53 protein-coding genes, 6 tRNA genes, 1 pseudogene and 2 other annotated features are annotated in these 55,984 nt (G+C 38.4%); of the genes and pseudogenes, 52 read left to right on the plus strand and 8 right to left on the minus strand.

Features of this window, described 5'->3' with window-relative positions; translation table 11 throughout:
• The first annotated feature begins 89 nt into the window (after window positions 1–89).
• The 21 genes and pseudogenes from V7097_RS21405 to V7097_RS21505 all read left to right on the plus strand — a co-directional run bounded on the left by V7097_RS21405 (window position 90) and on the right by V7097_RS21505 (window position 22,703).
• Window positions 90–857, plus strand: coding sequence for a MerR family transcriptional regulator (locus V7097_RS21405; protein ID WP_335705672.1), 768 nt, complete (start codon window positions 90–92; stop codon window positions 855–857).
• Window positions 858–1,225: 368 nt separating this feature from the next.
• Window positions 1,226–1,462, plus strand: coding sequence for an indolepyruvate ferredoxin oxidoreductase subunit alpha (locus V7097_RS21410; RefSeq protein ID WP_335705673.1), 237 nt, complete (start codon window positions 1,226–1,228; stop codon window positions 1,460–1,462).
• 226 nt (window positions 1,463–1,688) lie between these two features.
• The gene (locus V7097_RS21415; protein WP_335705674.1) at window positions 1,689–2,543 is read left to right on the plus strand and encodes a 2OG-Fe(II) oxygenase; all 855 of its coding nucleotides are present in this window, start codon (window positions 1,689–1,691) and stop codon (window positions 2,541–2,543) included.
• A gap of 148 nt (window positions 2,544–2,691) precedes the next feature.
• Window positions 2,692–3,702, plus strand: coding sequence for a LacI family DNA-binding transcriptional regulator (locus V7097_RS21420; protein WP_335705675.1), 1,011 nt, complete (start codon window positions 2,692–2,694; stop codon window positions 3,700–3,702).
• 160 nt (window positions 3,703–3,862) lie between these two features.
• On the plus strand, window positions 3,863–5,950 hold the full coding sequence (locus V7097_RS21425) for an amylo-alpha-1,6-glucosidase (RefSeq protein ID WP_335705676.1): 2,088 nt from the start codon (window positions 3,863–3,865) through the stop codon (window positions 5,948–5,950).
• 78 nt (window positions 5,951–6,028) lie between these two features.
• Window positions 6,029–7,291: an ABC transporter substrate-binding protein gene (locus V7097_RS21430; RefSeq protein WP_335705677.1), complete on the plus strand. Its 1,263-nt coding sequence runs from the start codon at window positions 6,029–6,031 to the stop codon at window positions 7,289–7,291.
• A 195-nt stretch (window positions 7,292–7,486) separates the two neighbouring features.
• Window positions 7,487–8,386, plus strand: coding sequence for a carbohydrate ABC transporter permease (locus V7097_RS21435; protein WP_335705678.1), 900 nt, complete (start codon window positions 7,487–7,489; stop codon window positions 8,384–8,386).
• Window positions 8,387–8,398: 12 nt separating this feature from the next.
• Window positions 8,399–9,229, plus strand: a complete 831-nt coding sequence (locus tag V7097_RS21440; protein WP_335705679.1) for a carbohydrate ABC transporter permease — start codon at window positions 8,399–8,401, stop codon at window positions 9,227–9,229.
• 219 nt (window positions 9,230–9,448) lie between these two features.
• On the plus strand, window positions 9,449–9,904 hold the full coding sequence (locus V7097_RS21445; RefSeq protein ID WP_335705719.1) for a flavin reductase family protein: 456 nt from the start codon (window positions 9,449–9,451) through the stop codon (window positions 9,902–9,904).
• 215 nt (window positions 9,905–10,119) lie between these two features.
• Window positions 10,120–10,596 (plus strand): DUF1189 family protein, encoded by a 477-nt coding sequence (locus V7097_RS21450; RefSeq protein ID WP_335705720.1) that lies wholly within the window; start codon window positions 10,120–10,122, stop codon window positions 10,594–10,596.
• 139 nt (window positions 10,597–10,735) lie between these two features.
• Window positions 10,736–11,662 (plus strand): ABC transporter ATP-binding protein, encoded by a 927-nt coding sequence (locus tag V7097_RS21455; protein WP_335705680.1) that lies wholly within the window; start codon window positions 10,736–10,738, stop codon window positions 11,660–11,662.
• The gene (locus V7097_RS21460) at window positions 11,655–12,887 is read left to right on the plus strand and encodes an ABC transporter permease (protein WP_335705681.1); all 1,233 of its coding nucleotides are present in this window, start codon (window positions 11,655–11,657) and stop codon (window positions 12,885–12,887) included. The genes V7097_RS21455 and V7097_RS21460 overlap by 8 nt, the downstream gene beginning before the upstream one ends.
• Before the next feature lie 22 nt (window positions 12,888–12,909).
• The gene (locus tag V7097_RS21465) at window positions 12,910–13,200 is read left to right on the plus strand and encodes a DNA-binding protein (RefSeq protein ID WP_335705682.1); all 291 of its coding nucleotides are present in this window, start codon (window positions 12,910–12,912) and stop codon (window positions 13,198–13,200) included.
• Between the two features lie 80 nt (window positions 13,201–13,280).
• Window positions 13,281–14,138, plus strand: a complete 858-nt coding sequence (locus V7097_RS21470) for an MBL fold metallo-hydrolase (RefSeq protein ID WP_335705683.1) — start codon at window positions 13,281–13,283, stop codon at window positions 14,136–14,138.
• 256 nt (window positions 14,139–14,394) lie between these two features.
• On the plus strand, window positions 14,395–15,849 hold the full coding sequence (gene cls / locus V7097_RS21475; protein WP_438824265.1) for a cardiolipin synthase: 1,455 nt from the start codon (window positions 14,395–14,397) through the stop codon (window positions 15,847–15,849).
• Window positions 15,850–15,975: 126 nt separating this feature from the next.
• Complete coding sequence (locus V7097_RS21480) at window positions 15,976–16,917, plus strand: hypothetical protein (RefSeq protein WP_335705685.1); 942 nt, start codon at window positions 15,976–15,978, stop codon at window positions 16,915–16,917.
• Between the two features lie 147 nt (window positions 16,918–17,064).
• Window positions 17,065–18,254 (plus strand): annotated as a pseudogene (locus V7097_RS21485) (trans-sulfuration enzyme family protein).
• Window positions 18,255–18,331: 77 nt separating this feature from the next.
• Window positions 18,332–18,602, plus strand: a binding site (T-box leader).
• A gap of 81 nt (window positions 18,603–18,683) precedes the next feature.
• Entirely contained in the window at window positions 18,684–19,541 is an 858-nt protein-coding gene (locus tag V7097_RS21490; protein ID WP_335705686.1) for an SAM hydrolase/SAM-dependent halogenase family protein, read from the plus strand.
• Window positions 19,542–19,583: 42 nt separating this feature from the next.
• Window positions 19,584–20,135 carry an ECF-type riboflavin transporter substrate-binding protein gene (locus V7097_RS21495; protein ID WP_335705687.1) on the plus strand — a complete coding sequence of 184 codons (552 nt, stop codon included), beginning with the start codon at window positions 19,584–19,586 and terminating at the stop codon, window positions 20,133–20,135.
• A gap of 34 nt (window positions 20,136–20,169) precedes the next feature.
• Entirely contained in the window at window positions 20,170–21,882 is a 1,713-nt protein-coding gene (locus V7097_RS21500; protein WP_335705688.1) for an ABC transporter ATP-binding protein, read from the plus strand.
• Window positions 21,873–22,703, plus strand: coding sequence for an energy-coupling factor transporter transmembrane component T family protein (locus V7097_RS21505; RefSeq protein WP_335705689.1), 831 nt, complete (start codon window positions 21,873–21,875; stop codon window positions 22,701–22,703). The genes V7097_RS21500 and V7097_RS21505 overlap by 10 nt, the downstream gene beginning before the upstream one ends.
• 180 nt (window positions 22,704–22,883) lie before the next feature.
• On the opposite strand, the gene V7097_RS21510 is transcribed toward V7097_RS21505, so the two are convergent.
• From V7097_RS21510 to V7097_RS21520, 3 genes are all read right to left on the minus strand, one after another.
• Entirely contained in the window at window positions 22,884–23,051 is a 168-nt protein-coding gene (locus V7097_RS21510) for a hypothetical protein (RefSeq protein WP_335705690.1), read from the minus strand.
• Between the two features lie 403 nt (window positions 23,052–23,454).
• Window positions 23,455–24,306, minus strand: a complete 852-nt coding sequence (gene liaG / locus V7097_RS21515) for a LiaG family protein (RefSeq protein ID WP_335705691.1) — start codon at window positions 24,304–24,306, stop codon at window positions 23,455–23,457.
• A 156-nt stretch (window positions 24,307–24,462) separates the two neighbouring features.
• Window positions 24,463–24,780, minus strand: coding sequence for a winged helix-turn-helix transcriptional regulator (locus V7097_RS21520; RefSeq protein ID WP_335705692.1), 318 nt, complete (start codon window positions 24,778–24,780; stop codon window positions 24,463–24,465).
• A gap of 132 nt (window positions 24,781–24,912) precedes the next feature.
• Between V7097_RS21520 and V7097_RS21525 the strand changes: the two genes are divergently transcribed.
• The 3 genes from V7097_RS21525 to tyrS all read left to right on the plus strand — a co-directional run bounded on the left by V7097_RS21525 (window position 24,913) and on the right by tyrS (window position 28,602).
• The gene (locus tag V7097_RS21525) at window positions 24,913–25,764 is read left to right on the plus strand and encodes a VOC family protein (protein ID WP_335705693.1); all 852 of its coding nucleotides are present in this window, start codon (window positions 24,913–24,915) and stop codon (window positions 25,762–25,764) included.
• 254 nt (window positions 25,765–26,018) lie between these two features.
• Window positions 26,019–26,441, plus strand: a complete 423-nt coding sequence (locus tag V7097_RS21530; RefSeq protein ID WP_335705694.1) for a GreA/GreB family elongation factor — start codon at window positions 26,019–26,021, stop codon at window positions 26,439–26,441.
• A gap of 108 nt (window positions 26,442–26,549) precedes the next feature.
• Window positions 26,550–26,769: a binding site (T-box leader), on the plus strand.
• 588 nt (window positions 26,770–27,357) lie between these two features.
• Window positions 27,358–28,602 carry a tyrosine--tRNA ligase gene (gene tyrS, locus V7097_RS21535; RefSeq protein WP_335705695.1) on the plus strand — a complete coding sequence of 415 codons (1,245 nt, stop codon included), beginning with the start codon at window positions 27,358–27,360 and terminating at the stop codon, window positions 28,600–28,602.
• Between the two features lie 114 nt (window positions 28,603–28,716).
• Here tyrS and V7097_RS21540 read toward each other — a convergent pair whose 3' ends face one another.
• Complete coding sequence (locus V7097_RS21540) at window positions 28,717–29,580, minus strand: CAP domain-containing protein (RefSeq protein ID WP_335705696.1); 864 nt, start codon at window positions 29,578–29,580, stop codon at window positions 28,717–28,719.
• A gap of 172 nt (window positions 29,581–29,752) precedes the next feature.
• On the opposite strand from V7097_RS21540, the gene kynB reads away from it, so the two are divergent.
• Window positions 29,753–30,373: an arylformamidase gene (kynB, locus tag V7097_RS21545; RefSeq protein WP_335705697.1), complete on the plus strand. Its 621-nt coding sequence runs from the start codon at window positions 29,753–29,755 to the stop codon at window positions 30,371–30,373.
• Between the two features lie 68 nt (window positions 30,374–30,441).
• Here the strand turns inward: kynB and V7097_RS21550 are convergent, their stop codons facing one another.
• A complete protein-coding gene (locus tag V7097_RS21550; RefSeq protein ID WP_335705698.1) occupies window positions 30,442–30,591 on the minus strand; it encodes a hypothetical protein in 150 nt (49 codons plus the stop codon).
• A gap of 299 nt (window positions 30,592–30,890) precedes the next feature.
• Between V7097_RS21550 and nagE the strand changes: the two genes are divergently transcribed.
• The 5 genes from nagE to V7097_RS21575 all read left to right on the plus strand — a co-directional run bounded on the left by nagE (window position 30,891) and on the right by V7097_RS21575 (window position 36,096).
• Window positions 30,891–32,336: an N-acetylglucosamine-specific PTS transporter subunit IIBC gene (gene nagE / locus V7097_RS21555; protein ID WP_335705699.1), complete on the plus strand. Its 1,446-nt coding sequence runs from the start codon at window positions 30,891–30,893 to the stop codon at window positions 32,334–32,336.
• Between the two features lie 179 nt (window positions 32,337–32,515).
• Window positions 32,516–33,685, plus strand: a complete 1,170-nt coding sequence (nagA, locus tag V7097_RS21560) for an N-acetylglucosamine-6-phosphate deacetylase (protein WP_335705700.1) — start codon at window positions 32,516–32,518, stop codon at window positions 33,683–33,685.
• Window positions 33,686–33,687: 2 nt separating this feature from the next.
• On the plus strand, window positions 33,688–34,482 hold the full coding sequence (gene nagB / locus V7097_RS21565) for a glucosamine-6-phosphate deaminase (RefSeq protein WP_335705701.1): 795 nt from the start codon (window positions 33,688–33,690) through the stop codon (window positions 34,480–34,482).
• Window positions 34,439–35,161: a GntR family transcriptional regulator gene (locus V7097_RS21570; protein ID WP_335705702.1), complete on the plus strand. Its 723-nt coding sequence runs from the start codon at window positions 34,439–34,441 to the stop codon at window positions 35,159–35,161. The genes nagB and V7097_RS21570 overlap by 44 nt, the downstream gene beginning before the upstream one ends.
• Before the next feature lie 17 nt (window positions 35,162–35,178).
• Window positions 35,179–36,096: a DUF7916 family protein gene (locus V7097_RS21575; RefSeq protein ID WP_335705703.1), complete on the plus strand. Its 918-nt coding sequence runs from the start codon at window positions 35,179–35,181 to the stop codon at window positions 36,094–36,096.
• Between the two features lie 22 nt (window positions 36,097–36,118).
• Here V7097_RS21575 and V7097_RS21580 read toward each other — a convergent pair whose 3' ends face one another.
• Entirely contained in the window at window positions 36,119–36,565 is a 447-nt protein-coding gene (locus V7097_RS21580; RefSeq protein WP_335705704.1) for a VanZ family protein, read from the minus strand.
• 141 nt (window positions 36,566–36,706) lie between these two features.
• Between V7097_RS21580 and V7097_RS21585 the strand changes: the two genes are divergently transcribed.
• The 9 genes from V7097_RS21585 (at window position 36,707) to V7097_RS21625 (ending at window position 47,204) form a co-directional block, all read left to right on the plus strand.
• Window positions 36,707–37,111, plus strand: coding sequence for a rhodanese-like domain-containing protein (locus tag V7097_RS21585; RefSeq protein WP_335705705.1), 405 nt, complete (start codon window positions 36,707–36,709; stop codon window positions 37,109–37,111).
• Between the two features lie 156 nt (window positions 37,112–37,267).
• The gene (locus V7097_RS21590) at window positions 37,268–37,627 is read left to right on the plus strand and encodes a MerR family transcriptional regulator (RefSeq protein WP_438824268.1); all 360 of its coding nucleotides are present in this window, start codon (window positions 37,268–37,270) and stop codon (window positions 37,625–37,627) included.
• A 154-nt stretch (window positions 37,628–37,781) separates the two neighbouring features.
• Complete coding sequence (locus V7097_RS21595; RefSeq protein WP_335705706.1) at window positions 37,782–39,125, plus strand: hemolysin family protein; 1,344 nt, start codon at window positions 37,782–37,784, stop codon at window positions 39,123–39,125.
• 614 nt (window positions 39,126–39,739) lie between these two features.
• Window positions 39,740–40,825: a D-alanine--D-alanine ligase gene (locus V7097_RS21600; RefSeq protein WP_335705707.1), complete on the plus strand. Its 1,086-nt coding sequence runs from the start codon at window positions 39,740–39,742 to the stop codon at window positions 40,823–40,825.
• 60 nt (window positions 40,826–40,885) lie between these two features.
• On the plus strand, window positions 40,886–42,259 hold the full coding sequence (locus V7097_RS21605; protein WP_335705708.1) for a UDP-N-acetylmuramoyl-tripeptide--D-alanyl-D-alanine ligase: 1,374 nt from the start codon (window positions 40,886–40,888) through the stop codon (window positions 42,257–42,259).
• Between the two features lie 295 nt (window positions 42,260–42,554).
• Complete coding sequence (locus tag V7097_RS21610; protein ID WP_335705709.1) at window positions 42,555–43,262, plus strand: alpha/beta hydrolase; 708 nt, start codon at window positions 42,555–42,557, stop codon at window positions 43,260–43,262.
• A gap of 423 nt (window positions 43,263–43,685) precedes the next feature.
• Window positions 43,686–45,155, plus strand: a complete 1,470-nt coding sequence (locus V7097_RS21615) for a DEAD/DEAH box helicase (protein WP_438824269.1) — start codon at window positions 43,686–43,688, stop codon at window positions 45,153–45,155.
• A gap of 119 nt (window positions 45,156–45,274) precedes the next feature.
• Complete coding sequence (locus tag V7097_RS21620) at window positions 45,275–45,754, plus strand: PH domain-containing protein (protein ID WP_335705711.1); 480 nt, start codon at window positions 45,275–45,277, stop codon at window positions 45,752–45,754.
• Entirely contained in the window at window positions 45,747–47,204 is a 1,458-nt protein-coding gene (locus tag V7097_RS21625; RefSeq protein ID WP_335705712.1) for a PH domain-containing protein, read from the plus strand. The genes V7097_RS21620 and V7097_RS21625 overlap by 8 nt, the downstream gene beginning before the upstream one ends.
• A gap of 39 nt (window positions 47,205–47,243) precedes the next feature.
• Here the strand turns inward: V7097_RS21625 and V7097_RS21630 are convergent, their stop codons facing one another.
• Window positions 47,244–47,963, minus strand: a complete 720-nt coding sequence (locus V7097_RS21630) for a rhomboid family intramembrane serine protease (protein ID WP_335705713.1) — start codon at window positions 47,961–47,963, stop codon at window positions 47,244–47,246.
• Between the two features lie 124 nt (window positions 47,964–48,087).
• Between V7097_RS21630 and acpS the strand changes: the two genes are divergently transcribed.
• The 6 genes from acpS (at window position 48,088) to V7097_RS21660 (ending at window position 54,221) form a co-directional block, all read left to right on the plus strand.
• Window positions 48,088–48,447 (plus strand): holo-ACP synthase, encoded by a 360-nt coding sequence (acpS, locus tag V7097_RS21635; RefSeq protein WP_335705714.1) that lies wholly within the window; start codon window positions 48,088–48,090, stop codon window positions 48,445–48,447.
• A 248-nt stretch (window positions 48,448–48,695) separates the two neighbouring features.
• Window positions 48,696–49,712, plus strand: coding sequence for a LolA family protein (locus V7097_RS21640; protein ID WP_335705715.1), 1,017 nt, complete (start codon window positions 48,696–48,698; stop codon window positions 49,710–49,712).
• A 178-nt stretch (window positions 49,713–49,890) separates the two neighbouring features.
• Window positions 49,891–51,054, plus strand: coding sequence for an alanine racemase (gene alr / locus V7097_RS21645; protein ID WP_335705716.1), 1,164 nt, complete (start codon window positions 49,891–49,893; stop codon window positions 51,052–51,054).
• Window positions 51,055–51,280: 226 nt separating this feature from the next.
• The gene (locus V7097_RS21650; RefSeq protein WP_335705717.1) at window positions 51,281–51,562 is read left to right on the plus strand and encodes a CopG family ribbon-helix-helix protein; all 282 of its coding nucleotides are present in this window, start codon (window positions 51,281–51,283) and stop codon (window positions 51,560–51,562) included.
• A gap of 4 nt (window positions 51,563–51,566) precedes the next feature.
• Window positions 51,567–51,917, plus strand: coding sequence for a type II toxin-antitoxin system endoribonuclease NdoA (gene ndoA, locus V7097_RS21655; protein ID WP_010284636.1), 351 nt, complete (start codon window positions 51,567–51,569; stop codon window positions 51,915–51,917).
• Window positions 51,918–52,043: 126 nt separating this feature from the next.
• A complete protein-coding gene (locus V7097_RS21660) occupies window positions 52,044–54,221 on the plus strand; it encodes a Tex family protein (RefSeq protein WP_438824266.1) in 2,178 nt (725 codons plus the stop codon).
• Window positions 54,222–54,239: 18 nt separating this feature from the next.
• On the opposite strand, the gene cmpA is transcribed toward V7097_RS21660, so the two are convergent.
• The gene (gene cmpA, locus V7097_RS21665; protein ID WP_087947091.1) at window positions 54,240–54,353 is read right to left on the minus strand and encodes a cortex morphogenetic protein CmpA; all 114 of its coding nucleotides are present in this window, start codon (window positions 54,351–54,353) and stop codon (window positions 54,240–54,242) included.
• Window positions 54,354–54,505: 152 nt separating this feature from the next.
• On the opposite strand from cmpA, the gene V7097_RS21670 reads away from it, so the two are divergent.
• From V7097_RS21670 to V7097_RS21700, 7 genes are all read left to right on the plus strand, one after another.
• Window positions 54,506–54,967 (plus strand): SprT family protein, encoded by a 462-nt coding sequence (locus V7097_RS21670; protein ID WP_335705718.1) that lies wholly within the window; start codon window positions 54,506–54,508, stop codon window positions 54,965–54,967.
• Window positions 54,968–55,095: 128 nt separating this feature from the next.
• Window positions 55,096–55,170: transfer RNA gene (locus V7097_RS21675), tRNA-Asn, on the plus strand.
• A 2-nt stretch (window positions 55,171–55,172) separates the two neighbouring features.
• Window positions 55,173–55,263, plus strand: a tRNA-Ser gene (locus V7097_RS21680).
• A 9-nt stretch (window positions 55,264–55,272) separates the two neighbouring features.
• A tRNA-Glu gene (locus tag V7097_RS21685) sits at window positions 55,273–55,344 on the plus strand.
• Between the two features lie 57 nt (window positions 55,345–55,401).
• A tRNA-Val gene (locus V7097_RS21690) sits at window positions 55,402–55,477 on the plus strand.
• Between the two features lie 159 nt (window positions 55,478–55,636).
• Window positions 55,637–55,711 (plus strand) — tRNA-Gln (locus tag V7097_RS21695).
• Window positions 55,712–55,877: 166 nt separating this feature from the next.
• Window positions 55,878–55,953 (plus strand) — tRNA-Lys (locus tag V7097_RS21700).
• Window positions 55,954–55,984 lie beyond the last annotated feature (31 nt).

The raw sequence follows: 55,984 nt of genomic DNA on the forward strand, positions 1-55,984 counted from the left end.
AAGGCGCATTTGATTAAAATTTTTTCTAAAGTTGTGTTGACCTTGACGTTACGTTAAGGTGTAAAGTGAAAATATCAGGGGGGGATGAGATGGAATACACGGTTCAAAAGTTAGCGAAACTAGCGGGAGTTAGCACAAGAACACTTCGGTATTACGATGAAATTGAGATTCTTAAGCCGGCAAGGATCAATTCATCAGGTTATCGAATCTATGGCCAAGATGAAGTCAACCGTCTCCAGCAAATTCTTTTTTACCGTGAGCTCGGAGTCAATCTAACTGATATTAAACAAATCATGACAAACCCTGCCTTCGATGAATCCAAAGCACTAAAAGATCATCGAAAGCAGCTCCTTGATAAACGAAAACAAATTGATCAATTACTTGCCAATGTCGAAAAAACCATTGCGCAAAAGGAAGGGAGAATAACGATGTCTGATCAAGAAAAGTTTGAAGGCTTTAAAAAGAAAGCCATTGAAGAAAATGAGAAAAAATACGGTAAAGAAATCCGTGAAAAATATGGAGAGGAAACAGTTAAACAATCAAACAAGAAGTATATGAACATGTCAAAAGAGGATCATGACGCGGTGACACGTCTTGGTGAAGAGCTAATGGAAACCTTACAAGAGGCGATGAAGACTGGCGACCCCGCAGGTGAGTTAGCACAGAAAGCAGCAGAAATGCACAAGCAGTGGCTCATGTTTTATTGGCCAAGCTACTCAAAAGAGGCGCATGCAGGTCTAGCACAAATGTATGTCGATGACGAGAGATTCACAGCGTATTACGACAAAGAACAACCAGGAACAGCAGAATTCTTAAGAGATGCGATTCTTGTGTATACGGGACAAAAGGGTGAATAAAGTTTATGGGGTAAGATCCTATGGGTCTTGCCCTTTTTTTGAGAAGGTATTTAGCGGAGGTTAAGGGGATTTAGTTGGATGAAGAACTTTCCGTGTGTGCTCCGGTCTGCGTTTAGGTCTTCATCGGCTGGATGAAGGACACTCCGGACGTGCTACGGAAGCGTTCGGTCCTTCATAGGTTCGATGAAGGACATTCCGGGTGTGCTCCGGCTACGTTCGGTCCTTCATCAACTCGATTCACATCTAGCCTCCATCCCCCTCAAACTAATTCCCAATATCCGGAATACTTTCTTACCAAGCAACATAGGGATTAGTAAATATGGAAGACATCTAGTCTACTAAGAGGTCTTCAGATAGGAGGGAATTGGATGGCATATGTAATCACGTCTCCATGTGGACCGGAGAAAGCTGCAGAATGTGTAGAGGTGTGTCCTGTCGACTGTATAGAGCCTGGTGATGATCAATATTATATCAATCCCGACATTTGTATTGACTGTGGGGCTTGTGTGTCTGTTTGCCCAGTTGACGCAATTTTTCACGAAGATGAAGTACCTGATGACGAAATTGGATTCGTAGAGTTAGCACGAGAGTTTTTCGGAGTTTAATCCGATACACATACATAAAAATACATCCTTAATTAGTAACTACACCAGTGGTTACTTTTATTTTTGTCGAAAACATGGCAAATCTCAAAAGTGCAATCCTTGGAAAATAGTAATTGCTACCACAATTTTACTTGAATATATTACAATATATGTAAGGGATTACTTTCTAGAAAAATAAGGGCTCGGGACAGAGGGACAGGTACCCGTCCCAAAAGGAGAGGAAGATATGGAGAAAGTGAAGCAAATTCCAGCTACACTTATGGATTGGATTATTAAAACACTAAATAGTGGCGTGAACCCTGAAGCAATTGTAGATGCAATGATTCGAAAAGGCTATGACCCTAGACTCTCTTATACAACTCTGTTTCGAATTGTCGGAAATAAACCGATAGACACACCAGGTGTACAAGCTCCATATGAATATGAACAGCCCGAAATCGAGAAGAAGGGAAGTATACTACGCACAAGTGACCGAGAAATAAAGGTCTTATCAAAAGTAGAGAAACCGTTTATTTTACATTTAGATAATTTTTTAAGCTATGAGGAATGTGATCAGTTGATTGAATTTTCAAGAAGTCGACTCAAGCCTTCAACCGTAATTGACCAGAAGACTGGTGAAGAAAAGGCGGCAACCGGTCGAACGAGTAAAGGAATGTCTTTTTATTTGCTAGAAAATGAATTTATCAAAAATATAGAAACGAGAATCTCAGAATTAACGGAGTTCCCTGTTGAAAATGGCGAAGGGCTCCAGATATTGAATTACGGAATTGGCGAGGAATATAAAAGCCATTTTGATTATTTTCCACCAAGCAAGGTAGACCCTGAAAAAGGTGGTCAGCGGGTGGGTACGTTCCTCATCTATTTAAATGATGTACTTGCTGGGGGAGAAACTGTTTTTCCAAAAGCGGGCGTTTCAATTGTTCCGAAGAAAGGCTCTGCAGTGTATTTTCAGTATGGGAATAGCAAGGGTGAGGTAGACCGGATGTCCCTGCATTCAAGTATACCGGTATCTGTAGGTGAAAAATGGGTCGCAACAAAATGGATTCGCCAAGGGAATATTTATAGTGATAAGGTAGTTTAATAAAAAAGTGATATTAATCTAGGAATTAATTTAGTGTATAAAATGGGGAGATTCCCCATTATTTTTTTAGAAAAAAACATTGAAATCGTTTTCAATTCGTTATATGATTTTCCTAACGGATAACCGAAACGTTTTGGAGGAATTATAAGTGGCAACAATTAAAGACATTGCAAAGATAGCTGGGGTATCTGTTACAACGGTTTCACGTGCTTTGAATGGCTACTCAGATGTTAATGAAAATACACGAAAAAAAATTGAAAAGTATGCAAGGGAGCTAAATTACAGCCCAAACACCCTAGCAAGAAGTTTAGTAATGAATAAGTCCAATACAATTGGAATACTTGTTTCAGGTCTTGAAAAGGAAAGCGTAAAGGATAATTTTATTATAGAAATCTTAACTGGAGTAAACGATTTTGTTTCGGGTACAGAATATGATCTGATTTTATTTAATACAAATTCATCGAAACAAAGGGAAAAAACGTATACACAGTTATGTAACGAAAGAAAAGTGGATGGCATTATACTACAAGGAATTCGTATCGATGACCCCTATTTGAAGGAAGTAGTAGAAGGTGATATTCCTTGTGTACTTATCGATATACCCATAACAGCCAAAAACGTAGGATACGTTACGACGAATAATAAAATCGGAGCAAAAAATGCTGTTAAACATTTGATTGAGTTGGGCCATACAAATATTGGTCTAGTAAATGGCCATGAATTTGCATATGTAAGTCAAGAAAGATTAGAAGGATATAAGGAAGCTTTATTAGAAGCGAATATTCATGTTAATCAGGACTATATTGTAAATGGAAACTTTCGAGAGGAAAGTGCAAAACAAGTAGTAAAAAAGTTACTTGAAAATAAAACAGAAATTACCGCACTATTTTGTGCGAGCGATTTAATGGCAATTGGTGCTATGAATGCTGCAAAAGAAATGAATAGAAGTGTTCCTGAGGATTTATCAATCATTGGCTATGATGATATATTACAATCATCATATGTTAGTCCAAGGCTTACAACAGTTGCGCAAAATAAATTTGAATTAGGATTCCAGGCAGCAAAGTTACTATTAGAAATGCTCGAAGAAAAGGATTGCGCTAAGGAAGTTGTGCTTGAAAGTTCCTTAATAGTAAGGGATAGTACGGCAATAAGATAATTTTTTTAATTAAATCCGAAACGTTTCGGTTAAAACTGAAGCGTTTCGTTATATATTTTTTCTTTAAAAATTGAAGCGTTTTCATAGGATAGTAAAGCTTCTTTAGTAAAAACTTATTGTCGAAATCCAAAACGTTTCGGATGAATTGGAGGAAAGATAAATGGATTATAGAGTGATAAAAGAAAACAATTTATTTCTAATAACAGATCGAAAAGGAAATATTTCAGAGAATGACTCCTATGGATTAGGTCTTTATAAAAATGATACCCGTTATTTAAGTAAACTAGCTTTACGTATTAACGGGGAAGAGCCAATACTACTTCATTCTGATGGGGCAGAGAACTATGTTGCGAAGATGTTGCTAACTAACCCACACCAAGAAAGTGAAGGGGAGCTTATTTTATGGAGAGAATCAGTTGAGATTGAACGAACCCGTTTCATCTATGATGATATTCTTTATGAAAACATAAAACTCAGAAACTATTATCCGAAGAAGGTAAAGTTCGAATTTAGTGTCCATTTAGATGTGGATTTTAAAGATATGTTTATTATCCGTGGCTTCCAATATGGAGAAATTGGTAAGCGGACAGGACAGGAAATAAATGGTCAATCATTAAGCTTTTATTACGAAGGAGCTGACCAAATTAATCGAAAAACAGTCGTGCAATGGAATGTACCTCATGAAAAAGCAGAAGAAACTGGAGACATATTCTTTCAAATTGAACTAGAACATGAAGAAGATAAAGAAATCTTACTAAAAGTTGCTCCCCTAGAGGGGGAGCAAACTCAACTGAACGAGTTGTCTGTGGACGAAGCATTAAATCGTTTAAGGTCATCCTATCGGGAATGGGAAAATTCACTAACTAAGGTTGAAACCGACTTTGAGCCACTTCAGAGATTAGTGAACAGAGGAACAGCTGATTTACGTGTCTTATTAACAGACCTAGGTTATGGAAAATTCCCTGTAGCAGGACTGCCATGGTTTGGAGTGCCGTTTGGAAGGGATAGCTTAATTGCTGCATTGCAAATGCTAGCATTTCATCCAGAGGTAGCAAAAGGAACACTTTTCACAATGGCTGCTAATCAAGGCGTGGACCAGAATCATTGGCGAGATGAGCAACCTGGAAAAATTATGCATGAAATTCGATATGGTGAGCTAGCAAATACGAATCAAGTACCCTTTACCCCATATTACGGAACAATTGATGCAACCCCGTTATTTCTTGTTCTTTTAACAGAGTTCGTGAAATGGACTGGTGACCTCGATACGTTCTATAAACTAGAGGAAAACGTAAGAAGAGCTTTGGATTGGATTGATCAATATGGCGACCGTGATGGTGATCTATTTGTTGAATACCATCAGGAATCCTCCAAAGGAATTGCAAATCAGGGTTGGAAAGATTCAAGTGACTCTGTGGTTCATCGAAGTGGTGACTATGCAACAACTCCGATTGCACTATCAGAGGTTCAGGGTTATGTCTATCAGGCGAAGGTGGGGCTTGCTGAAATCTATCAGTATATAGGAAAAGAAGAAATTTCACGCCAATTACTCTCCCAGGCTGAAAACTTAAAAGAAAAATTTGAGACAGAGTTTTGGATGGAGGATGTAGGATTTTATGCAATTGCTCTTGATGGTGTCAAGAAACAAGTCGGTACAATCACTTCAAATCCTGGCCATGTGCTATTTTCAGGAATGCTTTCCGAAGAAAGGGCAGCAAGGGTGAGTCAGGTGCTGACATCTGAAAAAATGTTCTCAGGTTTTGGAATTCGAACTATGGGGGTGAGAGAAGCAGGTTATAACCCGATGAGTTACCATGATGGAAGCATTTGGCCGCATGATAACAGTATGATTTTGCTTGGCATGAGCAAGCTTGGCCATAAAAAGGAAGCAAGAAGAGTGATGGAAGGGTTAGTCGAAGCGTCAAAGCACTTTGAATATGACCGCTTGCCAGAGCTCTATTGTGGGTATGATTCTTCAGTTGGAAAAGTGGTTAAATATCCAGTTGCATGCTCTCCTCAAGCGTGGGCTGCGGGTGTGCCGCTTGTCTTTATTCAATCTATCTTAGGGTTATTTCCAAATAGTCTAAAAAGGGAAATAAAACTTTCCCCAGCCTTACTAGAAGGTATGAATGAACTAACAGTAACAAATATTCGAATTGGGGAAGGAATTCTTTCATTAAAGCTTTCAAAACAAGGAGAAAAGGTTACTATGGACATTTTGGAAAACTCAACAGGATATCGTTTATAGCAAATTTATGTTACTGAAATTGGTATTTTGGAAGAACATCTTCCACTATATAAAAATGATTGAGAGGGGTCTTATATCATGAAAAAGAAATTGTTGGTTAGTATTGGAATAACATCAATGTTGTTTGGTTCTATTCTCGCAGGTTGTAGTAACTCAGGTGATTCCGGGGGGAAAGAAAGTGGTTCAAAGGACGGTGAAAAGGTTCAGGTAACTCTTGCAGGCTGGGGAGGCAACCCATCTGAACAAAAATTACTTGAGCAAACTTTAGATGATTTTGAAGCAAAGCATCCAAATATTGATGTGAAGCTAGAGGTTATTTCTGAACAATACATGGATGTTATAAAGACTCGTTTAATCGGTGGAGAAGGTCCTGATGTATTTTATCTGGATGCTTTTGAAGCACCAGCCTTAATTGAAACAGGTGTACTTGAGCCACTTGATGAATATGTAAAAGATGATTTTGATGTTGCTGATTTTGAAAAGCCAATGTTAGAAGCATTTCAAAAGGAAGGAACAACATATGGATTTCCGAAAGATTACTCTACACTTGCATTATTCTACAATAAAAAAATGTTTGCAGACGCTGGGGTAGAAGTTCCAAAGACATGGGATGAACTTCGAGATGTGTCTAAGGCTTTAACGAAAGATGGAACCTTTGGATTTGGAGTAGCTCCAGAATTAGCTCGAATGTATTACATTGCAGAGTCAAACGGCGGTGATGTTGTTAAAGACGACAAGGCAAACTTTGCAAGTAAAGAGGTTGTAGAAGCACTTCAACCAGTCATCGATCAACATAATATTGATAAAACATCGGCTGAACCAAAAGAAGTAGGCGCCTCTTGGGGCGGTGAAATGTTTGGGCAAGAAAAAGCTGCGATGGTAATTGAGGGTAACTGGGCAATTCCGTTCCTAGAGGATACATTCCCAGGAGTTGAGTATGGTACAGCTGAACTTCCTACTATCAATGGTAAGCAAGGGACTATGGCCTACACTGTAGCTTATGTAATGAACGCTGAATCCAAAAAGAAAGAAGCAGCCTGGGAGTTGTTATCTTATTTAACGGGTAAAGAGGGAATGGAAACATGGACATCTAAAGGCTTTGCTTTACCTACACGTAAGTCGGTTGCAGAAAAATTGGGCTACGACAAAGATGAGCTTCGTGCAGCTATAGTTGCTGGAGCACCTTACGCAACAGTATGGGCAGAAGGAACAAACCTTCCTACGGTTATGAACAATTTTAATAACCAATTTATTAGTGCATTTCTAGGAGACCGTCCTTTGGAAGAAGCACTAAAAGAAGCACAAGAGATAGCAAACAAAGAAATAGAGAATAATAAATAACTTGTTGAAGAGAAAGAGGGAACTTATTTCCCTTTTTCTCTCCTGTTTTATTGAACTTTTTCTGACAAGATTCATTATAAGCAATAACACATTGACTATGCTCGATGCAAAATTTGACTGCACTTTATAACTATGTTGTTGGAAAAAGTTCCGTAAAAAAGAAATATACAACATTTGAAAATGGGGGGTACCTAAATGGGAAAAAGATATTCCAAAAAAACTTTACGAGAAGCAGGGCAAGGATATTTCTTCATGTCCCCAACAATTATTATTCTCTCACTGTTTATTATTGGTCCAATATTATACGCAATTTTTCTCTCCTTTCATAAAGTAGAACTGCTAGGCGGAACGAATTTTACCTTTGTTGGGCTAGATAACTTTTTAAGAATTATGAATGATGATCGGGCTATGATTGCTCTTAAGAATACTGCAAAATATGTTTTAATTGTTGTTCCAGCTCAGACGTTTTTAGCGTTAATATTAGCATCGACCCTTAATGCGGGTTTAAAAGGGGAAAAGTTTTTCCGGATTGTTTACTTTTTACCTACCTTAACATCATCAGCCGTTTTAACAATGATTTTTATGTGGATGTATAACAAAAATGGACTTATCAACTATGTATTGGATTTCTTAGGATTACCAACCTATAACTTTTTGGGAGACCCCAATATTGCACTAAATGCGATTATGATAATGAATATTTGGGCAACTGCACCGTTCTTTATGGTTATCTATTTAGCTGCACTACAGGATATTCCAGAGTCCCTATATGAAGCAGCGGAACTAGATGGTGCAAATACAGTCCAGAAATTCTTATATGTCACCGTTCCGTTTTTAAGGCCTGTTACATCCTTTGTTGTGATTATGGGATTAATCGGTACATTCCAATTGTTTGACCAATCTTATATTTTCTCAGCTGGTTCTGGTGGACCAAATAACTCAACATTAACGATTGTTCTTTTAATCTATCAATATGCATTTAAATCAATGGGTACTATGGGGTATGCTGCAGCATTGGCCTTCGCGTTAGCGATAATCATTCTGATAGCAACGTTATTACAACGTAAGTTTTCCAAAGAAGAATCGCTATATTAAGGAGGGGACGATATGAAATCGAAAAAAACGACTTTCAGTAAAAAGGTATTGTATGTCATTTTGGTGGCATATGCGATCACTACATTAATACCATTTTTATGGGCGCTTTCGTCGTCGTTCAAAACGTTAGAGGAGATTGTAAGTGGATCAATAAATTTTATTCCTAAAAATTTTACATTGGATAACTATCATCAAATGTTTGTGAATCAGGAATTATTCCCACGTTGGTTATTAAATAGCGTAGTTATTGCTGGGGTCGGAACCATATTAAATCTTATTTTTAACTCAATGGCAGGCTATGCACTGGCCAGATTAAGCTTTCCGGGAAGAAAGGTTTGGTTTATTGTCATTTTGGCAGTATTGATGATTCCTGCACAAGTAACTATGATTCCAAATTATTTAATTTTAAAGGAATTAGGATGGTTAAATTCATATCAAGGAATGATTGTTCCTGCTGCAATTAATGCAACATTTATTTTCATGATGAGACAGTTCTTCATTAATTTTCCTCGTGAACTGGAGGAGGCAGCACAACTTGATGGACTTAGCAGACTCGGGATATTCTTTAAGATCGTCCTGCCACTAGCTAAACCAGCGCTTGCTGCTCAAGCAATATTTGTATTTATGGGACTGTGGAATGATTTTATGCGGCCACTTATCGTAATGACAGACGCAGAAATGTTCACATTACCATTGGGGTTGAATACATTTAAGGGACAATATGTCAGCTATTGGAATTACATCATGGCAGCATCTATGGTTTTTACACTGCCTGTATTGGTATTGTATGGCTTTTTCAACCGTTACTTCATAAAAGGAATCTCTTTTACTGGTGGGAAATAGGTTTCAGGGCATTCCGGCAATTTCGATTGTCGGGGTGTTTTTTTACGTTAATAAACAATAATTGTGCATACAATTAGAATTGTCAATGTAATCATGATATAGTTATACTAACGTTTTATGAGAGCTAAAAATGAAGAAATTTTATATAGCAAAAATTAGAGTGCCATCGTGTAGAAAGGTGTGTGAACATTGGATAAAGTACAGACTTTTAAAGACGTCATGGGGAATTATCCGACAGGTGTTACGGTTGTTACAACGACTGATGAAAACGGAGTTCCGCTTGGACTTACGGTAAATTCATTTGCCTCTGTTTCGTTGGATCCGACATTGATATTGTGGTCCATTGATAAAAGAGTATCTACTTACGATATTTTTACAAAAACAGATAAATTTGCGGTACATATACTAGCTGGTGATCAAGGGGATATTTGTGCCCTTTTTGCAAGCAAGGGTACAGATCGATTTGCGAACTGTGAATGGGAGATGTCAGATAACAACCTTCCAATCTTGAAGGGAGCTTCAGGGGTTTTACACTGTAAAACCTTTAAGACAGTTGAAGCGGGTGACCATACGATTTTAATTGGTGAAGTGGTTGAGATTGAAAACTACAGCAAGCCTCCGCTACTTTATCACAACCGTAAATTCGGCAATATTCCTGACGAATTTTATAAGTAACTTTAATAAGCAGAAGTTCCTACTTCTGCTTATTAAAGTTAATGCCTCCGGCGGATGCCACAGATTTTCAAAGGAAATTTTTCGAGCAAACTCGAAAAAATCTGGGCGCAAATACGCAAAGGCGTATTTGATTTGATTGGATACCTTTCTTCTTGTAGAAAGGTATCTTTAAGTTAAACCATTTTAAACGAAGCGAGTGGCTCTACGTGAAACTCATGTCGACATTTATGGATAGTTTACGATTACCAGATAAGGCAGCGATGAAGCGACTAAATAAGCTGGAAATGAGAAATACGATTCTTTTTCTCTTGTTATTATTGTTTATCGTGGCACTTCCAATAGAAATCAATTTACTTTTGGATGACTCCTATAAGGAAAGCGACATCCCTCAAAATATATATATCATTCAAGTCCTATTATTTTATCCGTTTTTAATGCTGTTTTTAGGAATTGCGGGGATTTCTGTATTAGCGGGATTAGGGGTAGGAGTCAGCAAACTCATACACCGCCAGTTGAAATTTCAATTTCTATGGAAAATGTGCGCGTTCGCGTTAACAAAACCAATTATCATTTTTGCGGTTGCTAATTTACTGATTGGTACCCATTGGATTGTGAATACAATTGTATTTGTATTACTATTTTACACGATACTACGGATGATTTTTCATTATCCAAAACGAATAAAAACATAAGTAAAAGAACCGGTGTGCGCCGGTTCTTTTTGTTTGCATGAAACTTTTTTACAAGATAAAACGTACATACCTGTAGAGAAAAAGAGAATTTTGTTGACCGGTCTTTTAGGGGAAATCAGTAGGGATAGGAGGAAAACATATGGAAGCTTTTCTAAAGGTGGATCATTTAAAAAAGTCCTTTAAAAATGTAGAGGTGCTAAAGGATATTTCTTTTGAAGTTTTTAAGGGGGAAATTATGGCCATTCTTGGTCCAAACGGGGCGGGGAAATCAACAACCATCCGTAATATAATGGGCATTATGTATCCCGATGAGGGTGCAATCACCTTCCAGGGTCATAAACAAATTCCTCGTAACAAAATCGGATATTTACCAGAGGAACGTGGGCTCTATAAAAATGTTAAGGTAATGGATATCCTTTTATATTTCGCGGAGCTAAAGGATTATCCTGTCAAAAAGGCAAAGGAACGTGCTCTTACATACTTAAAGAAATTTGGGTTAGAGGGGAAAGAAAATTCTTCGGTAGAGGAACTATCGAAGGGGATGGGGCAAAAGGTACAATTTATCGCTTCTATCCTACATGAACCCGAATTTCTAATCCTTGACGAGCCATTTTCTGGGCTTGATCCAGTCAGCCAGGAATTATTTAAAGAGGAGATACGGAATCTTGCAAAAGGCGGTACAGCCATTCTATTATCCTCTCATCAAATGAATCTAGTTGAGGAAATGTGCGATCGGTTATTTCTAATCCATCGCGGACAAAAGGTCATCTATGGTTCAATGGATAATGTGAAAAAAGAGTATGCCAATTTTAAATGTACGATTCGAGGTAGAAATAAAATAGAAAGCCTTCAAGGTCTTCCCGATGTCCAACGTGTAGAGCAGCAAGAGGATACATCGATTTTATACCTCACTAAGGATGTGCAAGTAGCAAACTGGCTAAAGCATTTACCTGATCAGCTGGAAATTAACGAATTATCCATTGATCGGATTTCGTTACATGAAATATTTATCGATATCGCCACAGATAAGAACATGCTGAGAGAGGAGGCTGGTATCAATGCGTAATGCTATGAAGGTAGCCAAGTGGGAAGTTAAAAGGAATTTGAAAAACAAATCCTTCTTGATCGGTCTATTTTTGACACCAGCCCTCTTTTTAGGATTCATGTTCTTGGGAAGTATTTTTGGTAGTGAAGATGCGGAAGAGCCTGTAACCCATGTATTAATCCATGATGAATTAGGTGTTTTTGAAATTTTTGAAGATACAGTTGCAGCCCATGGACTGAATTGGGAACTTGAAGCCACGGATCTAGGTGAAGAAGAAATCGTGGATGAGATAAAAGAAGCAGAGGATACTGCGTATATCCTAATTGACCAAGAAAGCATCGAAAATGGCGTGATTCCAGTCCACACTAGTGAAGAGATAAGTCCATTCTTTATGAATCAGGTTCAGGTTTTAGAAGTTCCTTTAAAATCACTACAAATGCAAAAGTTAGGGCTGACAGAAGAACAGCTATCAGTGATTTCCAAACAACTGACATTTGCAGAATCCTCAATCGTTGAGGAAGGCGTTGTTGCAGAAGAGGATTCGCTATTGGGGGATGATACCATGGAGCGAATTATTCCGGGAGCCTTTGCGGGTATCATTCTGTTGTCAATCATCTTTTCGGGAATGTATATTTTTCAAAGTGCTTCACAGGAGAAGAAGGATAAAGTTGCGGAGATTGTATTGTCTTCTTTGACCCATGGAGAATTAATGCAAGGAAAAATTATTGGCTATTTCATTCTCGGTATGGTGCAGGCTGTTATTTTTCTTGGGTTTGGTATACCGATTGCAATGTGGAAGTTTGATATTCCAATTCTAGAATATTTATTTGTACCCGAAGTTCTGTTATTTGTTTTGATTGCGGTCTTAGGTTACCTCCTATTTGCTGCGCTATTTGTTGGAGTCGGCGCAACAATGGCAGACATGTCTTCTGCAGGTAATTTTCAAGGGATGGTTATGATGCTACCATTTTTACCTTTTATTTTTATCGGTCCAGTAGTAGGTGACCCTAGTGGGATGTTTGCGCAAATTGGAACCTATATTCCGTTCTCAGCACCAGGGGTGTTGTTATTACGCCTCACTTTATTAGAAGAATGGCCATGGATTGAAATTCTCCTTTCTTTATCGATTTTAATCGTAAGTATATGGTTATTTATGAAGCTTGCGGGGAAAATCTTTAAAACAGGAATTCTCATGTATGGTAAAAATGCATCACCTAAGGAAATATGGAAGTGGATTAGATCTTAAATTGTACAAAGTAGGTGGAAGTATGGATTTTTTATTTTTAGGCATCGGAATTGCGGCTGCTGGTTATTTCATTGGAGAAGGCTTGAAAAACTTCAAAAATCCTGAAGCCAAAGGTGTCATGGATAAACTTGATGATGAGGATTTATATGAACTAATAAAGGAAAAGGACATCTATTATCATATTGGGGTATCGAAAGAGGATGCAAAGGAATTAATAAAAGAGCATCCGGATATCCCGCATATCGTATTAAATGGAACAGTCTACTATCCAAAGAGTAAATTAAAACAGTGGTTGTCAAACCTAGGTGAATAATGTAGTGGTCCTTCGTTATTAATAAAATACCGATCCTGTGAAACACTATCAGTATGTAAAAAAGTGTAAGGGGGATCTTCATGGAGAAGGACATGCAATATGGAAGTGATTATAAATTTATTCCTGCGACCTCTATTGGCAGTGGGGTTGGGATGCAGGTCCTGCCAGATCTTTATTGTCATACCATCCAAATTGTAAATTTTGTGTTAGTCGGCGAGCCTGGTACATCGGACTTTGTAATTGTGGATGCGGGTATGCCGGGCTCTGCAGAGGAAATAATAGCAGTTTGTGAAGAACGCTTTGGCAAGGATAGTCGCCCGAAGGCAATTCTGTTAACACATGGTCATTTTGATCATGTTGGCGCAATCATTGAATTAGTTGAGCACTGGGATGTGCCTGTTTACGCGCATGAGCTGGAAATGCCTTTTTTAACAGGGCAAAAAAGCTATCCTGAACCCGATTCGACGGTAGAAGGGGGAATGGTTGCGAAGATGTCGCCACTATTTCCAAATGAGCCAATACAGTTAGGAAGCCATGTGGAAAAGCTACCTGCAGACGGGACAGTTCCACATTTGCCAGAATTTCGTTGGCTCCATACACCGGGGCATACGCCCGGACATGTATCCTTTTTTCGTGATGAAGATCGTGCCTTAATTGTTGGAGATGCGTTTGTAACAGTGAGACAGGAATTTTTGTATAAGGTGATTACACAAGAGCAGGAAATTAGTGGTCCACCGAGATACTTAACAACAGATTGGCAGGAAGCGAAAAAATCAGTTGAAATATTGTCGGGGCTTAAGCCGAATGTTGCCGTTACGGGGCATGGTTTGCCAATGACCGGTGAGCTGTTGCAAGAATCCTTAGATAGATTGGTTAGGGACTTTGATCAAATCGCAATTCCGGACTATGGCCGGTATGTAGATAAAAATATTCATTAGTGTTAGGAACCTGGCTGGAAAAAAGCCAGGTTTCTTGTTCTTAAAAAATTTTAGACTGCTAAAAACCATAGAATTGAAATGAAGCCAATAAAATGAAAATAAAAACCATAGAATTACCATAAAGTTTATAGAACGGAAATAAAAACGATAGGGGTATTAAGCTAAGCCTAGAATCGTGTATGTAGCTTATTATTTCATAAACATTCTGAAATATAGTATATTGAAATGTAGAATGAATCGGGTGAGAGAGGAAAATATGGTAAATATTACTTCATTTTTATTAGGGTTAGTTTTGGTCTTAAACATTGTATTTGCCGTGGTTGTCATCTTTCGTGAAAGAAGAGATGCAAGCTCTACTTGGGCGTGGCTATTAGTCCTTTTCTTTATTCCGGTAGCCGGCTTTATTTTGTATTTGATTTTAGGCAGAAATTTAACGCGCGACCACCTTTTTCAATGGGATGATTTAAAAAAGAGCGGGATAGAAGAGGTACTAGAGAAGCAAAAGGAACTGTTACGAACTCAAAAATTCCTATTTAACAATCGGATTACACAAGATAATCAAGACCTTATATATATGAACCTTGTTAATGCGAATGCCTTGTTTACGAAAAATAATGCGGTAGAAGTTTTTACAGATGGGCAAGAGAAATATCGACGTTTATTCGAAGATATTGAAGCTGCAAGAGAATCGATTCATTTGCAATATTACATTATTAAAAATGACAATCTTGGCCAAAAATTAATGGCGCATTTAACAAGGAAAGTTAAGGAGGGCGTTATAGTCCGTGTCCTTTATGATGAGCTAGGTTCTAGGTCATTGACAAAAAGGTTTTTTAAAGAATTTCGTGAAGCTGGTGGCCTGGTCGAGGTATTTTTTCCTTCGAAACTAAGGTTTATCAATTTGCGGATGAATTTCCGAAACCATCGAAAATTGGTCATTATTGATGGAAAGGTAGGATATGTCGGTGGCTTTAATGTAGGGGATGAGTACCTTGGGTTGAATTCTAGGTTTGGGTATTGGCGAGATACCCATTTGCGTATAAGGGGAACCGCTGTTGACACGATGCAGGTTCGGTTTATTTTAGACTGGAACCAAGCATCTCGTGATTTTGATATTATGTATGATCCTGAACTTTTTCCAATTGAGAATGTCAGACTTGGCAATGTCGGGGTTCAAATAGTGACCAGTGGCCCGGATACGGACTTTGAGCAGATTAAAAATGCTTATATCAAAATGATCTACTCAGCTAAAAAAAGGATTTATATGCAGACACCTTATTTTATACCAGATAAAAGCTTACTGGATGCGTTACGTGTAGCATGCCTTTCAGGGGTGGAAGTGAATATTATGATTCCGGATAAACCGGACCATCCTTTTGTTTATTGGGCAACTCTTTCGCATATTGGGGAATTGCTCCCAGTTGGAGCAAATGTCTATATCTACAGTAATGGCTTTATTCATTCAAAAACACTTGTGGTCGACGAGGAGATTTCTTCAGTCGGTACAGCGAATATCGACGTCAGGAGCTTCCGACTTAATTTTGAAGTAAATGCCTTTTTGTATGATGAGAACATTTCTGAAGAGCTTACAGACATTTTTAAAGAGGATATCAAGCTCTCCAAACTGCTCACATATGAAGAATACGAAAAAAGAGGAGTTAACATAAAGTTCAAGGAATCAATTTCAAGACTTTTATCTCCAATTCTATAGTTGAGAAATGATCGGTGTGGCTTACAAAATGTAATGTTTCGTAAGCCACACCGATTTTTTTTATAGTTACTGCCAAATAATAACTAAATAGTAATAATACAGCCGACAACAGGGACAACAAGACGGATGCCTTCGGATCCAATTCACAAGCAAAACCTTGGTCAAATCAAGGATGAACTAAAAGAGAGAGAAGTTACCTACACTTCAATTGAGGCGCAAATTAAGATAGTCGAGATGGCTTCATCTACATCTCAATATCCTGAAGACCAGCTTGCGGTCATTTCTTTTTTGGGTTATGAATTGATTGCTAAAGAAGCGGGATATGATTTTAAAGAAAAGCCGCTTGAGGGTAATGAAGTCCTAAGCCTAAGACAGTCGGCTCTTGAAAATCAAAGTCCAGATACGTATGTGCTGGAGAAGGGTGGAATTGAGATTAGTCCAATGGAGTTTTCAGAACATGTCGTATTCCCATTTCAGTTGGTTCAGGACACGGGGATAATTGTCGGCGATGAGTTGTATGAAAAATTAGAGGCGAAAAATGAAGAATTATATACTGGCTTTTATACAGAAGAGATTGAAAAAACAGCTGGAATGGCAGGGAATCTCGTTGAAGACGGAGTTGCATTTCCATCTGAGGAACATCCTTTTGGGATGATTGTAAGAGGAACGATTCATGAGCAAATGGGAAGTATGTATCAGATGATGTTTTTTGTTGCTTTGCTTATCGGTGCAGTATTCTTTCTAGCTGCAGGAAGCTTCTTGTACTTTAGGTTATATGCAGATTTAGAGTATGATGCTAGACAGTATTTGACGATTCAAAAGGTTGGATTGACCGATGGGGAACTCAGCCGAATCGTGACAAGCCAGCTCGCATTACTATTCTTTGTACCAATCTTTGTTGCATTCGTGCATAGTGGATTTGCCTTTATGGCACTGCAAAGCTTCTTTCAGCTTTCCATTGCCAAAGAAGTCATTCAAGTGCTTATTGTATTTTTAATTGCTCAAGTGATTTACTTTGTGTTGATCCGCTATCGATATTTACGAAATCTGAAGAAATCAATGATTTAATGGTTTTCGTAGGTTATATTTAACAGTGCCTGACACTTTAGGATAAAAACTATGGTGACAGGCACTTTTTATTTGAAAAGAGATATTCATTGAAATAAAAATACTAAAAATATAGAATTATATAAAAAGGAGTTTGGCAAATAGAAAATGACCATTAATAAACCTCGAAACTTTAATGATGAAACACTCGTATTACATGGCGACCATGAATGGGCAAAAAAGGAAAAGAGCGTTTCACCAGCTATTTATTATTCATCAACATTTAGGGCAGAAGATTCGGCTGATTTTGCAGAAATGGCAGGAACACCTCTTCACCCAAGCTACTATACTCGCTATGGAAATCCACTTCATGAACGAGTGAATAAAATAATGGCAGATCTTGAAGGAACTGAAACAGCCCTCATAACAGGGTCTGGAATGGGAGCTATAGCGACTACAATCTTGGCATTAGTTTCTGCGGGCGACCATGTCATTGCACAAACAAGACACTATATGAGTACGGCAAAAATTATGGATGAGATGCTTCCACGCTTTGGTGTAGAGTAACAGTAGTAGAGCAATCTGATATCTCGGCATTTGAAGAGGCGATTCGACCCAACACAAAGCTGATTATGCTTGAAACTCCTGCTAATCCAACCTTGGTTTTAACAGACCTTGAAGCAGTTGTAGGGTTAGCAAAGAAACAGGATATTATCGTTGTTGCAGATAATACATTTGCATCACCACTTAATCAACGACCACATGATGTGGGTGTTGATATTGTAGTACATAGTGCAACAAAGTATCTTGGGGGACATCACGATATAACAGCTGGTGTCATCTGTACAAGCTTTGAGCATGCAGAAAAAATTTGGGATACACATACATCAATAGGTTCAGTCCTGTCACCGATGGATGCATGGTTATTGTTAAGAGGCCTTAGGACATTTCCATTAAGGATGGAACGGATCAATTCGAACGCATTAGCATTAGCTGAATTTTTGGAGGTACAGCCTCAAATCGAAAAAGTGTATTATCCAGGTCTATCGAGTCATCCTCAGCACGAGCTCGCCAAAAAACAAATGAAAGACTTCGGGGCAGTCATTGCGTTTGCGGTTAAGGGAGATTATGCAGCAACCCAGAGATTTGTATCAGCGTTGCAACTTTCAACCAATGCAGTTAGCTTAGGTGGAGTAGATTCATTAGTTGTCCATACCGCGGCGATGTGGGAAGGAGCCATGAATGAAGAACAAATGAAAACAGCTGGTATTCCAGCCAATTTTGTCCGCTATTCTGTTGGGTTAGAGCATATTGAGGACCTGAAGGCGGATATTTCACAGGCATTAAGGGAAATATAAAACAGGAATTTTTTCAAAAATCTCGATTGCAATAAAAGACAATACTGGTTATAATTACTAATTAATAACAACCTTAAGTAAAGACGATGAAGAGAAAAAGTAGGATTTAGCTATTTTACACAGAGAGCTTCGGTAGCTGAAAAGAAGCAAAAATACGAATCTGAACAATGGCCTCTGAGTTTCGTGCTGAAAGTAACGATTGTTATGAGTAGGTTCCGACGAGATTTGGTACTCGTTATCAATACCACAGTATATGGGCTTTGACAGACCCACGTACTTGCAGAGACTGTTTGTGTGAGCAAACAGTGAATTAAGGTGGTACCACGTGAGATAAACCACGTCCTTATCGTATTTGATAATGACGTGGTTTTTTTATATTTCAAAAAGGTATTTACCCGAAACCAAATACAAAAGTTGGAGGAATTTATTGTGACAAATCATCTAGTATTACAAACGGACTTTGGATTAAGTGATGGTGCTGTAAGTGCAATGTACGGTGTGGCAATCTCAGTGGACCAGTCACTTCGGATTTTTGATCTAACTCACGACATTCCGCAATTTAATATATGGGAAGGCTCTTATCGGCTATATCAGACGATTTCCTACTGGCCAGAAGGCACAGTTTTTGTATCGGTTGTTGACCCTGGTGTCGGTTCAAATCGAAGAAGTATCGTGGTAAGGACAGGATCAAATCAATACATTGCCACACCAGATAATGGTACGGTCACACATATACAGAAAAAACTCGGTATTCAAGAAGTGAGGATCATTGATGAAAGTATAAATCGTTTACCTTTTTCAGGAGAGTCTTATACGTTTCATGGTAGAGATGTCTATGCCTATACGGGGGCAAGACTTGCATCCGGTTTGATTTCATATGAAGAGGTTGGACCCCTTGTTCCTGTTGATTCTCTTGTTGAGTTAGAGATAACAGAGGCAACTGTTCAAGAGGATAGTGTCTTAGGCACGATTGATATTCTTGATATTCGTTTTGGTAATCTATGGACGAATATTGAGCGCGAGACTTTCAACCAACTGAATGTGGAGTATGGAGATCATTTCGAAGTGACCATCGAAAATGAAACTCGCCAAGTATATAAAAATATTATGACATATGGCCGCTCATTTGCAGATAGCCATCTTGGCGAACCGTTATTGTTTATTAATTCTCTTGATAAAATCGGAGTTGCCATCAACCAAGGTTCATTTGCTAAGGCTTATCATATCGAGACTGGTGTGAATTGGAAAATTTTTATTCGTAAAATTCTGAAAAACGTATATAATTAAATATTGTGTAAATTAAATATATTTATAGGAGGTAGGAGATTAATGAAAGGCTTGTCTGTTAAAACGATTGTTGCGATTGGCATTGGTGCTGCTGTTTTTGTGATTTTAGCGAAATTTGTTGCACTTCCAACACCGATACCTGATACAACGGTTCAAACGTCATATGCATTCTTGGCCCTTATGGCTGTTGTGTTTGGTCCTATAGCAGGTGCCTTAATTGGATTGATCGGCCATACATTAAACGATGCCATTACGTGGGGTTCAATTTGGTGGAGCTGGGTTATTGTCTCAATGCTAGTAGGATTTATATTTGGGCTCGTTAAAAACAAAATTGATATTGAATCTGGAATTATAAATGCAAAGAAAATTGTGACTTTCAATATTGTTCAGGTTATCGCACAGGCAATTGGCTGGTTTGTTGTTGCACCGACATTGGATATTTGGATTTATGCTGAACCAGCAAATAAGGTGTATGTTCAAGGTCTAGTAGCAGGGGTTTCAAATATGATAACTGTCGGAGTCATTGGTACCATTTTATTAATTGCTTATGCGAAAACAAGAAGTAAAAGTGGAAGCTTAACGAAGGATTTATAAAGTGTAGCCTATAGTTTGCTGGGAGAGTAGTATGATGAAACAACCTGTTATCGAATTTTTGAATTATAGCTTTACATATCGTAGCCAAGCAGAGCCTACTCTTCGGGATATTAATCTTAAAATATATGAAGGTGAGAAGGTATTAATTGTTGGGCCATCAGGATCAGGGAAAAGCACGATTGGAAATTGCATGAACGGGCTTGTTCCCTTTTCTTATAAAGGGAGTATTCAAGGTAGTCTTCGGATTAACGGGAAAGAAGCAAAGGACTTAGATATTTTTACATTATCAAAGATGGTTGGCACTGTATTACAGGATCCAGATGGGCAATTTATTGGACTCTCGGTTGGGGAGGATATTGCTTTTGCTTTAGAAAATGATTGTGTGCCACAAAAAAGTATGTTTGAAACCGTAGCGGAAGTATCAAAAATGGTGGAAATGGAGGGATACTTGCAGTCATCTCTTCACCAGCTTTCTGGAGGACAAAAGCAAAGGGTATCCTTGGCAGGAGTGATGGTCGATCAAGTATCAGTCCTTCTCTTTGACGAACCATTAGCGAACCTTGACCCAGCAACTGGTCAACATGCAATTGATCTAATCGATCGGATTCAAAAAGAAACGAATACAACAGTAGTGATAATAGAACATCGCTTAGAGGATGTTCTGTATCGCCACGTAGATCGAATAATTGTCGTGGATGAAGGAAAAATTGTCGGTGACATGAACCCAGATGAGCTTTTGTCCAAACCAATTTTAGAGGAACGACATATACGAGAACCATTGTATGTTAAAGCAGTAAAGTATGCAGGCTGCAATATAACTAAAGAAATGAAACCAGCATATCTTCCTTCCTTTGATGTGGATGCATGTAAGGAAAGATTAACAGAGTGGTTTGAACAGGTTGCAACTCCTATAGGGCGAGAGAAGACTACTCCTATCTTAGAGTTAGAACATGTATCCTTTAGCTATGAACAAGGTATTGAAACAATACGAGATTTGTCCTTTACAATTGAAAAAGGTGAGATGGTAAGTATTGTTGGAAAAAATGGGGCTGGAAAATCTACTCTTTCAAAACTTATTTGCGGTTTTGAAAAACCTAGTTCAGGGAGAATTTTTTTTTCAGGCCAGGACATTACCAAAGATACGATAAAAGAACGGTCATTACGGATTGGGATGGTTATGCAAAATCCAAATCATATGATTTCAAAGCATATGATTTACGATGAAGTTGCACTAGGACTTGTCATCCGTAGTTTACCGGAGGATGAGGTTAGGGAACGGGTTGAGAAAACGCTCAAGGTGTGCGGCCTTTATCCGTTTAGAAAATGGCCGATTTCTGCGCTCAGCTTTGGACAAAAAAAGCGCGTTACCATTGCTTCTATTCTTGTTTTAGAGCCTGAAATCATTATTTTAGATGAGCCTACGGCAGGGCAAGATCTCCGTCATTATACAGAAATTATGGAGTTTCTTGTGGGGTTAAACAAACAGGGTATGACGATTATTATGATTACGCATGACATGCATTTAATGCTTGAGTATACACCACGTGCAATTGTGATAGCAGGAGGAGAAAAAATCGCCGATCAATCTGCTACAAGGGTGTTAACAGATTCTCAGATTATTAAACAAGCTAACTTAAAGGAAACTTCCTTATTTGAATTAGCAAAACGAGCAGGAATAGATGAACCTCTTGAATTTGTTGAACGTTTTATTGCATATGATAAGGAGGTACGGAAAACATGGCAGTAGAGATGCTATATTATATTGAGCGCAAGTCAGCTGTTCATCAACTTACTGGTGCGACAAAGCTAATTTGCTTATTATTGTGGTCTTCTGCTGCAATGTTGACCTATGATACACGAATTCTCCTTTTTTTATTTGGATTTAGCCTTTTTATTTTTCTAGTTTCTAAAATTAAGCTAAAGGAGATTTCGTTTGTCCTTCTGTTTATCTTATTATTCTTGTTGTTGAATAATCTTGCTATCTATGCTTTTTCTCCTCAAGAGGGAGTAAATATTTATGGGACGAGTCATGTGTTAGTTGAGTTTGTCGGAAGATATAATATTACACTTGAGCAGTTGTTTTACCAGTTTAATATTACAATTAAGTATTTTACAGTTATTCCAGCGGCATTATTATTTATTGTGACAACAAACCCAAGCGAATTTGCTGCATCCCTAAATCGCGTCGGCATTAGCTATCGGATTTCTTATGCGGTTGCACTTGCTTTGCGCTACATTCCGGAGGTTCAAAGAGACTTTTGGAACATCGCACGTTCTCAGCAAGCAAGAGGGATTGATATGTCGAAGAATGAGCGGCTACATAAGCGAATAAAAAATGTAGCTTCCATTCTTATCCCTTTAATCCTATCGAGCCTGGACAAAATAGAAACAATCAGTAATGCCATGGAACTACGAGGATTCGGAAAAAACAAAAAGCGTACCTGGTATAGTTTACGCTCCTTTCAAATAGCCGATTATGTGACGGTGGTTATATTCATTGCCATATTAATAATCTCTATGATTGTGACTTTTCATGATGGGAACCGATTTTATAACCCTTTCCATTAACTTTATTCAGTTGGGGTTCAAACCCCAACTGAATAAAGTTAAAGCCTCCGGCGGATGCCTCGATTTTTCAATGGAAACTTTTCGAGCTTGCTCGAAAAAAATCGGGCGCAAATACGCCAAGGCGCATTTGAAATATAAAAAGGAATACCAGTTAATAATGTGGTATTCCTTTTCCTGTTTTTAGGTTAATGGTTTGTTTTGTTTTAAAAGGTTTGAAGCGGGAAGTGTAATAATTTTTCCTCCGATTTGTACATGGATGGAATCGTTAAATATTGCTTTTACTATCCCTTTTAACTGGACAGTTGAATTAACCGTGATCTCTTTTTTGGATTCGTTATTGGCAGTCATGGCAATTCTCCTCTCAGAGTTTTATATTATTATTTAGAGGTTAAAATAAAAACATTATATCCTATACTTATGAAAATTATTCACGTAAATTATCGTTTATTTTATTATTTTACATTGATTCTTTTGTCTTGCGCAAGTTTCACGAACTGGTCATTTTTACCTTATTGATGCTTATAAGTATAATAATAAAATAGATTGAAAATTTTGTCAGTACATTTTTAAAATCAAGTTAAAATTATTAATTACTCTTTCCATAAGAATTTTCAGTGTTTAGATTGAAGAGAGGGGGATGCGACAAAAGCAGGGCTATGGGATTGTGGATTTGGAATTGATGTGGGGTTCAAGCCTATCAGTAATAGTAGGAAGAATCAGCAAAAGCGCCCAGCTACGAGCGCTTTTTGCTTTATCTAATAGTTGCTATTCCGCTGTTTACTTCAATATTTATATCATAGGTGCCAGCACCGTGTTTTCCTTCAATATTCCCTTTATCCCTTGTGGAATCATCAAGGGAGAAATTGTTGGAAATATGGCCGCTATTTGATTTACCTTTTAATATAAAGTCAGCATCATTTGGTAGGTCAAGATCAAGTAGCCCTGAGTTTACGCTTGCATCAATTGAATCCGTGAGGTCTGAAATCGTTGTTTTTAAACGTCCAGAGTGGACTTCGGCTTCTAGTTTCCCAATGTATTCATCCACTGTCACGTTACCAGAGCGAACATCGATTTCCCCACTTTTTGTAGTAAGCTTATCAATACTGGAATTTCCGGAAGCAACGTTGTGAGTAAATGTTTCTACAGTTAGGTTTTCCAATCTCATATTTCCAGAATGGACATCTGCAGATAGCTCGTTTATCTCCATTGAGGCGCCGTCAAATTCCAAATGGCCAGAACCGACTCTAAATGATAGATCTTGATCATAATCTTCAGGGATATACACAGTTAGTTTTGAATTATTAAAGAAAGGGAGCGAGCCCCAGTTAAAAAATCCACGTTCATAAGTGACCTCTATCTTGTCACCACTTTTTGAGACATGCACTTCGCCTTTTCCTTTCAGTTCAGCTTCCACGTCGTCGCGGTTTTCAGGAATAACAGTTGTGCTAATCGACGAAATATCAATTTCAATCTCGTCAATTTTTTCGGTAACTTTGGCGGAGTCTCCAGAATTCCCAAAAGGAAGCCCAGGAATACGGTACAGATTTGTTATCAATAAATAAGCTCCAATAAGAACGAAAAATATAATTAATATTTTCTTCATTTTTTCTAACCTGCCTTTATCATTTATTCTATCCTTATCATAAAAGAAGAAAGAGAATGATGTAACGCACCACCGATATATTTCTAAATAAGACCAGAGGCTTATAAAAAGAAAAAAGCAGATTGCATTTAATACAATCCGCTTAAACTTGATGATTTATGAATCTATTTTAACCCAGTCCTGCGACCATTTTTGGATTTCATCCATTAAAGATTTTAGGGCCAACCCTTTTTCAGTTAATGAATATTCAATACGTACAGGGGTTTCTGGGTATACGTCTCGCTTAACGATTCCTTGATTCTCTAGATCCTTAAGTCTTTCTGAAAGAACTCTTCCACTGATTCCAATTGAAGATTCAATCGTGCAAAAACGCTGTGGACCGTTGAGAAGTTGGAAAATGACAAGTCCTGTCCACCGTTGCCCAATTAAATTCATAGCTTTTTCGAATTTAGGACAAATTATATTTGTATCCATATTTCCTTCACCCCTATGAATATATTATAGCGCATTGTAATAAATAATAAACATACTTGACATAATTTAATTACAAAAATATAATTACTTACATAAAGTAAGTTACTAATAAAAATCAGGAGGCACTTAAAAATGAAATATCAACGCCCACCATATACATTTGTAGGTCTTGTAGACTTAAAGGTAACCGATTTACAACGTTCTTTAACATTTTATCAAAATACAATTGGATTTAAAGTATTAGAGCAGTCTGAAAGAAAAGCGCTTTTAACTGCGGATGGCAAAACACCGTTGTTATCTATTGAACAGCCTGACGGCATTACACCAAAAGAGCCACGCCGAACAGGGCTTTACCATTTTGCATTGCTTTTACCAACCCGAGTGGACTTAGGAAAAATACTTTATCATTTCGTCCAAAATAATGTTCGAATTGGAGCATCAGACCACGCAGTAAGTGAAGCTCTCTATTTAGATGATCCAGATGGAAATGGAATTGAAATTTACAGAGACCGTCCTGACACAGAATGGGAATGGAATAATGGTGAAGTAAAAATGGTGACAGATCCACTTGATGGCCAAGGTGTACTTGAGGCGGCAAATGGTGAAAAATGGACCGGACTTCCAGAAGGTACAGTAATGGGTCATGTTCATATGCATGTATCTGAGTTGGCAAAAACGGAAGATTTCTATACAAAAGGTCTTGGTTTTGATGTTGTTACTCGTTATGGAGGCATGGCATTATTCATTTCAACAGGAGGCTACCACCACCACATTGGACTTAACACATGGAATGGCGTAGGTGCACCTGCACCATCTGAAAATAGTGCCGGAATTAATTCGTTCACACTTGTACTGCCTAACGAAAATGCCTTACAAACAACAGTCGAAAACCTGAAGAAAATTGGCGCATATGTCCAAGAAGAGGACGGAGTCATGGTTACAAAAGATCCGTCTGAAAATAAAATAAGACTTGTTGTTGCATAGTTAAAAGTGGATTAAGCAGCTATCTTCGGGTAGCTGCTTTTTTATGTTGTTGCACAAATTTTGCCGAATAAACAGATTACGAGATAACTAGTTTTGTTGGAATAAATATGATATTATTGGAAATGTATGGTAGGCCTTTCTCAGTTTGAGGAAGGTCTACATTTTTATATTCAAAAAAGGGAAGGGGAAATAAAAAATGAAGGTGGAAATGAAATTTTGCAATGTGTTTGATCCTAGTAAGGAGGATACATACTATGAGCCATAAGGATTACTTTGTGGAGCAGATCAAGTTTATTGACACAAACTTTCAGGAATTAAAAAATCTCTATTTATCCTCCACACCACTTAAGGAAAGGAACCAGAACTTTTTTAGTTCTTATAATAATGAGCTTAAAAGTTACTTGAAAAATGAAGTGGCTGAATCTTTACCAATGGTTTTTATCGGAACAAAGGTAACGGTTATGTTTGATGGGGAAAATGATTATGAGGATTATATAATTTGTTTGCCAAATCAAATAGACCCGGATACAGGTTGTATATCATTTTTATCGCCAGTCGGAAGACAATTATTATTGCGAAAAGTGGGCGAAAAGGTATTACTAAACACGCCAGCGGGCGGCCTCCCGGTTACAATTCAAAATATAACATTTGCGGGAAATTTAATTTTACAACAATAGTTATTAAAGCGCTTCCAATCCACTTCTTTTTTTATGTAGAAAAAGGAAGTGGATTTTTGCTTGTTAATTATTGGACGATTCGATACAATAACCTGTATATATTGAAATAGTTAAGTGATGATAGGAATCAGTAGCAATTTATCTCCCTGTACCAGAGAGCCGGTGGTTGGTGAAAACCGGAACAAAGATAAAATGCGAATTACCTCCTTGAGCTTTCTTTGTGAACCCGAAAGGCAACTAGCAAAGAACGGACGAGCCGTTATTCGAATGGAGCGGAAGATGCATATCTTCAAACAAGGGTGGTACCGCGTGCAACCACGTCCCTTTTTTAGGGGCGTGGTTTTTTATGTTTTTTTTTGGAGGCTTGATTCCGGTCTCATGGACAAAAGGATGCTGAAATTCGAGGGAATTGTCACTGAACAGGTGTCTCGGAGACAAAAATCTTTTGGGATCATGAAGAATTGTCTTTCAGCGGGTGTTTCATGGACAAAAGGATGCCGGAATTAGAGGTAAATGTCTCTGAGAGGCAGTCTCGAGGACAAAAGTGGGTCGCTGTCAAACAGAAATTTCTTTGAGATGCTGTTTCGGGGACAAAAGTAGGTCATAGTCAAGCAGAAATGTCTTTGAGAAGGTGTCTCGGGGACAAAAGAAGGTCGATGTCAATCAGAATTGTCTCTGAGAAGGTGTCTCGGAGACAAAAGTAAGTCATGATAATGCCGAAATGTCTTTGAAGCAGTGTCTCGAAGACAAAAATTAGCCGACTTCAGGTGAAAATGTCTTCGACCAGATGTCTCAAAGACAAAAAAACATCCAACGCTAGAAAAAATGTCCGAGACCTAATTTCTTTTGAATCGAAGACCTTATAGGTTAGTAAAAAACATTATAAATAAAATCACAAACCAGGAGGAAAACTGCAATGGAGAACTTTATCGAGCAGTTAACAGAAGAACAAAAAATAGATCTAGAAAGACAATTTGACATCTATGCAAATGGTGTACAGGAAATAGTTCCTTCGCATGAGCTAAAACAAAAAATTGCAAAATCCATTGTTACAAACCAACCACTAAAAGTAAAGCTAGGCCTTGATCCATCAGCGCCAGATGTTCATTTAGGGCATACTGTGGTATTAAACAAATTAAAACAATTCCAAGAAAACGGACATGTAGTCCAGCTTCTAATTGGCGACTTTACAGGAAAAATTGGGGACCCAACCGGTAAATCCGTTGCCCGAAAACAACTGACAGATGAAGAAGTTAAGTACAATGCGAAAACATACTTTGAGCAGTTTGGAAAAATTTTAGACATGGAGAAGGTCGAGCTACACTACAACTCCAAATGGCTATCTACCTTAAACTTTGAAGACATTATCAACCTAGCAGCAAGTATCACTGTTGCTCGTTTGCTTGAGAGAAATGATTTCTCTGAGCGTTTAGCGACCGGAAAGCCAATTTCGCTTCATGAATTCTTCTACCCACTTATGCAGGGCTATGACTCTGTTGAGCTGGAAAGCGACATTGAATTAGGTGGAAATGACCAGCACTTCAACGTGTTAATGGGAAGACATTTACAAGAGCATTTTGGTAAAGAAAAGCAGGTTGTAATTCTTCTGCCACTTTTAGAAGGACTTGATGGCGTTGAAAAGATGTCTAAGTCAAAAGGAAACTACATTGGTGTTGATGAGGCACCAAATGATATGTACGGAAAAACAATGTCCATCCAGGACGAAATGATGGCAAAATACTTTGATTTAGTTACAGACTTATCACTTGATGAAAAGAATGAGATTAAAGCAAACATCGAAAATGGTACGCTTCATCCACGTGATGCAAAAATGCTTCTTGGAAGAACCATCGTGAGAATGTACCATGGTGTAGAAGCGGCGCAGCAGGCTGAAGAACACTTTAAAACGGTCTTCCAAAAAGGAGTAATCCCAGAAGACATTCCAGAAGTAACATGGTCAGGAGAAAACACATCCTCCATCATTGACTTACTTGTTCAGTTGGATTTACAAAAGTCTAAAGGGGAAGCGCGAAAAATGATCCAAAACGGTGGCGTCAAATTGAATGGTGAAAAAATAGAGGATATTCATTTAGAGTTGGAAATTACAACCGACATGATCGTTCAAGTCGGAAAGCGTAAATTTGTTAAAATTAAAAAGTAATCAATTAAAATGGGGCGACATTCTAATATGTCTGCCCCAATTTTTTTGTCTAGCTCAAGAAGCCAACGGTTCTCTGGTCTATCCGTCACTTAAGGATGCGTTCATAAGCTTTTCTTATTTTCCAATAAACATTTGTGTCCAGTAGTTGCCATTCGTTTGGTGGCCAACTCCAATATGGGTGAAGTTTGGATTCAGAATGTTTTTACGATGTCCTTCACTGTTCATCCAAGCGTTTACCACGGCATCAGGAGATGCTTGTCCTTTTGCGATATTTTCCCCAGCAGTTCTGTAAGATACTCCCATATCCCTCATCATATCAAATGGAGAACCATAAGTAGGACTCGTATGGGAGAAATAATTTTTTTGCTGCATATCATTTGATTTTGTCTTTGCTACTTTGCTTAATGCAGTATCCGCTTTAAGGGCAGGTAAGCCGTTTTTCGTACGCTGTGCATTTGTAAGGTCGATTACCTGTCTCTCAAAATTGCTAATTCCAGCTGTAGGAGCTGGAGCTGGAGCAGGTGCAGGTGCAGGCTGCGTGGCAGGCTGACGATTCTGAGGGGCAGGTGCAGTTTGCCCTATTGGGTAATTTGAATTTGGTGCCGGAGCAACATTGTTCGGTGCCGGTACCACATTATTTTGTTCACCAGTAAACTGATAGTTCCCATTCGGAACTACGTTTGTACCGTTCGGTGTGCGGACTACAATTTTTTTATTAATGAAACGAAAATATTGTTGTTCGCCTTGTGCATTCTGAACACTTGTTGTATGTGGATACTTATCGCTGGACGTTGTTGTGCGATAAGGACGGTCCTGTTTTAAGATATAGCCGTTATTCACATTTTCTACATTTGCTGAGCGGTTAGTATTATCTGCTGCATTGTTAGTATTATCTGTGGCATTGTTAGTATTACACGCAGATAATAAAAGCATCGCAGACCCAAGAATCGCTATACCTGTTTTTGTAAATCTTTGCAATCTGAATTCCTCCTTTGCGTGATTCGATTTACTTTTATATTTTGCTACTTCCTTAAATAAAGTATTGGTGGTAATTATAGAGAGTCAAAAGGGTGAAGATGCTTAACGGTAGCATCAATATCGAGTAAAATAAGAGAAGGAAAAAAATACCTAAGCACATGAGGTGAATTACATGAAAATCATTGATATTTCACAGCCATTAAGTCATACAACACAGGAATGGCCGAGCGATACTCCATTTGAATACGAACTAACATGGTCAATTGAGGAAGCATCAACTGTTAATGTAGGAAAAATCACAACAAGCACTCATATTGGAACGCATATTGATGCGCCTTATCACTTTGACAATGATGGAAAAAAGGTGCATGAACTAGAGCTTGACTTATATGTGGGAAAGGCAAGAGTGATTGAGGTATCAGGAAAAAAAGAAATTGGAATTGAGGACATAAAAGGAATTGACTTATCAGGTGTGAGACGATTATTAATCCGAACAAATTCTTGGAAAAACCGAAACCAATTTCCGACTACTATTACTAGCTTAAAACCAGAAGTCGCTTCTTTTTTAGCTGGAAAAGGAATTCAATTAATTGGCGTAGATACGCCATCAGTTGATCAGTTGGATAGTAAAAATTTACTAGCCCATCATCATTTACATAGACATGGCATATATATTCTTGAGGGGATTGTCTTAGATGAAGTGGAACCAGGTGATTATGAATTAATTGCACTGCCACTACGAATTGAAGGGGCCGATGGGAGTCCAGTTCGTGCGGTATTAAAAAACATATAGGGGAACGAAGAAAATCCATTGTCACAAGAACAATGGATTTTTTTAACCTATAGGAAAGGGGGAACACGTTAACTAGCAACAGGTATGAGATCGCTCTTATTTACGAGCTCTACCCTGAAGAGAAATTCCATTTGTTTGATCTCATACATTCCATTTTCATAAACGTACAGTACTTCGTACAAATCGTTATTGTAGACAACCTTATCACCTTGTTTCATGGAATACCTCCTAATCAATGGCTTATCCCTAGTGTAATATAAAGAAATTCCATCATCTATACGCCTTTAGTAATATTGTAGTAGATAATATTGCCGATTTTTTGTAAAAATTTCTCTAAAACTGGTATAGACAACTAATCCCCTTGGTGTTAAAATGAGTTGCGGTAAGTATTCTGCCTATCCTTTGGTTACACTAACGTGTAAGCGTTGCCTATTTTTGAAATTATACATGCTTTATTTACGGAGTTAGAGGACCAAAGAATAGAAGGAAAATACTAAATTAAGGAGGAATTATTATCATGATGAAGTATCTTCAAAAACTTGGTCGTTCATTGATGTTACCGGTTGCTGTATTACCAGCAGCGGCTATCTTGATGGGTATTGGTTATTGGATTGATCCACAGGGCTGGGGTGGAGGAAGCCCTATCGCAGCATTCTTAATAAAAGCTGGAGGAGCCATTATTGATAATATGGCCATTCTTTTTGCGGTGGGTGTCGCATTAGGAATGTCGAAGGATAAAGATGGTTCAGCGGCATTAAGTGGATTGGTGGGGTATCTAACAGTTACAACATTACTTGCAACAAACACAGTGGCAATGCTCCAAGGGGTAGACCCAGCTGAGGTTAATGCAGCGTTTGGAAAAATAGAAAACCAATTTATCGGAATTATATCTGGTATTATCGCATCTATAATGTACAACCGCTTCAGTAATGTACAATTACCGGATGCGCTAGCCTTCTTTAGTGGAAAAAGACTTGTTCCAATTTTGACATCCGTTGCTATGTTAGTCGCGTCTCTAGTTCTGTTATTTGTATGGCCAGTTATCTATTCTGGTTTGGTTGCATTTGGTAAAGGTATTCTTGATTTAGGCGCAGTTGGTGCTGGATTATACGGTTTCTTTAATAGACTATTAATTCCAACAGGTCTTCACCACGCGTTAAACTCCGTATTCTGGTTTGACGTAGCTGGTATTAACGATATCAATAATTTCTTAAGTGGTGCTGGTGAGAAAGGGATTACTGGTAGATATCAAGCTGGTTTCTTCCCTGTAATGATGTTTGGTTTACCAGCAGCAGCGCTTGCCATGTATCACACAGCTAAAACAGCAAGAAAGAAACAAGCTGCATCCTTATTAATGGCAGCAGCATTTGCAGCATTTTTCACAGGTGTTACAGAACCACTTGAATTTGCGTTTATGTTCTTAGCGCCAGCGTTATATGTTGTACACGCAGCATTAACAGGTATTTCATTGTTTATTGCAGCTACATTCCATTGGACTGCAGGCTTTGCATTTAGTGCAGGTTTTGTTGACTTTTTCCTAAGTTTACGAAACCCTATTGCAAATCAGCCTTGGATGCTATTAGTACAAGGGCTTGTAATAGCAGTGATTTATTATGTTCTATTCCGTTTCTTAATCGTTAAATTTAACCTAAAAACACCTGGTCGTGAAGACGAAGAAGTGGTTGAAACAACTACACAAGCAGATGGTAAATCCAAATTCGCTAATATGGCAGCTCAAATTTATGAGGGCTTAGGTGGAGACGAAAACGTAACATCAGTTGATAACTGTGTGACTCGTCTACGTCTAGAAGTTAAAGATATGGAAAAAGTCGATCAGCAAAAAATAAAAGCAACGGGAGTTCCTGGTATCAATATTGTTGGAAAAAACAGTATTCAAGTTATCGTAGGAACAAACGTACAATTCGTTGCAGACGAAGTCCATAAAATTCGTAAAGAAAAGTAAGAAGGATTAGGAGGGCTGTCCATACGGACGGTCCTTTCTTATTATTTTACAAGGAAAACACTATAATTTTATAATAAGAAGGGAAAAGTAAGGGAAAATACTAAATTATATAGTGGTATAGACAACTAGCTATCGTGAAAGATATACTTACAGTAAGAAACATAAAAGGAGTCATTGACATGTTTATTACAAATCTGACTATATATTCTGAAGAAGGTATCATCGAAAAAGGATTTATTGAAATCGATGGAGAAAAGATAACAAGGGTTGGTCAAATGGCTGACTTCCATGCAAGTGATAAAGACGAAGTCATCGCTTTTGATGATTCTTACTCTCTCATTCCAGGTATGATTGATCTACATATTCACGGGGCAAGCGGTGCCGATGTAATGGACGCAACACCTGATGCATTAGAAACAATGACAAAAGTGTTACCCAAGGAAGGTACGACAAGCTTTCTAGCAACAACGATGACGAAGACAAAAGACGATATTGAAAACGCAATCGGCAATATTGCTGATTTTATCCCGAAGCAAAATCTTGGGTCTGCAGAAATTTTAGGAGCACATCTAGAAGGACCATTTTTATCTCCGAAAAGAGCGGGAGCGCAGCATCCAGATAATATCATTAACCCAGATGTGGAGCTTTTTAAAGAATGGCAAACCTTATCAGGCGACAATATTCGACTAGTGACATTAGCACCAGAGGAACCGGGAGGACTTGAGTTAACGACTCATTTAAAAAATACAGGTGTTGTTGCTTCCATTGGTCATTCCGATGCGGTGTATGATGAAGTTGAAGCAGCGATAGAAGCTGGAGTTACCCATGCTACGCATTTATTTAACGGCATGCGCGGACTTCATCATCGGGAGCCAGGTGTAGCAGGTGCTGTCCTTTTACATAACGAAGTAAAATGTGAAATGATTGTCGATGGGATTCATATAGCACCCAAAATGGTGAAGTTTGCATATAAAAATAAAGGGAGCGAAGGCTCCATTCTTGTAACCGATGCAATGCGTGCAAAATGCCTTGGCGCAGGAATGTATGACCTAGGTGGTCAAGAAGTAATCGTGAATGAGGAAAGAGCTGTATTAAAAGATGGAACCTTGGCGGGAAGTATTTTAAAATTGAATGATGCAGTTCGAAACATGATGAAATTCACAGATTGCTCACTTCAGGATATAACTGAAATGACAGCTGTTAATCCAGCAAAGCAAATCAATGTGTTTGACCGAAAAGGAAGCATTAAGGCTGGTAAGGATGCAGATCTTGTGATAGTGAATGATCAATTAGAGGTCATCATGACATTTTGTCGAGGAAAACTTGCTTATTCAAATAGGGAGGGATAATGATGAAAGTTGTAGCAGTAAAGGATTTTAAAGAAATGAGCCAATTGGCAGCAGCCATGATTTCACATCAAGTAAAAGAAAAGCCAAACTCGGTATTAGGTCTTGCGACTGGCGGCACTGTAGTTGGAACATATGAGGAACTAATTAAGGATCACGGGCAAAATAAGACATCCTATGAAAACATCCAGACAGTAAATCTAGATGAATATTTAGGAATTGATAAGGACCATCCAAATAGCTATCACCATTTTATGATGGAAAACCTTTTTTCAAATATCAATATTAATCAGGAAAATATCCATATTCCAAATGGGCTAGCAAATAATTATGAAGAGGAAGGCCAAAAATATGAAAAGGTTATTTCGGATTTAGGCGGAGTCGACCTTCAATTGCTTGGGATTGGAGTAAATGGACATATTGGCTTTAACGAACCAGGTACACCTTTCAATTCTGTAACTCATGTTGTTGAGCTTGAAGAATCAACAAGACAAGCGAATCTGCGTTTTTTCAATAGCATTGAAGAAGTTCCAACACATGCTGTTACAATGGGAATCTCAACAATTATGAATAGTAGAAAAATCCTATTGCTCGTATCAGGAAAAACAAAGGCTGAAATCCTTGAAAAAGTTATCAACGAAGACATCACAGAAACGATTCCGGCTACTGTTTTAAAGAATCATCCTGACGTAACGATTATTGCGGACGAAGAAGCACTTTCATTAGTGGATGATGATAAAAAGAGGGGCTTTAATCGTGATAAAGAAGAGTTCACCAGTACCTATCTACTTTCAAATTGAGCAGCGAATTCGCGAAAAAATTGAAAAAAAAGAGCTAAATCCTGGAGACATGATTCCATCTGAAAGAGAATTTGCGGAAAAGTACCAAATCAGTAGGATGACCGTAAGACATGCCATCAATAATCTCGTCAATGAAGGTTATTTACAAAGGGTACGAGGAAAAGGGACCTTTGTGGCAGTTAAGAAATTTGAAAAGAATATCCAGAAATTAACGAGCTTTTCTGAGGACATGCGTTCAAGAGGGCTCGAGCCAGGTACAAAGGTTCTTAGCTTTGTTCTAATAGAAGCGGACTCTTTAATCGCTTCACAGCTAAAGGTGGAAAAAGGGGCAAGGGTTTACCAAATTGAACGTTTGCGAATTGCGGACAAGCAGCCGATTGCCTTTGAGGTTTTTTATATGTCAGAAGACCTTGTACCAGGTGTAACAAGGGAAGTGGCAGAGCATTCCATTTTCCGTTATGTCGAGGAAATCGGACTACATATCACGTCCGGGGTTCAGGAACTGGAAGCCACGACTGCCCACAAACGTGAGGCGTCTGTGTTAGGGATAAAGGTGGGAGCACCTGTCCTGTATATCCAACAAATCTCATACCTTGAGGATCAGCAACCACTCGAGTTTGTAAAATCCTATTACCGTGCTGACAGATATAAATATAAAGTGGAAATGGTTCGAACATAAATGTAGGAGGTATCATCATGAAACGACTTTTAGATTGTACAGCCTCAGATTTCAAAAAAATGAACGGACAAGATCTTAAGCAATCGATTAAGGCTTCTGAGGGAAGGGTTATTTTATCAGAGGTCATTGGTTCCTTTCAGCCAGTATATCCAGCCGTGACGAATGCGGAAATGGCGTCAGCATTTGGTGCCGATCTCTTGATTTTTAATTATTTTGATGTCTTTTCTCCTTTTGTGGAGGGCTTTCAAGCTGTGGAGGGCGAATCTATTGTTGAGAAGCTAAAAGAGCTCACCGGTAGACCGATTGGCTTGAATTTAGAGCCTGTTGACCCAAATGCCGAGCAGCTTGAAAAATTAAGTAAACTTCCAAAAGGTCGTTTGGCGACAGAAGAATCCTTAAATGAAGCAAAAAAGCTTGGCTTTGATTTTGTTTGCTTAACTGGAAACCCGAAAACAGGTGTTACAAATAATGAAATTGTTGTAGCGATTAAGAAGGCGCGTGAAGTATTTGGCAGTGAAGGCCTTATTATTGCCGGAAAAATGCATGGTGCCGGGGTTGCCAATGAATCCGGAAGTGGAATCATATCAGAGGTAGCACTTGAAAGCTTTGTTGACGCAGGGGCGGATGTCATTTTAATGCCAGCACCTGGAACTGTTCCAGGAATTACTCTGGAGTCAACGGAAAAAAATGTTCGTTTTGTTCATTCAAAAGGAGCATTGGTAATGCTGACAATTGGTACAAGCCAAGAGGGTGCCGATGAAGGAACCATTCGCCAAATTGCATTAACAAGTAAAATGGCAGGTGCGGACATATACCATATTGGAGATGCGGGCTTTCACGGTATCGCAATCCCTGAAAACATTATGACTTATTCTATCGCTATTCGTGGAAAACGTCATACATATGTACGAATGGCAGCTTCAGTTAATCGCTAAAAAGGAGACGAGGTATTTGACCTCATCTCCTTTTTTTACGTCGTTTACGACTTCTTAAGACCTGCAACAAAACATAGCCAATTACAGCCCCAACTGTATTTAAAATAATATCATCTACATCAAAGCTTCCAAGCTTACTTAAAAGCTGAAGAACTTCAAGGGATGAAATTCCAATGACAAAAGCTAAGAAAAACAAAAAGAAATTTGAGAGCTTTGGGAAAAGAATCGGAAGTACAATCCCAAATGGTATAAAAACGCCGATATTTCCTGCGATATTCATGATCCAGATGTGATAAGGAAAATGATCATAATACGTAAAATAATTTTTAATCGTCGAAAAAGGCGTTAGGTTATACCGGAATTCCCCTCCCTTTGTCCGAAAATATGCAAAAAACATCCAATATATAAGAAATAGTGAATAAGTGATAAACACCGAACCAGCCAAAAACCGTTTTACAGCCTGCCCCAATTTTGTAGATTCTCCAATCCCTAAAACATTTTTCTAGTTTACTCTACCGCAAAAAGGAGGCGATGTCACTTGAGATTTTTTGTTTCCTCCTTTTTTCGATTATAATAGGAAAATAACGTGTATGAAAAGGGATGTTGAAAAATGGATACAATTACAATACTTCAAATCGGATTAGGAATAATCTTCATCATTTTAGTTTGCGATTCCTTCAGACCCGTAAAAAACCTGGAACAATTATCAGAAGCAGATTTTAATGAAAGAATGAAAAAGCCAAAGGAGATTGCGCTCATTGACGTGCGTAACCCTTATGAATACCAAGCAAATCATATTAATGGAGCCATTAATCTTCCTTTATCTAAAATAAAACGAAACAAGGTTGAAATCCCAACGGATAAGGACATTATTTTATATTGTCAAACAGGGATACGAAGCAAACAAGCTGCAAAAGCCATCCGGAGAAGGCATAAGAATTTGCCGCTGTCCCACTTAAAAGGAGGCCTTTATAGCCTAAAAACACAAGCCACTCCGGGACAAAAGAAAAAGTGAAATGAATGAACTGTACAGGAAAAACCGGCACGTTTGACTGTATGGTTTATTATACATATAATAGTAGAATAGAAGTATGATAGAAGGGGTGATGTCGTTGGGAAGTTATACCGTATCGGAGAATTAGCAAAAGAAGCAAATGTATCAAAACGTACGATTGATTATTACACACAGCTTGGTATTTTAACTCCTGAACGATCAGACTCTAACTATCGTTTCTATAGTGACGAAGCGGTGGAAACCCTTCATCTCGTTTCCCAATATAAGGAGTTAAACATCCCTTTACTTGAAATCAAGGAAAAGGTTGAACTTTTTCATACCAATCGTGTTGAGCAAGAGAAAGTCTTGAAATACACAAAGGCTCTTTCAAAGCGAATGGAGTATTTAGAAACAGAACTGAAAGAAATGAGGCCAATGCTTGAATCTCTTACAGAAGAGCAACAAAAATCTGTGATGAATAAGATGTCTACACAAAGCAAGGCACTCGCAAAAATAATTATGGTTCTGTTTACTTGAATCAAAGAATCATATAGTTATGAACTTACAGAATAAAAATTCATTCTTAAAGAATAAAAAATCCTAGTCATAAATACTTTGTATAAATAACATAAAAAACTTACCTATTTAGGAGGTGGAATCCTTACTCGTTTCGTGCGTGTAAGGAAACTATTTGGAGATATTTAATTTAGTCATGGTTGCAATTTTGATTGCGTTAACTGCCTTTTTCGTGGCGTCGGAGTTTGCGATTGTAAAAATAAGAAGTACTCGTATCGACCAACTCGTACAAGAAGGGAATAGAAGCGCAATTGCTGCTAAGACTGTCATCTCAAACCTGGATGAATACCTGTCTGCGTGTCAGTTAGGTATTACAGTAACAGCTTTAGGACTTGGTTTTCTTGGAGAAACCACTTTTGAAGCATTACTTCATCCGATACTCGGTATGTTTAATATACCAGCTTCATTTTCAACTCTTTTATCGATCACTTTAGCGTTTCTGATTATTACTTTTCTACATGTAGTTGTCGGGGAGCTTGCACCGAAAACGATCGCCATTCAAAAGGCAGAAAGAGTTACCTTGTTTTTTGCTAGACCATTAATCTTTTTCTATAGATTGATGTATCCATTCATTTGGGTATTAAATGGTTCTGCTCGCTTATTAACTGGATTATTCGGCTTTAAGAGAATATCAGAACATGACATCGCCCATACAGAAGAAGAATTGAGACTTATTTTATCTGAAAGCTATAAAAATGGTGAAATTAACCAATCTGAATATAAATATGTTAATAATATCTTTGAATTTGATGAAAGCGTGGCAAAGGAAATCATGGTACCACGCACGGAGATCATCGCCCTTGATAAAGAAAAATCAGTCCAAGAGATATTGGCGATTATGACGAGTGAGAAGTATACACGTTACCCAGTCGTTGACGGGGATAAAGACCATATTATTGGCTTGATTAACCTCAAGGAGCTGCTCACTGATATTGTGACAGGTACGGGTGCAAATGAAAAAACAATAGAGGATTATACAAGACCGATTATTCATGTAATTGAGTCAATCCCAATTCAAGAATTATTAGCAAAAATGCAAAAAGAACGTGTACACATGGCGATTTTGATCGATGAATATGGCGGAACCTCAGGACTGGTGACGGTTGAGGATATTATTGAAGAAATCGTTGGAGAAATCCGCGATGAATTTGATACGGATGAAAAACCAGCTATCCAAAAAATTAATGACACCACAACCATCTTAGATGGTAAGGTCTTAATCGGTGAAGTCAATGGCTTGTTTGGATTACAAATTGACGATACGGATGTGGATACAATCAGTGGTTGGATTTTAACCGAACAAATTGACGTCCGCCCTGGAGACAAAATTCCATACGGGGAATATGAATTCAGAATCATCGAAATGGATGGCCACCATATCAAATCACTTGAAATCAAAAAAATCATCAAACAAGAACAGATTATGGCTATTGGCCAAAGCGCCAGCGCCCTTGAATAAATTGCAAAAGCCTTGACGGTCCCGCCGTTGAGGCTTTTTTTATGACTACATATTTGGGGTTGCGAACTAAAAAGATTTGTTCCACAAAGTAAATAAGTTCATTTGAGATAAGCTTGGAAATATAGGAATGAGGGATTGATTCGGACAAGAGTCGGGGAACAAAATCAAAAATCAGTCCAAATGTGAGGTTGATTCGGACAAGAGTCGCGGAAAAAATCAAAAAACAGTCCAAATGTGGGGTTGATTCTGACAGGAGGAGCGGTAAAAAACTGAAGTCTGTCCAAATGAGTGAAAGATTCGGACAGGCGACACAGTAAAAATCCGGAAACAGTCTAAATGAGTGAACAATTCGGACAGGGGGCTCAGTAAAAAACCAAAAGCTGTCCGAAAGAGGGGTTGATTCGCACAACAGCCGCAGTGAAAATCCAGAAACAGTGCGAAACGATGATCTCCTCTAAAAAACCAGCAATGTAGTTCCTAAATAAAGATGCAAGCCTAGACAGACACTTTTCTAGACGTATGTAATAAATTATAGAAATGTTATGTAATTGTTATATAATATAAACGCGTTAATGTTAAAATAAAGGGTATATTGATTTTTTAGGAGGAAGCTTATGAAGGTAAAACTAGGCTTGCTATACGGAGGGAAATCAGCTGAGCATAAGGTTTCCTTGCAAACCGCATTAGCTGTAAACAAAGCATTAGATCATTCAAAATATGATATTCATCCCATTTATATATCGGAAGAAGGCGAATGGATTCGCGGAAATCAATTGACAGGTCCTGTCGATGAAGTAAAGAAGCTAGTTCTAAAAGAAGCGGGAACCCCGATTTCTCCAGTTTCTTTAAATAAAGAGCTTTTCTCTGCACAGCAATCAAATCATGATGAAGCCATTGATGTGGTGTTCCCATTATTGCATGGACCAAACGGAGAGGACGGAACCGTCCAGGGACTACTCGAGCTAGTTAACATTCCGTATGTCGGTAACGGTGTACTTGCTTCATCTGCTGGAATGGATAAAGTAATAATGAAAAACATATTTGGCCAAGCGGGGCTGCTTCAAGCAAAATATGTTTCCTATATTCGAAGTGAATGGAAGCAAAATCCGGAAGAAGCTTATGCAAAGGTTGAAGAAGAACTAGGTTATCCATGCTTTGTAAAGCCTGCAAACCTTGGTTCAAGCGTTGGTATTAGCAAAGCGACAAACCGCGAAAGCCTTGAAAAAGCGTTTGAGGAAGCATTCATGTTTGACCGTAAAGTCATCATTGAAGAGGCAATTATTGGTCGTGAAATCGAAATCGGTGTCCTCGGAAACGACAATCCAAGCTGTTCAGTTGTTGGTGAAATCGTACCGAAGAAGGATTTTTACGACTACAAAGCAAAATATGAAGACGGCGATACGGCTCTCATTATCCCAGCTGAAATAACAGATGAGCAATATGAAACTGTCAAAACAGAAGCAATTAAAGCATTCAAAGCACTTGATTGCTCAGGATTAGTAAGAGCAGATTTCTTCTTAACGAAAGAAGGAAAAGTCATTATTAATGAAGTCAACACAATGCCTGGATTTACACCATTTAGCATGTTTCCGTTACTATGGCAGGAGGCTGGCGTTAGCTATCCAGAGCTTATTGAAAAATTAGTTGAGCTTGCAATCGAGCGCCATACGGAAAAACAAACGATCAAATACACAATCTAAAACCTAGAAACACTATTCTTCCTAATGAATAGTGTTTCTTCATGAAAAGGGGAGAACCTCGTGATAAAAAAGACTTTAGCTCAAATTGAAGAAATGACAAAAGGTGAAAAGCTTGACCCACAACACAAAAATGTCGTGATTGAGGGTGTATCCATTGATACAAGAACCATCTCACCCGGAAATTTGTACATACCTATCATCGGTGACACATTTAATGGTCATCAATTTGTGGATGCAGCAATTGAAAACGGTGCAGCAGCTGTGCTATGGGGGAGTGACCAGCCAAATCCACCACAGCAAATCCCAGTTATTTATGTGCACAACACATTAGAAGCTCTTCAAACCCTTGCAAGAAGCTACCGTGATGAGCTTTCGATAAAAGTCATTGGGATAACTGGGAGCAATGGAAAAACAACAACAAAAGACATGGTCACAGCGGTTTTATCAACTTCAATAAATGTTCAAAAAACAGAAGGTAATTTAAATAATCATATTGGATTACCTTTAACGATTTTACGATTAAAAGTAGATACTGAAGTCGCAGTGCTTGAAATGGGGATGAGTGCTTTCGGTGAAATTGAACTCCTTACCCGAATAGCACGGCCTGATGTCGCAGTGATTACGAACATTGGTGAATCACATATGATGGACCTTGGTTCCCGTGCAGGAATCGCAAAAGCAAAGCTTGAAATAGTGGAAGGTCTGTCAAAAAAGGGCTTACTCATTTACCATGGGGACGAACCTCTATTAACAGAGCGAGTTAAATCAATGGATATCCAAACAACAACTTTTGGTGAGTCAAAGCAAAATGATCTTTATCCACTTTCAATTAAACAGGAAAACGAAGGCACCTATTTTTCAATTAATGAACTGGAACAGAAGGAATTTTATGTGCCAGTCCTCGGAAAGCATAATGTTAACAACGCGATGGCTGCGATTGCTGTGGCCCGTCATTTCGGATTATCCTGGGACCAAATCGAAAGTGGTTTAAAGCAAATTAAAATCACGAATATGAGACTTGAATTAATTGAAGGAATTAACGGAACGAAATTAATTAATGATGCCTATAATGCGAGTCCATTATCCATGAAGGCAGCAATAAGCTTAGTTCATGATTTACAAACCTCAGGTAAAAAAATTGTCGTGTTAGGTGACATGCTAGAACTTGGGGACAATGAAAATGAATTCCACGAAGAAGTGGGTCGTTTCATTCAGCCTGACAAGGTTGACTATGTATATACTTATGGCAGATTAGGTGAGCATATTGCCGGCGGTGCAAGAGAGCAGTTCCAACAAGACCGAGTATTTGCGTACAAAGATAAAGAACAACTAATTGAAGCATTACGAAATCTCTTATCAGAAGGGGATATCCTTTTAGTAAAAGGCTCAAGAGGAATGAAACTCGAGGAAGTTATTTTTGCCTTCAAAAAATGAGAAAAAGCTCGGCGACGATTGATTGCCGAGCTTTTTTCTAGTTAATAAATGGCAGTATAATTAAAATAGTTAGTAAGATTCCTAAGGAGTATGCGAATAATTCTTTCATAAAGTCCGATTTTTCATTGAATAGCTTGTCCATTTTATGACCTCCTAAATTCTTCTTACTTATTAGTACGTTTGAAAACAGAAAATGTTACAAAAAGATTACAATTATTTCAAAAGTATTTTAATTTTATTTCATAATCGAAAAAAATACACCAAAGCGTATTTGATAGAAAGGTGGTTAATTTTCATGATTGGCTGTTTGTTCATACATGGTTTTACAGGCGCTCCATATGAAGTTGAGCCACTTGCAGAGCATGTTCGCCATTCAACCGATTGGGTCGTCCGAACGCCAACCTTACCCGGTCATGGCGAGACCCTAGACTTAAAAGGAACACATTATACAGAATGGATCAAACATGCTGAAAGAGAACTGATTGATCTTCTTCATACGTGTGAGAAGGTTTTTGTCGTCGGTTTTTCAATGGGTGGGCTCATTGCTGGCTATTTAGCAACACGTTATCCAATCCAAAAGCTCGTTTTACTAAGTGCTGCTGCCTACTATGTCAATCCAAAGCAACTAGTAGCAGACATCAAAATCATGTTTCAGGATGGAATGAATAAAACACTTTATAAAAATGAACTTTTTTTACGCTATAAAAAGAAAATGGTGGACACGCCTCTATCTGCAACAATTGAATTTCGAAAGTTGGTACGAAAAATTCGGCCTGAGCTTCACCGAATTAATGTCCCAACTTTAATTGTGCAAGGAGAATGCGACGGGATTGTGCCGGTAAAAAGTGCGCATTACATACATCAAGTCATCTCCTCTACTGAAAAAAAACTCCTTTTTTTGCCATGTGCAAAGCATCATGTTTGTTATGGGGAAGACCAGGATACACTATTTAAAGAAGTAGATACCTTCTTTCATGAAACATCAAAAGAAAGTATATACTAATCATTGGAAATTTCACTTTATTGCATTTCTAATGGGGTAGTGGTAAGATTACAACTACAGTGTTAAAAAGGGTATAGCTCGTATAAACCATTGGTGGCGCCCTTTTATTAACTTTTTGGACGTGAACCCTGAGGGCATTACTTCCGTTACATTCACGGAAAATGTCCTTTTTTTAAGCAGAATTTGATTCTGGTCTACTATAAATACTAGGCAGATGCCTTCCTACCGCGCATACATCATCATGTGTAGGTTTTGCGATCATGATGCAATCATTTGTATCCAGCTTAAATTTTCGAGGCGAAAGCCCAGTGTCTATACAGATTTCCCGTCTAAAAGTCAATTTTGTCATTGTACAAATAGATTAGCAAAAGGAGTATGAAAAAATTGGCAGCATTTAACGAATTAGGGATTAGCGAAGATTTAATGAAATCGATTAATCAAATGGGGTTTGAAGAAGCAACTCCCATTCAATCACAAACGATTCCATTAGCACTCGAAGGGCATGATGTAATTGGTCAAGCCCAAACAGGAACAGGAAAAACAGCAGCATTTGGAATTCCGCTTATTGAAAATGTCGATGTAAATAACGACAACATCCAAGGAATTGTCATTGCACCAACTCGTGAGCTTGCGATTCAAGTATCGGAAGAACTTCATAAAATCGGTCGCTTTAACCGCGCCCGTATTTTACCAATCTATGGTGGACAGGACATCACTCGCCAAATCCGTTCACTAAAAAAACACCCACATATCATTGTTGGTACGCCAGGCCGTGTAATTGACCACATTAATCGCAAAACTCTTAAGCTTCAAAATGTGAAAACAGTGGTACTTGATGAAGCAGATGAAATGTTGAACATGGGCTTTATTGAGGATATTGAGGCGATTTTAAAAGGAGTTCCTGAAGAACGCCAAACATTGCTTTTCTCTGCAACGATGCCAGGTCCAATTCAACGCATTGCTGAGCGTTTCATGAAAGACCCTAAAGTTGTAAAGGTAAAAACAAAAGAAATGACTGTACCGAATATTCAACAGTACTACTTAGAAGTACAAGAAAAGAAAAAGTTCGACGTGTTAACTCGTTTATTAGATATTCAATCACCAGAATTGGCGATTATTTTTGGCCGTACAAAGCGTCGTGTTGATGAGCTTTCTGAAGCGTTGACTTTAAGAGGTTATGCTGCAGAAGGAATACATGGTGATCTTAGTCAGGCAAAGCGTATATCTGTCTTACGTAAATTTAAAGAAGGATCTATCGAAGTATTAGTTGCAACCGATGTTGCAGCACGTGGTCTCGATATTTCCGGTGTTACACATGTCTACAATTTTGATATTCCGCAAGATCCAGAAAGCTATGTACACCGTATAGGGCGTACTGGTCGTGCAGGAAAAACAGGTATGGCGATGACTTTCGTTACACCTCGTGAAATTGGCCAACTCAAAAACGTAGAAAATACGACAAAACGTAAAATGGACAAAATGAAGCCACCAACTCTAGATGAGGCTTTAGAAGGTCAGCAAAAAATGACGATGGAAAAAATCGTGTCCATGATTGAATCCAATAATTTATCATACTATACTCGTATCGCTGAAGAGCTTTTAGAGGAGCATGATTCAGTTTCTGTTGTTGCAGCTGCAATAAAGTTAATGACAAAAGAGCCAGACGCAACACCAATTAAACTCACTGAAGAAGCACCAGTTCGTATAAAGAGAGACAATAAAGATAATAACCGCGGTGGACGTGACCGTGGGCGATATAAAGGTGGAAACCGTGATCGTGGACGTGGAAATGGCGGACGTGAAAGATCAGGTGGACGTCAAGGATCAGGCGGAAATCGTAATTCTTCAAGTGGCGGGAATCGTCGTGGCAACTTCCGTAAAAGTGAAGATTAATCTCAAAAAACAGTGCACAAGGTATGTGCGCTGTTTTTTCATGTTCATATTCGACAAAATCATTTATACTAAAAAAGTTGAAAAGAAATTTATTCCAATGGGGAAAGGTTGGTTGGTTTATGAGAGATATCCCAAAAAATCGGATAAGTAAACGTGCCTTAACAGTATGGAAAACATCTGCAATTATCACATCTTTGATTGGCTGGTCTATTGCGATTACCGTTTTAGTTCTTACGATTATTTTTGATTGGCCCTATTGGATTCTTGCAATTGTAATTATCCTATTAATTCTCGAATCAGTTTTAACCATTTTTATCTTACCAAAACTTAAATGGAAACGTTGGAGATATGAAGTACACGAACATGAAATTGATCTTCAGCGTGGTGTGTTAATTGTAAAAAGAACAGTAATCCCGATGAACCGCGTCCAACACGTTGATACACAGCAAGGTCCGTTGCTTCGCAAACATCATTTAGCAACCGTTACTATTTCAACGGCGGCAACCGTCCATGAAATACCTGCACTTGATTTGGAGGAAGCAGATCAATTGCGTGATTCAATCTCAAGATTAGCGAGGGTGGATGAAGATGATGTCTGAACCACGTCGTATGCATCCGGTTGCTGGCTTTCTAAGCTTTCTGAAACAGTTAAAGGATATTATTATCCCGTTTATTTTTATCTTTTTTGTAGGTCCAGGGGATGATTTAGGAAAGTATTATTTTATGGGTGCTGCTGTTCTTGTTTTTTTGATGTTAGTATTTGGAATCTTACATTGGTATCGGTACTCTTATAGAGTTGAAAATGGGGAATTACGAATTGAATATGGTGTGTTTATCCGTAAAAAACGCTTTATCCCAATTGAGCGAATTCAAACAATAGATGTTTCGGCAGGCATCATTCAACGGATTTTTGGATTGGTTAAGCTGCAGGTGGAAACAGCTGGTGGCGGTATGCAGGCTGAAGCGGTTCTAACCGCTATCAAAGAAGAAGAGGCCGATCAATTACGTGAGATATTATCTCGTTCGAAAACTCATCAGGAAGAAGAAACCGAAACACAGCATACAAGGTTTTCATATCAAATTACACAAAAGGAGTTACTTGTTCTAGCTTCCACGTCAGGTGGAATCGGAATTGTCATCTCTGGTGTCCTAGCTTTCCTGAGCCAATTTGCAGAATACTTACCATTTGAAAAATTATATAATACGATTGAAAAATATGTCAGTCTATCGATATTGATCTATATCATTGTATTAATCGCATTGTTCTTATTTATCGCCTGGTTTGTTGGCATTTTAATCATGACATTACGCTACGCCAATTTTACAGTTGTAAAACGTGATGATGAGTTATTTATTACGAGGGGCTTGATTGAAAAAAAGCAGACAACGATTCCGTTAACGCGAATTCAAGCAATTCGCATTGGCGAGAATTTAATCAGACAGCCATTGGGATATGCAACGGTATATATTGAAAGTGCGGGTGGCTCGATGGATAAAGGGGAAGACTTTTCAACTGTACTTTTTCCGTTGATAAAAAAATCAGCCATCAATGATTTATTGCATCATTTTGTCCCGGAGTACAAGATGTGTGATGTTGAAAACTACGTACCATCAAAGGCTAAGTGGAGATATATGTTCAGGGGGATGCTGCCATTTGTTATATTCATCCCGGCAATCGTTATGCTATCCTATGCCTTCAGTTCATGGGGCTACCTAGGTCTTCTTCTTTTACCAATAGGGGCAATCTTTGGCTATAGTCGCTATAAAGTTGCGGGCTGGAGGATTGAAGATGACCAGTTAACATTGCAGTTTCGCTTTTTTAGTAAAATAACCGTTCTTCACCATAAAAGGCGAATTCAATCTATGGACAAAAAACAATCGATCTTTCAAAGGAAAAAAGACCTTGGTTCGGTTCGAAGCTTTATTAAATCGGCAGTAACAGGCAAGGGGTTTGAAGTAAAGGATTTACAGATTTCAGATTGCTGGACCATTTGGGAATGGTACAGAAAACGCAACAAGAAAGTGACTGAAGATATTACGGTAGAATAAGAAGAGGAGCTAAAGTCACTTTAGCTCCTTGGTTGGTTATTAAAGGAAAATCCCGAGAATCACTAAAATAATAATAATGAGCCATAAGATATGCTTTATTGAAAACTGTCTAGGAATCCTCATTCGTGGTCGATATGAGGAATCACCTGCCATGATGATCTGCGACTTCCCGGATGTTTTCGGTAAAACGAGTGGTGCAATGATAGCGCCAGCAAGGAAACCAAATATATGCGCTACAATATTTACATTTGAATTGATAAAGGTCATGACTAGACCAATCACTAAAATGGTGATGATTAGCTGTGAATTCATTTGATTAATTAAGTCTTTGCGTAACAAAACCATATATAAGTAAATCCCAAACATACCGAAAATGGCACCAGATGAACCGACATGGGCAAAATCCAGCGGCTCAATATAGAAGGTTGCAAGATTTGCAGCAACTCCCGTGAAAAGATAGGCAATCGTAAATCTGACTTTACCCAACATGCTTTCTAAAGCAGGTCCAAACAAGACAAGTGAGAATGAATTGAACAGCATATGTCCAAACCCACTATGTACAAAAATTGGCGTCACAAGCCTCCAATATTCTCCCTCAGAAATCAAAAAGTTAAACCCAATCATTTGCTGCAAAAGTGTCGTCCCGAATGGAAGGGACAAAAAGTTCAGTAGCCAAAGAAAGAGATGAATCGCGATTATAATTGATATAATAGGATATAATCGTAAAAATTGACGAAAGCTTTCAGTCCGTATAAACATTATAATTCTCCTTTTTGTAGTTCTTATATCGTACTATATTCTTTAAAGGATGAAAAACCTCCTTTTAAAAGTTTGTACCATCTTATGATTAAAAGTTTATATATAGAAGAAAGGATTTTTTGAAATGATAATTGGAACAGGTATCGATATTGTTGAGCTTGAACGTATTAAAAAAGTTTTACATAGACAAAAAAAGTTTGTTGATCGTATTTTAACAAATGTTGAGAAAGAAAAATTTTTTCGGTTATCTGAGTCTCGTCAAATTGAATTTCTTGCTGGACGATTTGCAGTAAAGGAAGCATACTCAAAGGCAGTTGGGACAGGGATTGGCGAGAATTTAAGCTTTTTAGATATAGAGGTTTTATCAGATGAGAACGGCAAGCCAGTTCTCACCAAACCCTTGAACAATAAGGCTCATTTATCCATCACTCACAGTAAAGAGTACGCTGTCGCACAAGTAATTTTAGAAAGCTTGTCAAGCTAGTCTGCATATTACACAACTTTGCCTCATATATTTTTAGTGCGGTAGGTGAGACAAGGTGTACGAGTATGGTGGACGGTGTGATTTTACTTAGTTTACACGTAGCAGTACGTAAACTGGAAATGGGTTTTAAAACTCGCAAAGACATTATGGGGGTCCTAATTAGCACGGAAACGATTCCTTACTGTTCATCTAGTAATACACTTTGTCTCAACCAATAGTCGATAAGAGGCAAAGGGGTTGAAGAAGGAATGAAGAAGAAAGTATTTTTGTTGTTATTAGGGCTACTCATTGCCCTTGTACTCGCGGCATGTGGGGAAAAATCACAGGAAGATGTGGTTAGTGCACTAGATGCAAAGGTGCAAAAAATGACTGGCTATAAAGCAGATGCAAAGATGACGCTACAAACTGGCAATGATCCACAAGTGTACGAAGTGGAAATTTGGCACAAGGATCCAACTTTCTATCGCGTAAATCTAAAAAATGCAGAAAAAGATCAAAGCCAGATGATTTTACGCAATGAAGAGGGCGTGTTTGTTTTAACACCAGCTCTTAATAAGAGCTTCCGCTTCCAAAGTGATTGGCCGGAAAACAGCAGCCAAGCTTATTTATTTGAGTCCTTGGTGCATGATGTGAAGGAAGATCCAGAAGCGAAATTTACTGCTACAAAGGATCAATACATTTTTGAGACAAAAACAAACTACAAAAATAATAATATGCTACCAAAGCAAGAAATTACCTTCAATAAAAAGGACTTAGCTCCTGTATCCGTAAAGGTAATGGATCCAGATCGTAAAGTATTGTTGCTTGTAGAATTCGCAAAGGTAGAATTTGATGCCAGCTTTGATAAATCAGCATTTGATGTAGACAAGAATATGTCTTCTGCCACTTTAGATGAGATCCCAGTTATGGGTGAGGTTGATAAGCAGCCTCTAGAAGTTTTATATCCTTCAGAGGATGCTCTTGCTGGTGTTGAACTAAAAGAAGAAAAGAAAATCGAGACTGAAAATGGTACACGTGTGATTATGACATTCGGTGGAGAGAAAACCTTCACATTGATCCAAGAAAGAGCACGGGTTGCTGAAGTTGCTACAACGATTTCATTAAGTGGTGAACCAATTGACCTTGGATTCACAGTTGGTACCCTTACAGATAAAGCTGTTTCCTGGACTTACAACGGTGCAGAATTCATGATTGCATCTGATGAATTAACTCAAGAGGAGTTAATCTCCGTTGCACGTACAGTACAAGGTAAATCAGTTAAATAAATTTTTTGAACACAGGTCCGAATGATCGGGCCTGTTTTTTTCAACATATTTTATCTTTTCCGTCATATGTTAAGATGGGTATAACAAAAAGTATAACAAAAAACTACCATTGACATGGACACGACAAGGCTGAATAATCGAACTAATAGTAGCAATTAATCTAAGAAGGTGTTTACTCATGGATTCTACCCATTTTTATCGCGATACGTGGGTTGAAGTTGATTTAGATTGCATTTTTGAAAACGTAAAAAACATGAAAAGCTTTTTACCAGAACAAGTGGATGTAATGGCGGTCGTTAAGGCAAATGCATATGGCCACGGAGATGTTGAGGTTGCAAAAACAGCACTTGAAGCGGGTGCAACCTTTCTTGCGGTAGCTTTTATCGACGAAGGCATTTCCTTACGACATCGAGGAATTGATGCACCAGTTCTTGTTCTCGGAGCATCACGCCCAACTGACGTTATGATTGCCGCACAACACAATATATCACTCACTATCTATAGTCAAGAATGCCTAGATCAAGTAATAGAAAAATATCAAGGCAGTACTCCACTTAATTTGCACTTAAAACTTGATACAGGGATGGGCCGTCTTGGAGTGAAAGAAAAAGACGAATTGCAAACAATCCTAAAGACAATTGAGCAAAATTCTCAGGTTCAACTTGAAGGAGTTTTTACTCATTTTGCAACAGCAGACGAAATAGAAACTTCCTATTTTGACCAGCAGTATCAGAACTTCCTGCAAATGCTTGAGTGGATTCCGAACAAACCGAGAATGATCCATTGTGGAAATAGTGCAACTGGCTACCGTTTCCCAGAGAAAGTATTTAACGCAGTAAGACTAGGCATAGGAATGTATGGTTTGACACCATCACTAGAAATAAAAGACCAACTTCCATACGAACTCGGGCAAGCTCTTTCTTTCCACAGTAAACTTGTCCATGTAAAACAAATTGCAAAAGGTGAGAAAGTAAGCTATGGCGCTACCTTCACTGCTGATGAAGATACATGGGTTGGAACAGTTCCGGTAGGCTACGCGGATGGATGGATCCGAAAGCTACAGAATACTCATGTCTTAGTTGACGGTGAACTTTGTCAAATCATTGGCCGCGTTTGTATGGACCAATTTATGGTTCGTCTTCCAAAGAAACTTCCAGTCGGAACAAAAGTGACTTTGATTGGCAAGCAAAACGATAAATTCATTAGTGTAGACTCTGTAGCAAAGGCCCTTGAAACAATCAACTATGAGGTCACTTGTTCAATAAGTTTTCGTGTTCCGCGTATTTTTTTAAGAAATAAGAGAATAATTGAAGTGAGAAATCCGTTATTAAGACATTACTAGTAGAAAAATTAGTGCATTGGTTGTACAAATCGAGGTACGTTCTTTTTTTTTATGCACATACGCAATGTAGATTTTGGTAACGATGTAAAAAATGTGCATAGAAACCAATACTAAATGTCGATAATAATATAAGATCTAATGGATTAAGCTTTGCATCCAGTCATAATAATGGTATTATTAAGCTTGGAGTAGAATATTGGTGGCAAGTTGGTGGAGGTGTATGTTTGTGTCTGAATCCAGCGCAACAACAGAAATTCTAGTACGATTACCACAAAACTTAATTAGTGAGTTGGATGGCCTAGTGAAACAAGAAAACGGTAACCGTAATGAACTGATTTATCAAGCTACAAAAATGTTTCTACGTGAGAGAAAGAAACGTCAGATCACTGAATCAATGAGACGCGGTTACATGGAAATGGCGAAAATTAACCTTACTATTGCATCGGAGGCTTTTTTGGCTGAATCTGAGGCTGACCACACCGTAGAACGCTTAGTTAGCGGGGGGTAATCAATTGATTGTAAAACGTGGCGACGTTTATTTTGCAGACCTCTCCCCAGTTGTTGGCTCAGAGCAAGGAGGCGTTCGTCCTGTTCTTGTCATCCAAAACGATATCGGGAATCGGTTTAGTCCCACAGTCATTGTCGCAGCTATAACTGCCCAAATTCAAAAAGCAAAGCTTCCAACACATGTTGAAATTGATGCTGAGCGGTATGGATTTGAGCGCGATTCAGTTATCCTGTTAGAACAAATTCGTACAATCGATAAGCAGCGCCTAACCGATAAGATTACACATCTCGATGAAGAGATGATGGACAGAGTGGATGATGCCTTACAAATTAGTTTAGGACTCATCGATTTTTAATTCATTATTTATATGTTATACGTCTATGAGAAGTTACCCCGAGGTAGCTTCTTTTATTTTTTACTTGGATAAGGCAATTTTGGTAAAATAGGAATGGGTTAGAAGTGAAAGTAGGAGGAAATAGTTTTGACACAGACATTGCAAACAAATGACATGTTGGTGAAAACCATTGCTAAAGAAATTGGAATCACAATAAAGCAAGTGCACAGTGTAATTAACCTCTTAGATGAAGGCAATACCGTACCTTTTATCGCGCGTTACCGTAAAGAACTAACTGGTTCTTTAGACGAAGTGCAAATTAAAGATGTCCAAGAAAAATGGGCTTATTTGCAAAACCTTGAATCACGAAAAGGAGAGGTCATTCGTCTCATTTCCGAACAAGGAAAGCTGACAGATGAACTTCAAGCGGAAATTATGAAGTCGACTAAGCTTCAGCAAGTCGAGGACTTATACAGACCATACAAACAAAAACGTCGTACAAAAGCGACTGTGGCGAAAGAAAAAGGACTTGAGCCATTAGCAGAATGGTTATATACATTCCCAATGAATGTGGATGTTGAACAATATGCAACTCAGTTCATTTCAGAGGATAAAGAAGTTCTAAGCGCTGAAGATGCTATCGTTGGTGCAAAGGATATTATTGCTGAATGGATTTCAGACGACGCTGCTTTCCGTCAGTGGATCCGTAATGAAACCTTCAAGATAGGAACCATCGAAACTGTCGTAAAAGACCAAGAAAAAGACGAAAAAAATGTCTACGAAATGTACTATGAATATAAGGAGCCGATTCAAAAGGTAGTTCCACACCGGGTCTTAGCAATGAACCGTGGGGAAAAAGAGGAGATTTTACGAGTAACAATTGAACCACCTCTCGACCGAATTTTAACCTTCTTAAACCGAAAAATTGTAAAAAAGGAAAACTCTCCGGTAACTCCTTTTATCATAGAAACAATCGAGGATGGCTATAAACGTCTCATTCAGCCTTCGATTGAAAGGGAAATTCGAAAAGAACTTACAGAGAAAGCGGAAGATAGAGCGATTCATATTTTTTCAGAAAACCTTCGGAATCTGCTTTTACAGCCACCGCTTAAAGGTAAGATTGTTCTAGGAGTAGACCCAGCCTATCGAACTGGATGTAAGCTTTCAGTGGTCGATGAAACAGGAAAGGTCCTTAATATTGGTGTAATTTACCCGCATCCACCAGTAAATAAAAGGGATGAAGCTGTTAAGAAAATTAAATCCGTTTTACAAGAATACAAGGTTGAAATGATTGCAATCGGGAATGGAACAGCTTCAAGAGAAACCGAGCAATTTGTTACAGATGTACTAAAAGAAGTGAATCAGGAAATCTTCTACATCATCGTCAATGAAGCGGGAGCAAGTGTATACTCTGCATCTGATATTGCTCGTGAAGAGTTTCCAGATTTACAAGTTGAAGAAAGAAGTGCTGTATCTATAGCAAGAAGACTCCAGGACCCATTAGCTGAACTTGTGAAAATTGATCCGAAATCAGTAGGGGTTGGGCAATACCAGCATGACGTATCCCAGAAAAAGCTAAATGAACAATTATCATTTGTTGTTGAAACAGTCGTAAACAAGGTTGGTGTAAATGTAAATACAGCATCCCCATCCTTACTACAATATGTAGCAGGTCTCTCAAAAGCTGTTGCTAATAATATCGTCAAAAAACGTGAGGAACAAGGGAAATTCAAGGATAGAGGAGAATTGAAAAAAATCCCACGTCTCGGTGCGAAAACTTATGAGCAATGTATTGGATTCCTCCGTATTGTCGATGGAGAAGAGCCATTAGACCGTACAGGGATTCACCCAGAAAACTATAAAGAGGTTAAAAAACTGCTCGCGAAATTCGGACTTACGAGTAATGACCTAGGAACGGAAAAATTAAAAGAGGCAATTTCGTCCATTGTGGCAGAAGAAGTTGCTGCTGAAATGGGTATAGGTGAAATCACGATTCACGACATTACAGAAGCATTAGTCAGCCCAGAACGTGACCCTCGTGATGAACTAGCAAAGCCATTACTTAAAAAAGATATTCTTAAGCTTGAAGACCTTGTAAAAGGAATGGAACTCGAGGGAACTGTCCGGAATGTTGTAGACTTTGGAGCTTTTGTAGATATCGGAGTTAAGCAGGATGGCTTAGTGCATATCTCAAAACTAAGTAAAAACTTTGTCAAACACCCACTTGATGTTGTTTCAGTTGGTGACGTGGTAACCGTCTGGATCGATGATGTTGATGTGAAAAAGGGAAGAGTCGCATTAACAATGCTAGCGCCACAAAGCTAATAACTAAAAACACTGCTTTTACGAGCAGTGTTTTTTTCTATAAAAATACCAGCATTGATTCAATAATTTAATTTGGTATCGATTTTTCTCATAATAGGCACGTTTCATCTGGTTCTGAAGCCAAGTAGGCATAGCCTCAACCTCCTCGTCAATTAACTTTTCTCCTCAGTAAAACAAAAAGAATGATACTATAGTGATACAGTTACCAAACTATACGTTTGAGTATAAATAGTGTATGCAAACACAGTACGTCCTGTTCGAAAAGGATGGAAAGGAAGAAAAAAGTGGAACAGTTTGAACTGCAAAAAATCGTGGAAGAAGTTTCTCGCGAGTTCTTTGGAAAACCATTTCTTCATAAAGCAACCTTCAATACTCGATTGCAAACGACTGGTGGAAGGTATTTGCTGAATTCTCACAATATCGAACTAAACCCAAAATATTATCAGGAGCGTGGAATTGATGAGTTGGTAGGTATTATTAAACACGAACTTTGTCATTATCACTTGCACCTTGAAGGAAAGGGATACCAGCATCGCGATCGTGACTTTCGCAATCTCTTAAAAGCAGTAGATGCTCCTCGATTTTGTAAACCATTAGATTCTGTTAAAAGAAGAAAAACTTCAAAACAATATTTGTATACCTGTAAAAGCTGTGGGTTAGGATATGTAAGAAAAAGAAGGATCGATACAAATCGATATGTTTGTGGAAAATGCTCAGGGAAATTAGTAGAAATAAAAAAATATTGACTCGGGTTTGTTCCTGTGATAAATTATAAAAGTCGCCGCGAAAATGGACAGACATAAAACAGAATAATAACAGATGCTCTTGACAACAGGAAGGTCTGTTTTTATAATTAATATTGTCGCAACATTATTCCGCAGTAGCTCAGTGGTAGAGCTATCGGCTGTTAACCGATCGGTCGTAGGTTCGAATCCTACCTGCGGAGCCAATGGGGAAGTACTCAAGAGGCTGAAGAGGCGCCCCTGCTAAGGGTGTAGGTCGCGTAAGCGGCGCGAGGGTTCAAATCCCTCCTTCTCCGCCATTTTAAAATGGCCCGTTGGTCAAGCGGTTAAGACACCGCCCTTTCACGGCGGTAACACGGGTTCGAATCCCGTACGGGTCATACAATCATGGGATGTAGGATTGTGAATTCCTACCTCCCATTTCTATCTCTATATATGGAGGATTAGCTCAGCTGGGAGAGCACCTGCCTTACAAGCAGGGGGTCGGCGGTTCGATCCCGTCATCCTCCACCATGAATTTTTTTGGGTTTACTGTTATAAAAGGTTTCAAAGGATAATTTGGAATGTCGACGATATTCCGTGTTATTTCCTACTGAAATAACCCAAAATATCCTCTTGCGGAGAAGCTTCATGAAGCATATTCGAAGAAGAGGATTCGTGAAGATTATTCAATGGGCTATAGCCAAGCGGTAAGGCAACGGACTTTGACTCCGTCATTCGTAGGTTCGAATCCTGCTAGCCCAGCCATTTTCTTACGAGCCATTAGCTCAGTTGGTAGAGCATGCCGTAACATCGTTGTGTCGGCATCTGCGCTGGCATGCGAGGAGTATCGAAGATATGACGAGCACAATAGATGCTCTTACTATTTTTAAAAGATACCCAGAAGAATACTTCAAATCATAATTTTTATTACGAGCCATTAGCTCAGTTGGTAGAGCATCTGACTTTTAATCAGAGGGTCGAAGGTTCGAGTCCTTCATGGCTCACCATTTAAATAGTTTTGCGGGTGTGGCGGAATTG

This window comes from Bacillus sp. JJ1562, assembly GCF_036962705.1.
Lineage (GTDB): Bacteria > Bacillota > Bacilli > Bacillales > Bacillaceae_L > Ferdinandcohnia.

What these genes read in the sequence shown, in the direction of transcription:
- V7097_RS21625 (WP_335705712.1), top strand. Translation starts at nt 45,747, where the DNA reads ATGTCTGAACCACGTCGTATGCATCCGGTTGCTGGCTTTCTAAGCTTT.
- V7097_RS21410 (WP_335705673.1), top strand. Translation starts at nt 1,226, where the DNA reads ATGGCATATGTAATCACGTCTCCATGTGGACCGGAGAAAGCTGCAGAA.
- V7097_RS21455 (WP_335705680.1), top strand. Translation starts at nt 10,736, where the DNA reads ATGGAAGCTTTTCTAAAGGTGGATCATTTAAAAAAGTCCTTTAAAAAT.
- V7097_RS21470 (WP_335705683.1), top strand. Translation starts at nt 13,281, where the DNA reads ATGGAGAAGGACATGCAATATGGAAGTGATTATAAATTTATTCCTGCG.
- V7097_RS21460 (WP_335705681.1), top strand. Translation starts at nt 11,655, where the DNA reads ATGCGTAATGCTATGAAGGTAGCCAAGTGGGAAGTTAAAAGGAATTTG.
- V7097_RS21495 (WP_335705687.1), top strand. Translation starts at nt 19,584, where the DNA reads ATGAAAGGCTTGTCTGTTAAAACGATTGTTGCGATTGGCATTGGTGCT.
- cmpA (WP_087947091.1), bottom strand. Translation starts at nt 54,353, where the DNA reads ATGCCTACTTGGCTTCAGAACCAGATGAAACGTGCCTATTATGAGAAA.
- tyrS (WP_335705695.1), top strand. Translation starts at nt 27,358, where the DNA reads ATGGAGAACTTTATCGAGCAGTTAACAGAAGAACAAAAAATAGATCTA.
- V7097_RS21440 (WP_335705679.1), top strand. Translation starts at nt 8,399, where the DNA reads ATGAAATCGAAAAAAACGACTTTCAGTAAAAAGGTATTGTATGTCATT.
- V7097_RS21615 (WP_438824269.1), top strand. Translation starts at nt 43,686, where the DNA reads ATGAAATCGATTAATCAAATGGGGTTTGAAGAAGCAACTCCCATTCAA.
- nagE (WP_335705699.1), top strand. Translation starts at nt 30,891, where the DNA reads ATGATGAAGTATCTTCAAAAACTTGGTCGTTCATTGATGTTACCGGTT.
- alr (WP_335705716.1), top strand. Translation starts at nt 49,891, where the DNA reads ATGGATTCTACCCATTTTTATCGCGATACGTGGGTTGAAGTTGATTTA.
- V7097_RS21530 (WP_335705694.1), top strand. Translation starts at nt 26,019, where the DNA reads ATGAGCCATAAGGATTACTTTGTGGAGCAGATCAAGTTTATTGACACA.
- V7097_RS21415 (WP_335705674.1), top strand. Translation starts at nt 1,689, where the DNA reads ATGGAGAAAGTGAAGCAAATTCCAGCTACACTTATGGATTGGATTATT.
- V7097_RS21465 (WP_335705682.1), top strand. Translation starts at nt 12,910, where the DNA reads ATGGATTTTTTATTTTTAGGCATCGGAATTGCGGCTGCTGGTTATTTC.
- nagB (WP_335705701.1), top strand. Translation starts at nt 33,688, where the DNA reads ATGAAAGTTGTAGCAGTAAAGGATTTTAAAGAAATGAGCCAATTGGCA.
- nagA (WP_335705700.1), top strand. Translation starts at nt 32,516, where the DNA reads ATGTTTATTACAAATCTGACTATATATTCTGAAGAAGGTATCATCGAA.
- V7097_RS21575 (WP_335705703.1), top strand. Translation starts at nt 35,179, where the DNA reads ATGAAACGACTTTTAGATTGTACAGCCTCAGATTTCAAAAAAATGAAC.
- V7097_RS21550 (WP_335705698.1), bottom strand. Translation starts at nt 30,591, where the DNA reads ATGAAACAAGGTGATAAGGTTGTCTACAATAACGATTTGTACGAAGTA.
- V7097_RS21505 (WP_335705689.1), top strand. Translation starts at nt 21,873, where the DNA reads ATGGCAGTAGAGATGCTATATTATATTGAGCGCAAGTCAGCTGTTCAT.
- V7097_RS21435 (WP_335705678.1), top strand. Translation starts at nt 7,487, where the DNA reads ATGGGAAAAAGATATTCCAAAAAAACTTTACGAGAAGCAGGGCAAGGA.
- V7097_RS21450 (WP_335705720.1), top strand. Translation starts at nt 10,120, where the DNA reads ATGTCGACATTTATGGATAGTTTACGATTACCAGATAAGGCAGCGATG.
- kynB (WP_335705697.1), top strand. Translation starts at nt 29,753, where the DNA reads ATGAAAATCATTGATATTTCACAGCCATTAAGTCATACAACACAGGAA.
- cls (WP_438824265.1), top strand. Translation starts at nt 14,395, where the DNA reads ATGGTAAATATTACTTCATTTTTATTAGGGTTAGTTTTGGTCTTAAAC.
- V7097_RS21425 (WP_335705676.1), top strand. Translation starts at nt 3,863, where the DNA reads ATGGATTATAGAGTGATAAAAGAAAACAATTTATTTCTAATAACAGAT.
- V7097_RS21510 (WP_335705690.1), bottom strand. Translation starts at nt 23,051, where the DNA reads ATGACTGCCAATAACGAATCCAAAAAAGAGATCACGGTTAATTCAACT.
- V7097_RS21405 (WP_335705672.1), top strand. Translation starts at nt 90, where the DNA reads ATGGAATACACGGTTCAAAAGTTAGCGAAACTAGCGGGAGTTAGCACA.
- V7097_RS21500 (WP_335705688.1), top strand. Translation starts at nt 20,170, where the DNA reads ATGAAACAACCTGTTATCGAATTTTTGAATTATAGCTTTACATATCGT.
- V7097_RS21525 (WP_335705693.1), top strand. Translation starts at nt 24,913, where the DNA reads ATGAAATATCAACGCCCACCATATACATTTGTAGGTCTTGTAGACTTA.
- V7097_RS21640 (WP_335705715.1), top strand. Translation starts at nt 48,696, where the DNA reads ATGAAGAAGAAAGTATTTTTGTTGTTATTAGGGCTACTCATTGCCCTT.
- liaG (WP_335705691.1), bottom strand. Translation starts at nt 24,306, where the DNA reads ATGAAGAAAATATTAATTATATTTTTCGTTCTTATTGGAGCTTATTTA.
- V7097_RS21445 (WP_335705719.1), top strand. Translation starts at nt 9,449, where the DNA reads ATGGGGAATTATCCGACAGGTGTTACGGTTGTTACAACGACTGATGAA.
- V7097_RS21600 (WP_335705707.1), top strand. Translation starts at nt 39,740, where the DNA reads ATGAAGGTAAAACTAGGCTTGCTATACGGAGGGAAATCAGCTGAGCAT.
- V7097_RS21430 (WP_335705677.1), top strand. Translation starts at nt 6,029, where the DNA reads ATGAAAAAGAAATTGTTGGTTAGTATTGGAATAACATCAATGTTGTTT.
- V7097_RS21480 (WP_335705685.1), top strand. Translation starts at nt 15,976, where the DNA reads ATGCCTTCGGATCCAATTCACAAGCAAAACCTTGGTCAAATCAAGGAT.
- V7097_RS21630 (WP_335705713.1), bottom strand. Translation starts at nt 47,963, where the DNA reads ATGTTTATACGGACTGAAAGCTTTCGTCAATTTTTACGATTATATCCT.
- V7097_RS21585 (WP_335705705.1), top strand. Translation starts at nt 36,707, where the DNA reads ATGGATACAATTACAATACTTCAAATCGGATTAGGAATAATCTTCATC.
- V7097_RS21620 (WP_335705711.1), top strand. Translation starts at nt 45,275, where the DNA reads ATGAGAGATATCCCAAAAAATCGGATAAGTAAACGTGCCTTAACAGTA.
- V7097_RS21610 (WP_335705709.1), top strand. Translation starts at nt 42,555, where the DNA reads ATGATTGGCTGTTTGTTCATACATGGTTTTACAGGCGCTCCATATGAA.
- acpS (WP_335705714.1), top strand. Translation starts at nt 48,088, where the DNA reads ATGATAATTGGAACAGGTATCGATATTGTTGAGCTTGAACGTATTAAA.
- V7097_RS21520 (WP_335705692.1), bottom strand. Translation starts at nt 24,780, where the DNA reads ATGGATACAAATATAATTTGTCCTAAATTCGAAAAAGCTATGAATTTA.